This is a genomic window from Catenulispora sp. GAS73 (genome assembly GCF_041262085.1).
Classification (GTDB): Bacteria; Actinomycetota; Actinomycetes; order Streptomycetales; family Catenulisporaceae; genus Catenulispora.
Window position 1 is genome coordinate 1 of the sequence record NZ_JBGCCM010000052.1, and the last position, 57,671, is coordinate 57,671.

Below are 57,671 nucleotides of genomic sequence, written 5' to 3' on the forward strand. Positions count from 1 at the left end.
ATCCGCCGCTACATCATCTGGCGAAACCGACATGCCGACGACACCCGGCTACGTCAGATCGTCACCAGGGCGAACGTTGCCTGATGCGGCACTAGAAGGGCCGCCCTGGCGCGTGCCGAGGCCGCTGAACTCACGCACAGACAACAGCCGCCCTCGTAGCTCCGGCACGGTCGGTTGGCTGTGAGGGATTGGTCCCAGGTCATGCCACCTGATCGCCGTCGGATTCGCGCTGGTGGTGGTGGAGGCCGACATGGAGTGGAAGCCGTTCTGCTCCGCGCTGAAGGACAGTCTTGAGGTGATGCTGGTCAGCGCTCGGCACGTGACGAACGGCCCTGGGCACAAGACCGACGTTTCCGACGCGCAGTGGCTGCTCGGCTCGGGGCGCAGGGGGTGTTGTGCGGGTCGTTCGTGCCACAGGAGCCGATCCGGGAGTTGTCGGACCTGACCTGGACCCGCACCGGGTTGACGGGTGAGCGGTCCCAAGAGGTGCAGCGGCTGGCGAAATCCCTGGAGAACGTCCGGACCAAGCCGTCCTTGGTAGCCGGCGACGTCAGAAGCGTGTCCGGCTGGGCGATGCTGGAGCCCCTGATCGCAGGGGTCGACGGCTCCGACGGGCTATATATAAGACAAGCGGCATAGCCGCTGCGTTTTCTCGATGCGAGGCGGTCATCGCGTGAGCCGCGCCGACCTTCGCGGCTGGCAAGCGTGGGTGGCGTTCATGTGGGGCCAGCACGTCGGCACGTTCGATACGGTCGACACGTTCAATACGGCGGCCAACGGTCCTCAACGCGGAAAGATGGTCAGGATGACCTTACCTGCCCTGCCCGAGAACTCCTTCCGGCGCGTGCTTTGCGTCGTCGCGCACCCCGACGACATGGAGTACGGCGTGTCGGCAGCCGTGGCCCGCTGGACCGCGAGCGGCATCGTGGTCGGCTATCTCCTGCTCACCCGTGGTGAAGCCGGCATGCCCAACCCTCCCGCCGAGACGGCCGGTATGCGTGTCGCCGAGCAGCGGGCCGCCTGCGCCGTGGTCGGCGTCGAGCACCTGACCGTCCTCGAACACCCGGACGGCGTCCTCGTCTACGGCCTCGACCTCCGACGCGACATCTGCCGGGAGATCCGCCGTTTCAAGCCCGACGTCGTACTCGGCACCGGCTACCAGATCGAGACGCCCTATGGCTTCGACCAGGCCGACCACCGCGTGGCCGGGCTCGCGACGTCGACGCGGTGCGCGACGCGGGCAACCGGTGGGTCTTCCCGGAGCAGATCGACGGCGAGGGCCTCGAACCGCACTCTGTGCGCTGGTTCATCGTCTCCGGATATGCAGACTCCGCGACTCATGGCGTCGAGGTCACGGGTGAGCCGCTGCGCCGCGGCATCGCCTCGCTCCAGGCGCATGCCGCCTACCTGGCCGCTCTCCCCGACCATCCCGCCCCCGAAGACTTCATCCCCGAGTTCACCGCGGCGAGCGGCAAGGCCATGAACGTCGAGCACGCCGTCCTTTTCCGCGCCCACGACCTGCAGGCATGAGCAGGGTGACCTCGCGCGCGACAGGGTATGGACGTCACAGGCCGGCCATACCTCGGTCGGCGTGTTCAGCCGAGGATGAAATCCCAGTCCCCCGCAGGTACGAGATAATCAGCTGGTTGACCAACTCCGGGTAGTCAAGCAGGAGGGTGTGCGCGCCCGGTAGCACTGCCAGGCGCGCCTCGGGAAGCGCAGCAGCGACGGCCATGGAATGCTCAATGGTGACCTCGTCTCGATCGCCTTGAAGCACAAGTGCCGGGGAGGTGATGCCTGCCAGCGTATCCAGTACGATCTCGGGCTCGGCGACGATCATGTGCAGCATCTTGGCGTGACGACGGAGAAGTAGTCAGGCCCGTCCGGAGAAACCGTGTCGTAACCCCGGCGCAAGAACTTGATCGCCTCCGGCGTGTTCAGGTACGCCACCAGCTCGTCTCCGGCCACCCTGCCAGAGGAGTTGTCCATCACCGAGTACCTCGCCGACCACCTCATGCCAAGTGTGCAGCCCAGCCACCTCGATGTACCCCGTCACGGCCATCACCCTAGAAGCATCCATGCTGACCACCCCGCCTGCCGCACCCGGTAGCGCACCTGCTGCACGCCTGGACTGCGGAAGGCACGGGTGGGTCCCAACTCGATGTGCTTCGCCAGCATGTTCTCGAACAGCCGGCGGCCCCGCCCGAGCAACACCGGAACCAGAGCGATGTCCAGCTCGTGGGCTGCCCGAGGGTGATGAAAGGCCGGTGGAACACGCCGGACGGAAGACCGATGGGAATCAGACGCTGCCAGGCTGGTCGGCAACCGCGATGCCGACAGGTCTTGGTGTAGGCCTCGTCAGAGGCTGCCACGGACGCCGCGACGATGCGGCGCTACAGGATTAGGAACAGCGCGACTACCGGGACCAGGGCCAGCCGACGGCCGGGAACAACTGCGAGGGAAGACTCCTGAACTCGATGGTCATGAACGACCACTGGAGTACTATGTCCGCGTTTTGAGACGATCGCTTATCAGTGCCTTGACGGGAGGATCTGCTTCGCCCATATGCAGGGCCCTGACACGTGCGATCGCGGCCGCGTCGGCACCTGTGAGCCGCTGACTCTGGCGCAGATGTTCGCTCCACGACGATGCCACGAAGGTCTCGACGTGACGTTCGGGATCCTCGGGATCGGAGTAGAAACCCCAATGCATCGCTCCGTCACGGCGTCGGGCCCGTCCCAGCTCGGCGGCGTGGCCTAAGAATTCATCAAGGTGTTCGGCTGGAATCCGGTATTCGACCGTGAGCATGATCGGCCCATCGTCCGGCGCAAGGGAGACCGGAACGTAAGGCTCCATCTGACCGACCAACTCCACGTCGACGTCCTCGGCCGCGGTGAGCCGATACCGGATACCGAGCACCATCTGAACGACGAGTGCGATGCCTGCGACGGTGAGCGCAGTCGTGAGTCCCCTGCCGTTTGCCAGTACTCCCCAGACGGCCGCCCCGGCGGCGAACCCGACCTGGAAAACCAGTTGGAAGATGGCCAGCCCCCGGCCACGGATCCATGCCGGAAGAACGGATTGAGCGGCGATGCTCAGTGACGACATCACTCCCATACCGGCGAGTCCAGCGAAAAAGAGCACGACGAACGCCGCCTGGAACGTATGCAAGCGCGCCAGAGTTACCAGGCATACAGCGTATAGCGCGCTGAATACCATGGTGATCTGGTCCGGGGTAAGTCGGCCGCGTATTCGGGGCAGTACCAGCGCCCCAACGACGCCCCCGATGCCAAGCCCCCCGAGGAGGATGCCGTACACCGATGCCGTTTCATGCAACCGCGTGCGGGTTATGACCGCTAGCAGGGCTGGCAATGCGCTATAGCAAGCGACGAAAGCCGCGGCTCGGACCAGGACGGCCCGCAGTTCGGGGGCATTCCCGACGTAGCGCATGCCGCTCCGTATCGCGCTGCTCAGGTGTTCCGGCGGAAGCGTGCTCAATACCTTCGCGCGACGCCACGCGTACACGACCGCGAGAACACTCAGGAACGAGGCGGCGTTCAGCAAGAACACCCCTCCAGAGCCGATCCAGGCCACCATCACGCCGCCGATGGCCGGCCCGATCATTTGCGATGACGTCACGGCCACCGAGTTCAGGCTGATGGCTGCTGGCAACTCCTCGCCGCTGACCAGTTCCGGGGTAATCGCGCTGAACGCCGGCATACCAAGCGTCGTGCCGACTCCCAGGACAACCGTCGCCCCAAGAAGAACAGCAGGGTTGGTGATGTGATAGAGCGTCAAGACCCCGAGGATCGCGGCAACCGCGAGCTGCCAGGCCTGGGTAAAGAGGATCAGTCGCCGCCGATCAAGCATGTCAGCAAGGGCGCCGGCCGGAAGCGCCAGAGCGAAACTCGGCAACGCGCTAGCCGTCGACAACAGCGCCACCGGCGCCGCTGAACTCGTCAGCGATGTCATCAACCAAGACGCGGCAACGAGGTGCATCCACGAACCGACGTTCGATACCACCGATGCGATCCACAATGCACGGAACACTCCGATCCGCAGCGGCGCCCACGGCGACGACGCCCGCACCTTCACCGCAAGTCCAGCACTGCTCATCGCCGATCGTCTCCCTGCCGCCGCAACCCTGACTGACCCGCAGGCCAAACAGGAGGAACGAGCGCGAATGGTCGTCAGCCCGTCGCACAAGACTCCGGCCTTCACCTACGAGGTGGCATTTCACTTGGCACCATGTAGTCGGTCGTCGGCAACTTTTCACACCGAACGAAACGCTGCCTGCCGAGGTCACCGAACGAACGCCACGTACGAGCCGAAGCTACACAACGCTCGTGCCAAACTGGTCCCATCGCGCTGTCATTCCAACGTCAACCGGCTCGCTTATGAGCCAGTTGACAGCAACGACGCCGTTGACCCGCTCCGCGGCCCAGTCGATCGCCGAGATTATCGCTGTCTTCGTGTGGACGTCCCGTCGGGCAGTGGTTGCCACCAGCTGGACGAGCTCGCGATCTCGGCCGGTGAAGACGGGCATTCAGCGTCCGCGCTGAAGTTAAGCAACGTGCCGCTCGCGCCACCCCAGCGGCGGATCTCGATCGCGTCGACAGACGCTGGGACGCCACGTGCGGGGAATTGGCCATCGACCTTTCCATTCACAATGAAATGGTGGCACCACCTGACTGGCACTGCGCAATGCCCTCTCGATATCGGCAGCGGTCTGGATACGAACCGAGCGAGCCGTCCTCAGGCCCGCAGACCCGACTTAGGCAGGTCTCAGCGACTCATCGTGCTGGTCGGTAGGTCGCAATCAGTGCGCCGCTGCTGGTCGGCTGGGCTTCGACGAGTTCGAACTTGGTCAGCGCGGCGTCGTCGGCGAACAGTCGCTTGCGGCCCCCGCCAGCGACGACCGGGCTGATCATAAGCGTGAGTTCGTCGAGTAACCCCAGGTCAACCAGCGATCGTACGAGCGACGGACTACCGGCGACGCCGATCGTCCCGCCTTCCTGGCGACGCAGCTCCTCGACGAAGTCGGCCACCGAACCTTTGATCAGAGTGCTGTTCGCCCAACGGTCGACGGAGTCCAGGGTGCTGGAGGCCACATACTTCGGGGTGCTGTTGATCCAGCTCGCGAAGGGATCATCGGTCGCCGCCGGCCAGTACCCGGCCCATTCTGTGAATGTCACCCGGCCGAGCAGCACGGCATCCTGCTGGTCGAGCATCCGCGACAACGCCGCGCCCATCTCCTCGTCGAAGGCGGGCTGCCACTCGTTAGGCGCTTCGACCACGCTGTCGAGAGAGCTGAAAAGTCCCGCAAACACCTTGCGCATTTCGTGGATCCCTTCTCGTAGAACTGAACCGCCTACCCGACGTCCGTGGCGGCGTCCCCGGCTGAGGCGAATTGCCGGAGTGCGGCCGCGAGCACGTCTGCGGCGACACTGTGCTGTGCTCCGTCCACTGCCTGCAGGAAAGCGGTGGGCAGCACGTCGGCGGCCACCTGCGCTGCGGCGATCAGCCACGACTCGGTGTCACGTCCATGCATGACCAGAGTGGGCACATTCACCGTGGCCCAGCGATCAGCCGGCAACGGCGCACCAGACATCGTGGACCCCATGAAGCGGCCGTCGTAGGCGATGGTGTGAGCGACCGATTCCAAGGCCGGCCAGAACGGGCTCTGCCACATACCCGCGACGTGCTCCACCGGCATACCGACTGAGGCGGTCAGGAACAGCTCCGCCGCGTCGCCGGGTCGGCCATCCGCCACGCATGCGTCAAGCCGCTGGACGTAGTCCGCAGGCAGCGGCGGGCGACTGCCATCGACCACGAACGGCGGCTCGAACAGTACGAGTTTCGCGATCGGCAGCCCGGCGGCGGCATCCATGGCCAGTACCGCCCCGGAGGAGGAACCGCACACGATCGCCGGCGCGCCGGCATCCGAAATCACAGCGGCCACATCCTCGATCTCGCGCTGCACCGCACACGGCTCGGTATCACCGCTCTCCCCACGTCCCCGGCGATCGTAGGGATACACCCGGAACCCGTCCCCCAAAAAGCGCACCCACCTCCGCATAGGTCGGATTGACCCCGCGATAACTGGTGGCACCGTCAACTAAAACCAACGGCTGGCCGTCTACCTTCGCATCGAAGGCAATCAAGGTGCCATCCGCGGAGAGAACTTTGCTCATCGCCATCCCCCTCGTTCAAATCCCAGAGGGTACCGTACAGTACCGTACTGACCTTGCTTAGTACTATACAGTACCTGCGGAAGAGACACCCAGGAGGACTCGTGGATCGTCAAACGACCGGCGCCTCGGAACCAGGCCGGTCCGAACGCCAGCGGCAGGCGATCATCGAGGCGGCGACTGCGGTATTCGTGCATCACGGCTACCTCGGCGCGACGACGGACGAGGTAGCCGCCCGCGCATCAGTCTCCAAGCAGACCCTCTACAAACACTTCGCCGACAAACGGCAGTTGTTCGCCGAGGCCATGCTCGACACAACGCTCCAAGTGGTCGACGGTCTGTCCAAATCTGTCGCCAACACTCTGGAGGGTGTGCATGACGTGCGCGCAGCCCTTCGTGACCTCGCAGACGGTTTCCTCCGTACCCTGCTGCAGCCGGACGTTTTAAGGCTGCGCCGACTCGTGATCGCCGAAGCCGACCGTTTCCAGGAAGTCGGAAGAGCCTGGTTCGACCTCGGCTTCGACCGCTCCTTGGTGAAATTGGGCGAAGCGATGCGAGGCCTCGCCGACCGCGGCCTCCTGCACAATCTCAGCGACCCGACACTCGCCGCCTACCAGTTCGCAGGACTGGTCATGTACCAGCCGATGAACCAGGCCATGTTCGCCGGAGCCAGCGCACTGCCGCCGGCTGACAAACTCAACCGCATTGCAGACGCAGCAGTGGAAATGTTCCTCGCCACCTACGGGTAAGTACCAACAGCCGCCGCGGCAACGAGGCGCATGCTTTGGGCGCGTGCTTGGCAATCCTGTTGGCTGCGATGACCGACTGCGATTCGAGGAGTGACCTCCACGACTAAGCGCCGCAGTGTTGCCGTCCGTAGCGGGGAAACGCCGTAGGCATACCGAAGCGGACTGTGCGGGCCACGATCGTCCCGTACAGTCCGCCTCGCAGCTAATGTCAGCCTTTCAGCGTCGGTATGAGTTGAGGTAGCCGGTCGGGCTCGGTGCGCCGACGCCTGTTACGTCGTCGTAACCGGGTGTGGCATGGAGCAGGCCGTCGTGGGCGAAAGTGTCCAGTCGGGTGGTGATGGGACTGTTCGGATCGTGGGAGTTGGTGTAGTTGTTCCGGACCACGCCGAACTGAACGTTGGGACCGAACGGAGTGTCGGTGACGTCTTCGAATGCGGGGGTTCCGTACCGCGCGTAGATCGCGGGGTTGGCGAATCCGATGGGCGCGCCCTGCGCCTGCTGTGCCAGGGCCTGCATACCGGCGAAGATCGGGGAGGACAGGCTGGTACCACCCCAACGGGTCTCGTGGTAACGGACGGATCCGTCTGGATAGAGCTGGGTCTGCCCGACCAGCATGCCGGTGTTGTTGTCAGCGACGGCTGCGACGTCGGGCACGACGCGCATGGGGCCGGGCGTAGTTGTGCCGTCGAGCAACGTCGTGGCCAGTGCGGTGGGCACAACGTTCTTCTGGTAGGACGGCTGGGGGATGTCGGGACTCGTTCCGCCGCCGGAGCCCGCGTCGAAGGCCGCCGGGTAGCCGCTTCCCGGCGCTGGCGTCCATCCGGAGTTGTTACTGTTGGGTGTTGACAGTATGTTGCCCCATCCCGACTGGAACAATTCCTTGCCGTTGGAATTAATCGCCAGGCTGGTGCCGCCGACCGCGGTCACCCACGGATCCGCCGGCGGGAAGTCCGGCTGCGCCTTGGTGTTCCCGCTGTTGCATGAGGACGCAGGGTCTTCGGCCCCGCAGTCCCCGCTGGCGAAATACATACCGATACCTTCGGCAGCGGCTTGCTGGAAGACCTGGTCGAAGGCTGCCTTCTGGGCCGGTGTGTCGTCCGATTCAGCACCGTCCCCCCAGGAGTTGCTGACTATGTCGGCCAAGTGGTTGTCGACGATGCGGCTCAGGGCGTCGGTGAGGTCGCTGTCGTGGCAGGACGCGGCGCCGACGTAGACGACGTTCGCGTCGGGCGCCACGTTGTGGACCGCCTCGACGTCGAGTGACTCCTCGCTGTACCAGAGATTCCCGCCGCATCCGCTGACGTCGTTGTAGGCGGCCGGCAGCGATTGCGTGAACTGCCCGGCTCGAAATCCGGCGCTGCCGTGAGCCGCCGCGTAAGTGCTGACGTCCGAGCCGATGGTCGGCGAGGCGTAGGCGTCCATCACAGCGACCGTCACACCGCTACCAGTGAGACCGCTCGAGTCCGCACCGTATACGGAACGAACCTGTTGGGGTGTCATTCCGCACTCAGTCCACACACCGACATGGCTATAGGTGAACGGCTCGGCGACGGCCTGGTTCTGACCGAAGTATGTCGAACATGGATCGGCTCGCAACGTCACCGGCTCCGGCCCCGGCAGCGTGTCTGCCGGGTGAGCACGGGGCAGGCCGTCGTCCAGACCTGTCACGCCGAGCACAGCGCCAGCCACCGAAGCAGGAGTGCTCACGACACCCGAAGGCGCCCTGTGCAAGCCGCCTTGAACGGCGTAGTCATGAAGAGCGACACCGAACGCCTGCTGTGCAGAGGCGACCGTGCCGTGCACCGACACGTAGTGCTGGTTGACACCGGTCACGACTAGCCCCGCCGAAGCCAGCCAGGTACGGATCGCATTGATCTGCGCTGTCGTCGGCCCGAACCTGGCTTGAACCTGCTGCGGCGTCAAGTAGTGACGGAAACTGGGGCTGTGCGGATCGGAAACAGCCCGGTCAAAGGCGGCCAACCCCTGCGGGTCGCGGCCAGCGAGATAGACTCGGAGATCCAGCTGGCCGGAGACCGCGACACCACCGCGGTCCGCCGACGACATCGCCCAGTTCGGGCGCGCGTCAGCAACCATCGCCCGCCCGGCCGGAACGGAAGCAACCACAGGTCCGCCCGTCATCACGGGCGCGGACGCGAAGGCCGCATTCATACTCGCTGGAACGACCAACCCGATCGCGGCGACCACCGGAAACACTGCCGGCAACCGCCGTATTCGTCGCGCCTTACGCATTCGCACGCGCATCAACCACTCCCTCGCTCATGGCAGGATGGACGGCTCGCCATTCACTGTCGCGTGAGTAACCGAGCCGACGACCATCAGAGCAGCGCGGAATACCAAAAGACTGTCAGAGGCCTGTCAGGCAATCGCCAGGATTCGGCGACGCTAGTCAAACGCCCCACGCGGTCGGTCGACGTGGACGTTTGCCGCGGGGCGACGGACCGAGTGCCGAGGACGGTGACATCGTTCCGGCTGAAACCGAGCAGCCACGCAATGATTGCGCGGAATCACGACCTGGATCAGCGACTTCTACAACACGCACCGTGACACAGCGCCGCGGGCGGACTACAGCCGATCGAGTTCGAACGAGTCATGCACCGGCGGCGTGCCGCCGGTCTGCGGACATTTCTGCGGGGGAAGACTCCCAGTTTCCCGGAAACCTTCCCCGCCATGCTCAACGTGGGTTCCTGTTAGAAGGCTCCCAGCCCGTGAGGCGTCCCGAGGCCTGTGGGACCGTCGTACCCGGCCACGGCGTTGCACTGATAGTCGCCGCCGCAGTCCAGGACCTCGTTGTTGGCGCCGCCGACCACGTCGTAGAGACCGCTGGTGTGCGAGTACAGATACGACGCGTCTGGGAACCTCTGCGGATGTCCGGCCAGCGCAATCACGCCGGCCAGGTAGGGAGACGACGCGCTCGTGCCACCAACGATGCCCCAGCCGGTGATTCCGTCCGTGGTTCCATAGATGGCCGGCCCAGTCTGCGGGTCGGCGTCAGCAGCGACGTCGGCGACCATACGACCGGGACAGTTCGGGTCGGTCTGCCAGGCCGGCTTGGCGAACCATGCCGAGCAGCCGCTGCCCGCACCTCGCCACGCAGTCTCAGTCCAGCCGCGCGCGTTCGCAGCCTTGGTCAAAGAGGTGCCGCCAACTGCGACGACGCTCGGAAAAGCCGCAGGCGCGCTCGCAACGCCATAGCCGGAGTCACCCGAGGAGGCGACGATCGCGACGCCGGGATGGCTGTAGTAGGGCGCGATCACCTGGTCTCCGTTCTGCTCGGTCGCGCCGTAGCTGTTGGACACCTCCTTCGCGCCGAGGCTGACTGCAGTGTTCACCGACAACCCGAGATCATTGAAGTCTGCCGTGTCACCCTCGACGAGCAGAATGTGGCACTGTGGGCAGGCCGCCGACACCATATCCAGGTCCAGGGCGATCTCCACGCCCCAGCCCTGGTCGGCCGGCAGCGGCGTCGTCGCGCCTCGCTGGTTCACCTTGTGAAAGCAACCGTTCGCCGTCGTGCAGGCCGGCAAGCCGTACGTCGTCCGGTAGACCGTAAGATCGGCCTCGGCGGTTGCGTCATCCCCAGCATCGACGATGGCAACAGTCTGACCCCGGCCACCGATTGCGGGCAGCTTGTAGGCCGAGCGCAAGTCGGCGGGACCCAAACCCTGCGGCAGAGTGGCAGCAGCGCCGGCTACCTGGCCGCGCACCCCCTTCCCTCCGTGGACATCGGTGCGGATCTCAGCGAAGCAACGCGCGCGGCCAGGCTTCGCGAGCCCACACGCGTTCTTCACGTTTCCGGCGCCCTGCAGGCTGCCAGATGGAGTTGCCTCGGCGGAGACCGTCACGCCCGCAACCATGGCGGTGGCTGCGACGGCGGTCGCGAGTATGTGTATGCGGTTCCGCGCGAACGCAGATCTCTTTCGGATGTTCATGGAATCCTCTGACTCAGCGGGGAGCGACGGTGTAGGCGTTGGTTGTCGTCTGCGTGATCGTGCCGCCGAGGGCGTCGGTCGCAGTCACCCGGAGCATTGGATGAGCTCCAGTAGGGGGAGCCGGGTTCTGCCACAGCGCGACGTAGTGCCCGTTCGCACCCAGGGACGGAACGTTCTGCCACGTCACGCCACTGTCGAATGACACCGAGACTTGAGCGGAGGTCACCGCAGCCTTCGACCCCTGGTTGCCATAAGACAGATGGCCGACGTCCAGAAGCAGGGCCTGAATCGGTGTGTGGCTGGTGTTCAGGTTGTCGACAGCAACCAGGTGATAGTTCACCGTCAGCACCGGAAGTATCTGACACGGCCCTGTAGTTGGAGGCGTGATCGCCGCCAGGCAGGTGACCCCAGAGGGCAACGTGCTGCCCACGTCGGCCTTTCCCGAATAGGGAAAGGTCACGTCCGTGTGAGTTTTCGTGGACTGCGACACCCCCAGAGCGGTCCGGTCGACATCCAAAACAGCCCGGACTTCAGCCGGACTTGCGGGGACGCCGGTCACCACCACACCCGTACCGGGGCCGGCTACGATCTGCTGCCCGTCCCAGAACACCGCGATGTTCGAGGGATCGGCGCCGACCTGGAAAACTGTCGTGTCCGGGGAACTGTCGCCAATGGGGCTGAACGACAAGCCGAGGTTCCCGCCGCCGACACAACCCTGGCAGCCATAGATGTCGAATACATCTGCGGGGTGCTGGCCGACCCGGGCCGTAAGCGGGCCCTTGGCCCAGTCGCGCGCTGTGACCTGCCCGGCGACGTATGTCACGGCATCGGATTCCAGCAGCTCCGCGGAGGTAGGCCCATTCGCGGGCGACAGGTATCCATAGATCCAGGGATCACCAGGGGTCGCATACTCCGTCATCGAACCGAGCGACTCCCTACTGGGAAGCGTGTCAGTCCCCAACCCGAGCGGTGGAACCGCGCCTTTGTAGAGGTAGAGGGGCCTTGTGCCAAAGGACGGGTCGTCTGCGAGATCGAGGTGGTTGGTCGCCAGCCTGCGGTCGCTCACGGAATGGCTCTGGTCGGCGAGGATCTGATCCGAGTCGAACGACAGGTCGTAGCGGTAAGGGCTCGCTGACGCCGGACCGGCTCCGTACCACTGGACGTTCTCGTCGAATCGGCCGATCCGGGCTCGAGGCGAAGGATTGACGTAATTCGCGAGAGTTCCAGTCGTGTCGATGACTCCCCAGGTCGCTGCAGGGCCGACCGTACCCTGGCGAACCAGCGAGACCTGCGCACCATCTTCGGTCGCGGGCTGCTGCGTCGCTACGGTCAAAAGCGCGATCGCGGTACGCGCGTCAAGCGTGACGGCCGCCGCGGCGCCTGCCGTACCCGACACCGAGAAGTCATTCACAGCCACGTTCTGCGACTTGGTCGCGTTGCCTTGAGCGTCGAAGGAGAAATCCAACAGATAGGCCGCGTAGTTCCCAGCCGGAACAGCCAGCCGGGCGAGACCATCGACCGGGAAAGTCACCGCGTGAAATATTTTGGCGGAATCGGTGTTGACGAGCAGAATCGCCCCGAACGAGTCGGGGGCCCCGGTGTCGTCGATGGCGTTCAGCTGCAGGATGTGAAGCGGGTAGTGCGGCGTAGCCGCGGGCAGCGGTGTGTCCAGTGGAGCCATCGCCGTCATCCCGCCGAACAGCGCTCCACTGCCGGCCTTCCGTCCGGCGGCGACGTCGGCGCCGATCTGCTTGCGCAGCGCCGCCGCGAAGGCGGCTCCGGAAGCCGGGTCCAGGTATCCGGTCGCCGCCGATCCGCTGACCGACGTCAGTGCCACGCCGGGCGGCGCGGACGGGGTGACGCCGGCTGCGAAGGCCATCCGCACGGGTATCCGTGAGTTGGCCTGCGGCGCTGTGGTGGCGAGCTTGGAAACGTTAAATAACGACAGGTCCAGCACGCGGCCCGCGTACGGCACGACTTCCGCAGGGATCGTGTAATGGTCGCCGACGCCGTCGTCGAGCGTGGCGAACGCGGTACTGGCTCCCAGGGTGGGGCGCACCGCGTAGCGCGCCTGGCTCCCGGCACCAGTTACCGTCACCTGGTCGCCCGTGGGCAGGACCACAATGCGAGCCGATGACTGGGCAGTCAGCGTCGCTGTCGGCGCCGGGGTCGCAGCCCCGGCCGCAGCAGTCTGGGCCAGTGCGCCCACAGCCGCCGCTGCAAGTGCAAGTTTTGCTCGGTGTGCTGTCACGATAGATTCCTCCCGTGCATGAGCCAGCGATTGTTCGATCTGCTATGTAGGGCCCGCGATTCCGGACAACACCGCGCCCGGTCGAGTACGACGGGGCAGGACCGGCCGGCCGAAGTCAGTTCGCTCCGCCTTCCCAAGGCGTGTCAGCAATCGTGATGAATCGGCAGGTCCGACACCTGCCAGATCGCAGCCGGCTGATGGCAAGGCGTTCTGTAGTCATGGTGACCAAAGCTCGATTCCCCGTCGAAATATTGGGTCGCATCCCGGTGGCAGCGGCTGATAGCGCTGGTCAAGTAGTGATGTCGAGCATCCGCTAGTCAGCAAGCCCGAGATGGCCGATGTTTGTCAGCGTGCTGAGAGGCCGCGATGCGAGGCCTGCCTGAGTACTGCCATAACGTGGGACCGGCCGCCGCATTCGGTTGCCGGCAGCCGGGTCCGTTTGGCGCCCGCGCTTCGCGGAGTCAGTCAGCGGCATGGCAAGAGCTCAACCCATAGCTCCAAAGCCGGCCCAGTAGACAGCCTCCGCGCCCTCCTCAGCGCCGGTCTTAGTCAGCATGTACACGAGGTTTCGAGGGGTCGTGAAACTGGGCCACGTGGCCCCGGGATGGGCACCCTTGAGCTGGTCGGGGGCATCGCCGATTGCGCTGGCGAAGGCCGCAGCCGTGTCCGCCGTGACTACAACGGTCAGAAAGTTGTCGCCAGCGCCAGACTTGCCGGCGACGTCAAAACCGAACTCTGAGGGAGCTACAGTTCCGGCGGCGTAGGTGTGGAACAGAGTGCCGTCGGTAGTGGGCTGGACGGTCGCAGCCGGAGATGTCCGATCCGAGAGGTCACCCCCGACATACAGGGCTCTGACATTATTCGGATCGACGACAAGCTCGGTGATGGAGCCATCGTCGTTACGCTCAGCCCAGGTGAATCCGAAGTCCGGACCAAAGTGTGCGTTGCCGACCTGTGCCTTTAGGGCGCTGGCCGCAGTACCGGTCGGGCCATGGAACACCACAGCCAGCATGCCCTTGTCGCAGCTCTTGTTGATCGCAGGGTTGACAAAGACGACGGCCACTCGGGTAGTCGCGTCCTCTCCGACATAGGCGACCTTCGCTGTCGTGCCGCCGACCAACGCTCTCGCTCGGCTCAGCAGACCGGCCCGTAGTTCGACATCTCCAGCGAGGGACCCTCGGATGCCCCACCCGAACTTGGCCGCGTCAGCGGTGATCACTTTCTCGCTCGTCCCGCATGACGCTCCCGGGACGCTCCCTGCCGGTGCGGGTGGCGCGGTCGGAAGTGGGGGAACGGCCTTCTGCGACGCGGACTGCGACGAAGCTGCTGAGGTCACGCCGCTCCCAGCGAGAGGTGCGGCGCCGGCCGAGGTAACGCTGCTACTGCCGTTCCCGCCGGACGCCCACAGCTGGCCGCCGAGAACGACACCGCCGGCAACTACAAGCGCGGCTGTGGCCGTGTAGCCCTTGCGCCGACGGCTGCGTGCGGCCAACAGGTGCTGCTTGGTGCTGCCGACCGAATCGCCCGAGCCGATCAGCCCGGCGGCGCGGTCGTGCAGCATACGGGCGATCTCGCCTCCGAGGTCATCATCGTGTGCTTGCATTGGTGGCGCCTCCTGTATGTGCTTTCTGGTATGCCAGTTCGTTTTGCGGAGTGGGCATGTCAGGGCTATGATCCACCGGATTCAACAGGTTTCGCATCCTCGCCAACCCTCGTGCGGATTGACTCTTCACTGTCCCCAGCGACTTGGAAAGGATGGCTGCGGTCTCTGCTTCCGTAAGCCCTTCGTAATAGCGGAGGACCAGCATCGTGCGCATTCCCGGCGGCAGTTTCAACATCGCGCGCCAGAGCTCATCGGACCGTTCCACCGCAGCGTAGTCGTCGGTTGGATATGGCCGATCTGACAGCTCCGAAATGGCGTACGTCTTGCGCTTGAGAACCAGGCGCCACCACGAGTTCACGAGATTGACGACGACCTTCCGGGCATAGGCCTCCGGCTGGTCCAGGCGTTCTATGCGCCGCCAGTTGTGGTACACCCGAAGCAGAGCTTCCTGCACGTAGTCTTCGGCCGCGTGCGGGTCTCCACTGAGGAGGTACGCAGTTCGGATCAAGCTGCGTCGCCGGGCCGTCACGAAATCCCAGAACTCCTGCTCTTCGCGGTCGGTCAGAGCCATGGCATCAACCTGCCCCTCTACCTTTGATCAGTGTGCACACCGAACGAGTCACTCATATTAGAGTCGCGTTCGTCCTCAAAAGTTGAGAGGCCCCGCAAAGTTTTTGAGATGACCTTGAAAGCCGCCGTAAGACGCGAAGGATCAACTCGCTGGCTTACGCTGAGGCGAAGTGGCGGTGACTTCTGTATCACGGCAGCACAAATCGCCGTCACGGCTACTCCGAAACGGCGATGCCTTGCTCCGATATTTATGTGTCTTCGTTCCGGGCTGCGGCGAGTCCAACTACAAGCCTGGTCCCGGAGAAGAGCCCATCGCGCTGCCAGTAGTGCGAGCCTCGATTCGCCGAGCATCCCCGTCGGCCGACTAATCGCGGTTTGTGGCTACCCGGGCACCGCGTAACGGGGAGCCGCGGTGCCCGGGCAGAGCGGTCCAGCCGAGGCGGTCCCGCGCCTGAGGCGGGCCGACCAACAGCGGATCGCTGTTCAGGAAGTCTCGCCCACGTCAAAACATCGAGGCTGAGCCTTCGCCGACGACGTCGGCGTCAGTCACCGGCTTTCGGCTCATTGCCAAACGTCTGTGATCGGCGTGGTATTGGCGGCGGCACCGTCGTGCGGCAGGCCGTACATGTCTTCGATCGTTCGCAGTACCCGATAATGGTCGATGTACTCGTTGTATGTTCCGGGAGACACGCCGGCGCCGAAGAAGATCGTGGGCACCTTGTTGCCGTCGCCACCCAAGCCGAAGGCGATGGTGCCGTCCTCGTCCCAGGTGAGGATCAGCAGGCTGTTGTGTGAGGTCGCCCATTGCGCGTAGGGGCCGAGATTGTTGTGGACCCACGAGTCGCCGATGTCCCGGCCGCAATAGTGCATGTCGTTGCACAGATTGGGGATGACGAACGAGACGCTCGGCAGCTGGGTGTAGTCGGATGGGAAATCCGCGAAGGTACGATTGCTCGCCGATGGGACGTTGGTGAAATCGACCCAGGGGTTGTGCTTGCGGACGTAGCCGAGAGAGAAGTCTGAGCCGCACTCGGTATCGCCGTCGAAGGCCAGATCTTCCGAGTATCCAGCGAAGCTGAGACCCGAGTTCACCAGGTCGGAGCCCAGGTTCGGGACACCGGCAAAGGTCTGGGGACAGTTGTCGCTGGTCACTCCCTGCGTGGATCCCGAGAAGAGAGCGAGATAGTTAGGCTGGCTGGGGTGCGCTACAGCAAGCGAGTTCGTGAAGACTGCCCCCTGCGACGCAAGGCTATTGATATACGGGGCTTCGTCCGGCCGCCCGATGATGTCACCGGCGTTCTTGTTCTCCATCACCACAACCACGACGTGATCGGGTCGAGGGGGCAGTTGCGAGGTGGCGGACGAGGCCGTCGACGCACTCGCCCCCGTGACAGCCGTCGCCGCCAGCAATGTCGCCCCCAGCGTTGCAGGCGTCGACCTTCTCATGGCTTTACCTCGGATTCCCATGGGTCACTCTCCTTTGAATGGCATCTCTAGATGCCGTGGCGGATGCGATCTGTGGCTGGGACCTGGAGTGTGGTGGGCGATCGCAGGAGTTCGGAGAATTGCCAGCGATAGGCCTGCATCAGTCAAAACTGCTGGCTTCGGTGCCGCCTCCGCATATCGAGATACGGAAACGGCCAGGGTGCTGTCGGAGCGAGCATTGGAGGAGCTGATCGCGTTGGAGTCGACGGCCGATGTCAGCTCTGACCCCGTCTAGCGAGGGACGACCATGACCCACCCACAGTAAGCAAAACCCGAGACGGAGCGTGACTACGACAACCGGGTATCGGGACCACCAAGGCGCCGGGCATGCTCCCGCACCCGTACGCATAGGACCTGCACTCCGACAGGCGTCTGCGACGCGCGGACTGACATCGCCGCGCGGATTGGCACCCGTTCCAAGGCGCCGTGCCGTCGCACAGGCAGCGTTTGCGCCTCGCTTTCACCAGTGCCGCCAACGACGCAGGTGACTCCCTGCTAGCTGTCGTCGACGGAGGCAATAGGGTCCGCTCTCCCGTCGCTGCGGCGATCATCCCAAGACTCCGTGCCGTGGTAGCTCCACTACAAACCCACACAGATGTCTCCCCCATACAAGACCAACAGCCCTGACGCCGACGTTGAGACAATCATGAGCGACCCCGCTGCCAAACTGATGCCAACGCCATGCCATACCGCGCTGATGCGATGGGCAAATCGCGTAGTAGGCCGGTAGTGGTGCGTTGGCAGGGTTTTGATCTGGTGTCATGCTGCGGGGCGTGGCTTCGGATCAGATTGCTGGGGCGCTACCCGGGCTGGAGGCATACGCTGCCGAGGTCTTCATGGATCTGGCCCGAGTAGATCAGAAGGACGAGGAACGCCTACGCGGTCGACATTGTCGGCTTCGGGTCAGGACGGGACCCCTCGCCCGGGTCGCTCATCAGTACTGCGGAGCCCTGATCCTCAATGAATCGCGGGTAGCACGGATGGTAGCGCGACCCGCGCACATCGATCAGGGAGCGGCTGCGCCGGCTGGGCAAGACCGACAACGGGATCGTGACCATCACCGCGGTCTGAGCCGACGAGCGCGTCACCCTTGGCCGTCGGCTGTCGGCTGTCGGCTGTCGGCTGTCGGCTGTCGGCTGTCGGCTGTCGGCTGTCGAGGAACGTAGAACACAGCCTTTGGACCGTTGCGTCAGCTTGCCGGGCTTCCATTGGTGCAGGACCACGATGCCGCCGTCGAGGCTAGTCGAGTCTACGAATTCGAAGCTAAAGCGACCCATACCATCGAGCAAAGCGGCTGCCCGGTCGTTATCGAGCGCCAGGACATCGTGTACCGCGCGAGGTAGTCGAATGCCCCAGACCCGGTGCCGGGGGTCGTACCGGACGTCGCCCGACTACTGTCTCCGAGCGCGTCTGGAATTTGGAGGTCGGCCTTCCCTGCTCTTCCGCTTCTCGGCGCTGACCTACAACGCCCGCCTTATCCGCTACGACCGCGACTACGCGATGGGTGTGGAGGGCTACCCCGGCCTGGTGACCCACGGTCCACTCCAAGCTCTGGCGATGGCCGAGGCCGCATGCCGCCAGGGAGTCGGCGGCGACGTCGACTACAAATACCGGCTTGTGGCGACGCTCGCCGAGTTCCAGAGAATGGCGACGCTCGCCGAGCCCAGTCCCGACGGTGTCGAGACGTCGGTTCGTGACGTATCCGACCGGACGACGGGCCAGGAGACGGCTAACCCGAGCAGGCGCGACCGAACCGCCGTCAACGCGGGCCCGACCGGGTGCCTGCGGCACGCCTTAGAACGTGGCGAAAGCCCGCACGGGAAACGAGGGCAGTCCGAGGAATGCCACGGGCGCTCCGGTAAATCTTGACCCGCGCGACGGTACCGCCCCGAGATTGGTCAAGTTCTCCACGATCAGCACGCCGGCTCGCAGCAAGCCGGTGTGAATGGGGCGTTCGCCCGTGCTGGTCCCGTCGATGTTGACCGAGTCGATGCCGACGAGCACCGCGCCGCTGCGGACGAGCCGATCGCCGGCCGCCTCAGTCAGGTGGGGGTGCGCCTGTGAACCGTACGCATCCGTACCCCAATGGCGGTCCCAGCCGGTGAAGAACAGCACCGCACAATCGGAGACGTCGGCGGGCACACACTCGTCATCGATTTCGGTCAACCCACGCGCATCCACAACGACGGCCGGAAGCATCGCGCACCGTTCGAGAGCGACCTGGCCCACGTCCGCTCCGTCGGGAAACCGGTGCAGCGGAGCGTCGAGATAGGTGCCCGTGCAGGTGAGCATGGAGAACCGACTGATCTGGAACTCGGTCCCCTCCGCGTAGTGACTCCGTGACTCCTCAAACGTCATGTAGTCGCCGATCTCCGGCCCGGGCAGCCCCGGATAGGTGCTCATCCCCGGCCTCACCAGGTGGCTAAGATCGATGACTGGCATGGCGACATGATTCCACAGGCGACACACCTCGGCGACCGGTGCGGGGGCGTCGGCGCAGTCGGAGAACTGATCGATATTTGTCACCGCAGAGAAATCGTTCAGCCTGCGAGACATCCGAACTGCGGTCAAGTTGGATTCTGGCTGCTGCGGACGTCCGTTCGGCCCAGCACAACGTCGCGAGTCCAGGTCTGCTCGCCGGGCGCGACGGCGCCGCTCATGCGTCGTCCTGGCTGTACCGCAGCCATCGTCAAACATTGAACCTGCCGTGTGTGCCCGGCTGGCCAACGATCTGCACAGCTCAGACACCCAGCCCAACGTCCGGAGTTGGTCCAAGCTGTCTATAACAACCGAGCCACCGCTCTAGCGATGGCCGGGTTACTACCAGCGCGAGGCAGGGGCGCCATTGGCTTGGCGTCGCGGGCTACCACCTGAAACGCCCACGGCCGTACCGGCCGGTGTTCAGCTTCGCATGGCGCGCGGTGTGAGACAGCGGTGTCACGTGACGGCGGGACGCTTGATCGCAGATGGCGGCCTTCTCCAGAGAGCGTTCGTTGATCACGACCGCGCAGGTCGGGACGAGGTCTTCGAGCTTGGCACAATGATCCTTCAGGCCGTGCGGGCCTTCCTTGGAAGTGCTCGCCCACACGGCCCCTGAAACCTTCAGCGAACTGGTCGCCGTCGGCGTGGAAGGTACTGGCGCTTATGGCACGGAACTGGTCCGTCACCTGCGCGCTGAGGACGTGACCGTTGTCGACGTGGACCGGCCGGACCGGCGGGCCCGGCGTGCCAGCGGCAAGTCCGAGTCCGACCCGGTCGACGCCTACGGCGCGGCCACCGCGGGACTGTCCGGCCGGGCGTCGGACATCCCGAAGACCCGTGACGGCATCGTGGCGGCGATCAGGGCTCTGCGCGTGGCCCGGGCCAGAGCGGTCAAGGCCCGCGCCCACGCCCGCATGCTCGGCGCAGCCGATATGAGGTCTATGAAACGGTCAAGGTCCCGTAGGCATGCTTGTCGTTCACGTTCGTGATTCGCCCATAGGCCGTGAAGCTGTCCGTTCCGGTGGCCGTGGCCGTCAGCGTGACCTTGAGAGTCATGGTCGCGCCGGCCTGAAGCTGCGAATTGCCGCAGTAGATCGTCTTGACGACGTTGCGGCAACCGACACTGACCGACGTGATGTGCTGATTGGCCCAGTCGGGGTTCTCGATTCCAAGCGCCCCCGACGTCACCGACGAGGTGTTGTTGGTGAGCGTCGCGGTGAGCGTCACTTGGCCGCCGACCGTCGTCGCGGACGGGTTGACCGTGAGGTCGACGGTGATCGGCCCGGAGACAGAGGAATAGGCGCGAGCTGATCCAATGTCGCCCGAGCGAGGGGCTGCCGTACTCGCAGAAGCCGGACTTGCGGTGACGGCCAGCACAGCCACGGCGCACCCACCGACCGCCGTAACGATCTGAGCTCTCCATCTGCTGCCAGTCAGCTTGCTCATCGATTCTCCCAATCTCGTTGAAACAATGTGAGGCTTATGGTAGAGAAAAGCCCTTTCAGATCACTGCCAAAAGGCTTCCATGCGGCCGTTGGCAACATGAGACTTGGACTGCACACGGTTCCCCACTGGCATGCTCGGCAAGCGTCTACCAGTTCGCCCGCGACAGCTCAGCGATCAACGCCCTGAGTATCGCCGTCGCCTGAAGCCGCGGCTCCACACAACCGTTGACAGCCGCCTGCTCAGCCGCTGGAAGCCGGAAGCGGCGGCTCGATCACCAGGAGCCGGCGCCAACCCGGGACCAGCCAGCGGTTTTCAGTCCCGAGGGGCATATCTTAGCCACGTCCCACTTAGCCTCCGATACTCGGTGGCCCGGGCATTGAGTTCGGGGTTTGATATGCGAAAGGTACTGCCTGCCTGCAAGGATGCGATTGTCTAGGTCGTATCCGGCGCGAGAACAGGAGCACCTTTCGGGTGCAGGGTATCGGGTGGGCGCGCCGGCTGAAAATGGTGGCCGACGCCAAAGGGCTGATCGGCCATGCCGGGGCGGTGTTGTTGCGGCGGTGCGCGGACCAGGTGGGCCTGACCTCGGGATTGTCGGATACGCTGCGGGTGCGTGGCCGGTCGCCGGGCTGGGACCGGGGCGTGGTGCTGGTGCAGTTGGCGGTGGCGATCTGTCTGGGCGCGACCGCGATGGCGGACATCGCGGTGCTCGATCACCAGACCGCAGTGCTCGGGGCGGCGCCGTCGGACTCCACGGTGCGGCGCGTGCTGGCCGAACAGGACGCCGAAGCGGTCGTGGCGATCACGAGGCCAGGGCGAAGTCCGCGTGCACGTGTGGGGTCTGCTGGCCAGTCGTGAGGCGGGGTTCCCGTGGATCGGCACCGCGGGCCGGATCGTGTCCGGCTGGGTCGTGGTAGGCATGGATGCCACGCTGATCGCCGCGGTCTCGGCCAAGCAGGGTGCTGCGGCGGCCTATAAACGTGGGTTCGGGTTCCATCCGCTGGGCGCGTGGCGTGCGAACACCGGCGAGGCGTTGGCCATGCTGTTGCGGCCCGGCAACGCCGGGTTCCTGGTACGAGTCGTGCCGGAGCTCGCCGGCCGGTGCGCCGCCGCAGGTCACTGGTGCAGGGCTGGGCCGAGGCGGTGTGGGACGTCGGCATCGCCTTTGGGACGGTCGGCGCGCCCCGGGGCAGGCCCTCGTCGGCCAGCACGCCCGCGAGGAAGAGTCCTGACGTGTTCGGCGCGTCCTCCTCGGGCGCAGTAGCACGACCGTGTCGGCCCCAGCCACGGCCCCTAGGGGATCAGCGGGGCGTTCCACGGCACGATTCAGACCACGAGAGCCGGTTTCCGCACGGCCAGCGACAGCTGTCGGCGGACGCTGGGTCGCACGGCCGGATCGGGCGGGACCGGCCCTGCCGCCGACGAGCGGGTGACGGCTGAGCGGCATGCACTGGTTCCTCTTTAGAACCACTTCGATGGTATAGGTGAAGCGAAGTCCTGATCGATCAGGCAGCTCGGGCGAGCGCTGGTGCGCCGCCCGGGCACGGCGCAAGCTCGTGGTGCGCCGCCAACGGTGCTGCGGCGCGGGCGGCGGCAGCCGGCCGCCGGTGCCGCAGCGACGCCAGCGCAGCAGTGGCGACCAGGACGATGACGCCGTCGCCGTAGCCGTAAGCGCTGGAGAACAATCCGACATGCGAGACCGCGATTCCGGCCGCGATCGCGGGTAGGCTCGCACCGAGATACGAGGCCACGTAGATCGCGGTGACCACCTCTGCCCGGTGTTCCACTGGCGCCAGACTCGTAAGAGTGCGCAGGGCACCGGAAAAAGACGGACCGAATCCGGCCCCCGCGATTACCGTCCCGGCGAAGAAAAGGGCAGTCTGCCGGGTCGCCAAGGCGGACATCGCGAGGCACACGCCGATCATGAGCAGGACGGTTCCGGAATACAGGGCTCGCTCGACGGTCCAGGCTCGACCGACGACAGCCATCACGACGCCGGTGCCGTTGAAGGCAACGATGACCGAAGCACCAACCAGATGGTTCGTCGAATGGGTCAGGGTGCCGACGATGGACGGCCCCAGCGAGAGGTACAACCCGGTTAGCGCCCAGGTGGCGATCAAGGCCGGCACCAGCCCTAAGAAAGCGCTGCGGACTTCGGTGGGCAGAGCCACCCGAGGTCGCAGCGACGGCCGGCCCGCGCCCCGCTTCACGGTCTCGGGCAACAGCGCCACCAAAACCAGCACCACGCCGAAGCTGATGACCAGCATGATGAAGACGAGGTGCGTCGGCGCCGGTGCGAACTGCACCAATAGGCCCGCACCCAGCGCGCCAAGCGCGATGCCGCCCGACGACGCGACGTTCGTCATCAGGGCGCCGAGCCGTGAACCGGGCTTCTGCAGGTCAATGAGCATCGCGCTGACGGCCCCCGACGCCGCGCCGTTGGCGATGCCCTGCAGCATCCGGCCGGCGAACAGCCATGCCACGCCACGTGCCTCAGCGAACACCACCATCGAGGCGAGTTCCAGCACCGTGCCGGCCGCGAGCACCGGACGCCGGCCTACCTGATCCGAGATTGAGCCGACGAACAGCAGCGTGGTCAGCAAGGCCAGAGAGTTCATGGCGTAGACGGCGGTAAGGACGATCGGCGAGAAATGCCAGTTGTGCTGGTAGATGCTGTACAGCGGGGACGGCGCCGACGAAGCGAACTGCAGCAGGCACAACAGCGCCGCCAGCGACCAGAATGCAGCGCCCCGCTGGAGGACGGCGCTGCCCCCAGACGCCTTGTCGGTGACCATTTTGTTCCTTTCGGATGTCGCCGCTGAGATGGCCGGGCAGTCCCCAAAGGACGCTGCGCCGGAGAATCGCAGACGTGCGCAGGCGCCCCCTGCCCAACGCAACCGAAGATGGCATCGGTTGCAAGACAACCTTGCACAGGCGTCATGCCAAACCGGTGCCATCGCTAGGCCGCTCCGCAGCGATACGTCGCAGTGACTCGGGCTCCCGCCCCAGCTGGCGAAGGTCCCCGCTGGGAGAGTCGGCGGCGGGAACCTCACGCGCCGCCGCTCGCCGAACCATGCGGAAGCCTCCCGACTACACGCTCCTATCGTCCAGCCGTCAGTTTGAGGCCGACGCGCCAATGTGCGAACGGCCGGGGATGACGACGCCTCCGGGCGCCAGCTAGGAGTTCTCGTGCCGGCCTTTGATCCGGCGTAGCCGTCTGTCGTTGCGGGCGGCTTACCACCCCGCTGGCACGGCGGGGCGAGGCGCCAGTTGCACAAGATCCGGGAAACCCACAGGGATCTTCGATCTCGCCCGTGTTGGCAACCTCTTCAAGCACTGTTCGTGGTCGACAACCGTCAGATCGGGGTGTTCGCCGCCTACGCGTCCTCACACGGTCGGGCGCTGATCGACCGGGAGCTGTATCTGCCCAAGTCCTGGACCGAGGACCCCGAGCGCTGCGCGGCGTCGCGGATACTGGTGGATCGGGAGTCCGCGACCAAGCCAGCAGCCGGCCAGGGCGATGGTCGCCCGGCTGCTGGCCGCTGGCGTGCCGGCCGCGTGGGTCGCTGCCGACGAGGGCTACGGCCAGGACTTCAAGTTCGGCGGATGTGCGAGTCCGCCGGCGTCGGCAATGCGCTGGCCGTGCCCAAAACACAGCAGGTCCGCACCGACTGTGGGATTTGGCGAATCGACCAGGTCATCGATATCGCTCCGGACGACGCCTGGGAGCAGATCTTCGCCGGAGACGGCGCCAAGGGGCCGCGGATCTACGACTGGGTCGCGGCCATGCTTCCTTACGTCCCGGACTTCGACGAACTCGACGATGGTGGGCGGACGTTCGGCTGCGGGTTCCTGGCCCGGCGCAGCCTTGCCACCGGCGAGACCGCGTACTACATGGGCTATGGCCCGGCCGACACCACCATCGACGACCTGGTACGCGTGGCCGGGATGCACTGGGCTATCTAGGAGTGCTTCGGCGCGGCGAAGAACGAGTGCGGCTCGGACCAGTACGAGGTCCGTCGCTGGACCGGCTGGTATCGGCACATCACCTTGGCTATGGCGCCGCCCATGCGTTCCTCGCGGCCCAGGTCGCTGACACCACCGGAAGGGGAGCGGACCCGATCGTCAGCCCACTGTCATACCGCTGTCAGTGGCACAGATCCGACGACTCCTGGCGGCTTTGACGCCGCCGCCGGTACCACGCACCGTCTTCGCGGTCCTAGCCTGGTCGACGTGGCGCAGACAGCGGCAGGCCGTCTCCCGCCGCTGCCACTACCAGCGCCGCAGCCGAACCCGCCCCAACGATCACGACCCCGCCCTACGATCTGGACGAGGCCGAATACCAGGACAAACATCAAACCGCTGCTGGGATACTAGGAGACGCTGCTCGGATCCCAGCCGGTGGTGAGGCCCTCGTCGAGCGCGTCCAGCGTCTGGACGTCCGCCTCTGTCAACGCAAATCCGCCAAGGTCGATGTTGGTCCGGATACGGTCCGGCTTGGACGATCTCGGCAGGGCGACGAAGCCGTGCTGGAGGCACCAGCGCAGCAGGACCTGAGCTGTGGACACCCCGAGCCGATCGGCGATCCGCACGAGAGCCGGATGGTTGAGCCGCGCTCCCTTGGTGAGCGGGCTGTACGCCTCTATGATCACGCCGCGCTCCTGGCAGAGCCGGACCGTGTCCGCCCGGGTCCCGAGCAGGAACGGGCTGAGCTCGATCTGGTTGACGGCCGGGACGACCGCGCTGTGACGAAACAGCTCGGTCAGATGCGGGGCCAGGAAGTTGCTCACGCCGATCGACGCTGCCAGGCCGCTGTCCCGAGCCTCGACCATCAGGTCCCAGGACTTCAGCCGCTGCGAGGTCGGCCAGTGCATCAGCCACAGGTCTACCCGGTCGAGGCCGAGTTTGGCCAGACTCGTCTCCAATGCCGCCAACGGTTCGTTATGGTCACTGTTCCATAGCTTGGTGGTAACCCAGACCTCGTCGCGGGGGATCCCAGACTCCCGAATCGCCACACCGACATCGCGCTCGTTGCCGTACACCGTGGCAGTGTCGATGTGCCGGTACCCCGCCGCGAGCGCGGTGAGCACCGCCACGCGGGTCTGCCGCCCCGCCGGCAGCCGGAAGGTACCGAACCCGAGTGGCGGTATCCGTCGTCCGTCGTTCAGCTCGAAGACTGACATCGATTCTCCTTCTAAGGCTCTGTCCGGCGTATCGGGAAGCGTTCGTCGGCAGGCTGTTGGTCCACAACCGATACGTCCAAACCCCCGACGCGCCGTCGATTGTGCGGTCGTCTGCGACGGTGTGCACGACTTCTGGAGTCGAGTCGCTCGCCAAACCGCCGCACCGTCTGCGCCGACGGCAGGCTCCGCAACAGCCTTGTTCCCGGCTGCCGGCATCGGGTTCGCGACGTCCACACCGACCGAGCCAAACCCAGTGATCAGCCAGGCCACAGCGGATACCGCCCCGAAGTTCAACCGCTTTGAACAAACGAGAACCTCTGGCCACCGAAACCGACGACTGCGGCCAACCGACTATGCACAACCCCAGTGCCAAGCCGGTTCCGTTGTGCTGTCGTCCCGCGCTGTCACGGCCACGGGTCGGATGCTGGTCGCGGGAAGGCTCGAGACGCTGCCGGACGCGGATGGGTCGAGGTCGGCAACAAGCCTGGACTGGCACAGGTGGAGCGGGGGCCCACCTGCTGGTGAACCAGGCGGCCGATGCGATCGCGGCGGATCCGGCGGCGGTCGTGATCCGTCGCAGCAACCTACGGTACGGAGTGGCTGGCATGGCGATGACATCGGTTTGGCAGAGCGCACGTGCAGGGTGTCTCGCGTCAGATGGCACGTTCGGCGGCGTTCGGCAGGAGAGCATCTGTGTGCGTTCATGTTGATCTTGCCTGGCGAGTGCGAGAGGTCGACCCAGCCATACCTTGGGCGTCTGGTCACGGTGATGTGGTGTGACAGTGGACACGGCGCCGCCTGCCGTCACGCTGACAGCAACCTCGTCGCTGTACATCGTGAAATCCCCCGGCCGTCCACCTCGGGCGTTCAACGACAGCGTCTGGCAGGCCAGGCCATTGGCGTTGTTCCGAACGCGACGGGATTCCTTTACTCGACACGGCTCGCCCACGGTCAACGTTTGGCATGTGCATTCACGAGCGAATCCTGATTCTCGGTAGCCCTGGCTGGCGCTTTCGGCACTGGCGATCCGGGCCGCCCTGATATCGATTTCACGACGCCGGAAGCCTCCTCCCAGAGGTGCCCCGTGAAGCAAAAGTCTGGCTTATTTCTGGAGCACTGCGCTCTAGCAACACGTTCTTGGACGTCCGTACCACGGGCGATGAATCGATTTAAGAGATCGTCGACACGGCATCGCCCGCTTACCGCTGCCCTGAGGAGGGGTTTCCGCATGCTTTCATCCGCTCCACCCCCTGCGCCTTCCAGACGGCGGCGATGGCGGGTCCTCAGCGGCCTCGCGGCGATCGCGCTGGCTGCCGTGACGGCAGGCCTGCCAACCACAGCGGTGGCGGCGCCGAAGGCGGCGGTCGCCACCGCTAAAGGCCCCGTGGGCTGGGATACGTTGCGTCGCCTCGACGAGTTCGCGAATGTTCCGCAGGGCGTTCAGGTCAAGCAGTTCTCGAGTTTCGACCGCGGTCAGCACAACCTCGACCTAAACAACTGCCTGCGCGGCATCGGCACCGGGGGCTGCGTGATGGCAGAAGCGAGCGGCCCCGGGGAGGTCGATTCGATCTGGCTCACCGGAATTGCGACGGTCAACGGGGCGAACGACTTCGGGAACGTCGCCAACATGGGGAACATCGTCATCGTCCTGGACGGCAAGACGATCGTGAACGCGAGCCTGCAGAGTGTAGTGAACGGATCGCTGGGCGCGCCATTCGTCTATCCGCTGGTCGCGAACGCTTCGCAGAGCTCTGGCGGCGTCTATATCGACGTGCCGATGCCCTACACGTCCTCGATGCTCATCTACACCACGGCGGCTCCAAGCCCGGACTACTATCACGTGGACTACCGCACGTACGCCGACGCCACCGGCGTGACGACCTTCGATCCCAGCGATACCGCCCCCGACGTGCTGGCCATGCTGAACGCGGCTGGCACCGCCGATCCCAAATCCGTGCAGGCCGGCGCGACCACGGCCACGGCGGGGCCGTTCACTTTGGCGCCTGGCGCGTCACAGCAGGTGGCGACGGTCTCGGGGCCCGCATCACTGTCGGCGCTGCGCCTAACCCTGCCGCAGCTCGCTCCGCCTCCGAGCCAGGTCGACCCCGCCGATGACGGGCGGGCATTCGGGTCCGGGGGGTCGAGCTCGTTCACGCTGGCCGTCGATCCGGCGAACCAGGGGGTACGGCTTACCAAGCGCCTCGACGCGTCCATCGCCAACCAGGTCATGAATGTCGCGGTAGACGGAACTGTCGTCGGCCAATGGGCTGCGCTGCCGCAGTCCTTGGGCAACTACGTCGACGAAGCCGTCGACCTTCCTGTGTCGGCGACTGGCGGTAAGTCGTCTATCACCGTCACCAACACGTTCGTGTCCTCGACGCTGGACGTCAACGAGTTCCACTACTGGGCGGACTCGCTGGTGAACGGCCTGATGAGACGCACTGATTCGCTCGACGTCGGCCCGAACCACACCGCCGACGAGTCCGCGCACCACTACTCGATCGCCAAGGAGACCTGGGAGGGAACGCGAGGCCTGGGGGCGCTGCGCTACGCGCCGAACTCGGTCCCGCAGCTCACCGATGACGGCCGCGCGTTCGGAGCCGGCGGGTCCAGCCGATTCACGGTCGCCATCAACCCGGCCAACAACGGCGTGATCCTCACTCGGCGCTACGACAGCAGCATCCCCAACCAAGTCGCGAACGTGACGGTCAACGGCGTCGCGCTGGGACAGTGGAAACCGACGAGCGTCGGGCCGAACGGCCAGTTCTGGGCCGACGAGAGCCTAACCGTGCCGGCGTCGATCAGCGCAGGGCAGACATCTTTGACGGTCACAAACACATTCGCGTCCTCATACCTAGACTTCAACGAGTTCCACTACTGGGCCGACTCGATCGTGAACGGCAACCAGCAGCGCACCGACACGGTCGACGTCGGGAACACCGCCAGCGAGGGCGCCCACGCTTACACGATCGCCAACCAGACCTGGAGCGGAACCCGCACTGTTGGCTACGTCCCCTCGGCGGTCGTTGACAGCAACGCCATCCTGACCGGGGCGCGGATACGGATCTCCTTCGACGGGGCCCAGACTGTGGATGCCCCGCTGGGAGAGTTCTTCGGGTCCAGCCGGTACGACGCACAGGTACGTTCCCTGATGACCGGGATGGACCCGACCAACGGATTGCTTTCAGCCTGGTGGCCTATGCCGTTCGGTAGTACCGCGGTCGTCACCATGTACAACGGCGGCCAGGTCCCGCTTTCGGGCGTCGGCGCGCAGGTGACTTCGGCACCTTGCTCGACCTGCGGCTCGCAACTGTCATCCGGCCAGATCGGGTACTTCCACGCCACCTCGCATTCGATGTCGGCGGCCCAGCAGATCACAGGTCAGGATTACACCATCCTGACGGCCTCCGGCCGCGGCAAGTTCGCGGGCGTCGCCTTGGGAATGGCCGGACCCAGTTCGCCCGCGTACTCGCGGAACTACCTGGAGGGCAACGAGCGGGTCTATGTCGACGGGTCTCGTGGGCCGAACCCGAACGGCACCGGCACCGAGGACTACTTCGACTCGGGATGGTTCTTCGCCAACGGTCCGGCCACATTGCCATTCAACGGTAATCCCTCACATCAGGCCGGAACGTACGGCTGCCCGGCCAACGTGGACTGCACGTCGGCGTACCGGCTGACAGTCAACGACGCGGTGCCCTTCGACTCCTCGATCAATTACGGCATCGAGCACGGCGCGAGCGGCCCCATGGGAGACAACGTCGTGGCCGATTACTCCTCGACCGCCTTCTGGTACGGAGTGAGCAGCGTCGGACAGAAGACCACTGACACGCTGACCGTCGGCGACCCCGCCAGTGAAGCCAGCCACGGCTACACTTCCGGCTCTGCGGCCGGGAACATCGGGCGCCTGACGGACACCTTCGAAGGCAATGACGGGGCCCCGACACCCGTACCGATGCTAGAACGCACCACGCAATCGGCCGTATCGTTCAACCTCGCGGTGGATCCCGCCAACGCCGGAGTCACACTGATCCGTTCCAGCGACCAGGAAGTCGGATACCAGCAGGCTGTGGTAACAGTGAATGGACAGGCCGCAGGAACATGGCTGGAGCCGTTCGCCAACCCGTTCCATCGACTACTGGATGACAGCTTCCAGATCCCCGTGCCGCTGACTGCGGGCCAGTCGAGCTTGGCCGTCACGATCACGCCCTCGTCCGGCAGCCCGGCCTGGTCCGCCGCACAGTACCGCGCGCTGTCGCAGGTTGCCCCGTTTGCGGACACTACGGCGCCCAGCGCAGTGTCAGCCGCTGCTGTCCACGCGACCGACTCGGGATCGACGCTGGTGACCTGGGCGCCTGCGACGGACGATGTCGGCGTCGACCACTACGCCGTGTACGCGGCGCAGGGCGCCGCGCCGGCCATCGACGCGGCGCATCTGGTGGGCACTGCACACGGTCCGTCGTTCGCCCACACCGGCCTGGCGTCGGGCCAGAACTGGCACTACCGAGTCGCCGCGGTCGACGCGACGGGCAATGCCGGGGCGGCCTCCCCGGACGTCGCGGTCACCGTCACAGCCCCCGTGAAGATCGAGGCCGAATCGTTGGTGGGCAGCGCGACTGGCACGGCCCCCGCCGTGGCGCAGTCGAACTGCTGCAACGTCACCTGGTCCGGTAATGCCGAGCTTTGGATGCAGGCCACGGCTCCTGGCCAGTTCACGAAGGTGACGTTCAACGTCCCGGTTGCAGGACGCTACGACCTCTCGGCAGTCCAGACCACCGCTCTCGACTACGGCATCGTAAGCGTCGCGCTGGACGGCGCGGCGGTGGGCGGACCCTTCGACGGATACGCGCCGACGGTACGGATCACGAACAACGCCCAGGAATATGGGGCGGTCGACCTGAGCGCGGGGAGCCACACCCTGACCCTGACGGCAAGTGCGAAGGATCCCTGGGCCATCAACTACTACGCGGGATTCGACTATTTGGTGCTGAGTCCGTCCAGCTGATGAATCGGCGGCTTGCCGACCGGCACGCCGCCACCGATGCGGTCACCGCCGGGCTGACCTGCTTTAGAGCTCTGGAGTCACAGAGGGCGCGACTATCACATCAAGGCGTTGGAACGAAGAACATTCGGTCGAGACGGATTCCCGCTCCCCCACAAGCGGATCCTGCTCGTAAGATCCACGCCGCCAGTCCCGGAACGTGGACCAGACTCCACGCGCAGTCGGGTAGCCCGGGGGAATCGCGCCCTCGGGCTCCCACAGGTCCGTACCTAAACTCTCGGTTTCTATGGCTCTTGTCATCCTGGTCACCAGACAACAGTGACGGTGTCGGCTCAGGACCAATCGGCGATGAACCGCGTGCGAAACTTGACCGTCCGGTCCCACCGGCCCTGCGCCCGCTTACGACGCCCCCTGAGCTTGCGACACCTATAACAAGAGCCATTACATCAAGTCCTCGATCTGGACCTCCAACCCCCGACAGCGATCCGTGAATTCGCCCAAAGCCACCGTGGTATGACCCGGCTACGCCTGATCGTCCAGATCCCCGGACGCCCGAACCTCGACGAGGCTGCCGATACCCTCTACGCCGGTCGGACCGAAGCATTGCCGGAATGGATCACCGCCATCGAGAAGTACGACGGCTTCCCCATCATCGACCGCACCACCACCCCGCTAGCCATCACAGGCGCAGCCGAGGCGTTCATCGTTGAGGCCGGAATTATCTTCTCCAACGCGGCTACCGAGAGCACGGCCGGTTGAGCAGCCCGCCGTTCTGGACCGCGAAGGCGCTGGAGCAGCACAGCGCATAGGCTCTAGGACATGACCGTCGTGGACATCCCCGGCTCCAAATCGATCACCGCGAGGGCGTTGTTCCTCGCTGCGGCTGCCCACGGCACGACCACGTTGCACCGGCCGCTGTTCTCCGACGACACCGACGGCTTCGTCGAAGGACTCCGCACCCTGGGCTACCAACTGGCGCAGGAGGAACAGCTCTGGCGGATCGAAGGCCGCCCGCACGGGCCGGCGGTCCGCGATGCCGACGTCTTCTGCCGCGACGGCGCCACCACGTCCCGCTTCCTGCCGACGCTGGCTGCGGCCGGCGACGGAGTGTTCCGCTTCGACGCCTCCGCCCAGATGCGCCGCAGGCCCCTCGGCCCGCTCACGCAAGCGCTCCGAGACCTGGGCGTCGATCTGACACACGAGGGCGTTGACGGCCACCATCCGATCACGATCCGCGCGGCCGGCGTCAAGGGCGGCCACGTCGACCTCGACGCCGGCCTGTCGTCCCAGTTCCTGACCGCGCTTCTGCTGCTCGGCCCGCTGACCACCGATGGCCTCACCATCACCGTCAAGGACCTGGTCTCCAAACCCTATGTGGACATCACTCTGGCGATGATGCGGCGCTTCGGAGCCACCGTCGACCATGACGGCTACATCTTCACCGTCGCCTCCGGGAGCTACCAGGCCGCCGACTACCTGATCGAACCAGACGCTTCGACGGCCAGCTACGTCCTGGCCGCCGCCGCCATCACCGGCCGCACTGTCACCGTCCCCGGCCTCGGCTCCCAGGCCCTACAGGGCGACCTCCGCTTCGCCGGTGTCTTGGAGCAGATGGGCGCCACCGTGGACCTTAGCCTCGACTCGGTCACCGTCACAGGTCCCAACGATGGCAAACTGCGCGGCGTGACCGTCAATATGAGGGACATCTCCGACACCATGCCGACCCTGGCCGCGATCGCCCCGTTCGCGAACGGCCCGGTTCGGATCGAAGATGTCTACAACACCCGCGTCAAGGAGTGTGACCGCCTCGACGCCTGCGCCGAGAACCTGCAGGCCCTGGCGGTGCCGGTCGCCACCGGCCGCGACTGGATCGAGATCCAGCCCGCCCAACCCGCGTCGACCCACATCGCCTGCCACGGCGACCACCGCATCGCCATGGCCTTCAGCATCACCGGACTGCGCGTCCCCGGCGTCACACTGGACGACCCAGGATGCGTGACGAAGACATTCCCGAGCTTCCACGAAACGATGGACACGCTCCGACGGACATGGAACCTCTCGGCCTAGTGCAGCACCGCGTTGATCCTTCGGGGGTTCACGCGGCTTTGAGCGGGGTGCCGTCGTAGGTCCAACGGTAGGGCTTGGCGTCGGTCTCGTCGTAGGCCATCACGAACTCGTCGATGTGGTCGGCGAGTTCGTCGCGGCTGGTGAACTGGCCCCGGCGCAGGACGCAGCGGGTCAGTGTGGACAAGAAGATCTCCACTTGGTTCAGCCGTGAGGCGTGTTTGGGCGTGTGGTGGACGTGGAAGCGCAGGCACGCGGCCAGCCAGGCGCGGGTCTTCTTCGAGGTGTGCGAGGGCCCGTTGTCGATGATCAGGTGGATGTCCTGGCCTGCGGTATTGCTGGCATCCAGCAGCCGCAGGAACCTGATGAAGGTGTCGGGTCGTTGCGGGCGATCGTCTCGGTGAGGACCTGGCCGGTGTGGACGTCCAGAGCGGCGATGATGGACACCGTGCCATGCCGGACGTACTCGAACTCCCGGCGGGTGCCGTCCGGGCCGTCCCGGCCGGTCGGGGTCGGGGTGTTTGCGGGAGCGGGCGGTGATCCCGGTCTTCTCATCGATCGACAGCACGACCGCGCCGGGCGGGGCAGGTGCGGTAGAGGGTGCACACGTCGGCGGCGTTGTCGAAGAACTCCGGGTCGGCCGGGCGGGTCAGCCAGCCGCGCACCAGGTGCGGCTTCGATCGGCGCCAGCCAGGATCCGGCCGATCTGCGAGGCAGAGATCCCCAGCTCGGCCAGATGTTCGGCCAAGCAGCCGGTGGCTCCAGGCGGTGTCGGTTCCCGGCGGCACGGCTCTCGCCGCCGCGATCACCTTCAGCCGCTGCCCGGGGTCGAAGCGGGGACGGCCCAATGGGCGGGGCCGCTCGGACAGCGCGGCCCCGCCCTCGGCGCAGAACCGTTTACGCCAGGCGCGGATGGTGTCGGTGTGGCGATGCAGCCTACGGGCCACGGCCGCGTTCGCCTCACTCTCAGTGCAGGCCAGCAGCGCTTTCTCCCGTGCTGCTCGTCCGGCCGGCTCGGTGCGGACGCGGCCAGGCGCTCCAACTTGCCACGCTGGCCCGGCTCCAGCTCGACCACGAACGGACTCCTGATCGCCACGTCCCATCCCAGAGTCTTGATCTCAGTAGGCTGATTCGACGATCATGGTACCCGGGACCCCGCGCCGGGCTCGCCGGACCGGCCCCGGGGCAAGATGTACCACATGGCCAGCGCGAACGACGTCAAAGCCGCCGCGTGCGGCGACGCCTGACCAGCCACGCCCGGCGATGGCTGCAGATCACCGAGGTCAAAGTCCGCTACCGGGCCGGGCACGCCTACATCGACGCGGTCCTGGACGACGGCGAGGAACTGCAGCTGTGCCGGCTGCGCGACACCGGCCATCCCGAGATGTGGGGCTTCGCCCTGTTCACTTACAGCGGGGAGCGCTACGAGGACGACGTCCTACCCACAGGTCGCCCCTTCGGCCCCCGAGCAGGCCCTGGACTGCGCCGCTGAACTCTACCTCGGCGACACGCCCGAGAGTCGACCGAACGGCGGCCGAACCCCGAAGGATCGACACCGGCCTGCACTAGCATGGCCCGCATGATCTGTCGTCTCTGGCGAGGTTGGACCACCAAGGAGAACGCCGACGCCTACGAGCGCATCGTCCGTGGCCAAGTGATCCCCGGTATCGAAGAGCGTCACATTCCGGGGTTCCTCTCGATCGACCTGGTCCGCCGCGAGCGAAAGGACGACGTCGAATTCATGACTCTCATGTGGTTCGACGCGCTCTCCTCGGTGAAGGACTTCATGGGCGAGGACTACGACGTGGCGCATGTGCCCGCCGACGCCCGAGCCGTCCTTGCAGACTTCGACGAACGCTCCGCTCACTATGAAGTGCTCGATCGGCGGGATCAATCTCCCTGACCGCCGCCAGGCCGCCTCAGTTCCGTAGGAGGAACGCCTCCTCCAGGTCGAGCTGGTGCAGCACCTTGCGGAACACATCGCCGTTGATCTCCCGGCGTCGCGCAGAGATCGTCGGCGTTCTGCAACGCCGCAGGGAGATCGGATTGCGACGGGCCTTGGGCGCGACCGCAAGCGCATCGGGACCCAGTTCCTCGCCGAATCCATACTGCTCGCGGTCCCTCGCGGCACTGTCGGCATCACCTCAGATGCACTCGCTACCGCGCGGACCAGCATCGCGCAACACGAACCGTTCACGCTCCTGGAGGCTGCGCTGCGGGCCGGCTTTGGCGCAGCTCTGGCAATCGGCGGACTATACCCATCGCTCGCCGCGGCCCCCACCGCCCCGGCCGACGCGCTACGCAGCATCTGACAGCCAGGGAGCGCAAGAAGACATCGGCTTTGATGCGATCCCGAATCGTTGACCGCGAACTACTCCCATGAGTCGACGATCAGGCCATACCGTACGGCATCGGACCTGGAGGGATCTTGCCGACACTGTCGTGACAGCCTGGTGGCGTTGTACTGAAACCAGGCAGATCTATGGTGGCGAGTGGAAGCACAGACGCATCCAAAATATGAGGAATCGAGCCATGAACGCCGCCACCCACATTCCGGAATCGAGAACGCCGACCGCTGCACAGCGCGTGTGCCCCCACATACCGCGTTGCCCGTCGCATGACGCCCCTGATCGTGAAGCGGCGCGCATCGTGGCAGGCCATCCGGAGCAAGGATGGAGTCTGCTCTGTAATGGCGTCATCACCTTTGAGGACACGGGCGAGCTGCTTCCGGCTGGGCGTGTCATCGCTCCACACCGCTCTTGACGAGGAGCACAGCCCCGTCAGCTTGCGGTTTGCTGTGCCCGGGCGTCATCGAGATCCTATGGGCAATTCACCTGAAGGCGCTCTTGCCTTGCCCACCTGGTCTCGTCAATCGACAGGCCCACCAGGCCCCGTAGTGCGCCGCAAGCTCTGCATACACCCGGATGGGCTTCGGGTCATAGGGGTCGGGCTCTCAACCCGGTCTTCAGGTTGTCTGGAACCAGTCGCTTCTGCACCCCTCCGAAGTACGCGAACCCTGCGACGTGCGCACTGGTCCACCTGCGCTGGTCCATGCCCACCACCAGGCGGACAACATGTGCCGCGAGCGTGAAACACCATCGAACGTCCACCTTTGGGACCGAGCGTCTGACTGACGTGAGCCTCGACCATCGCCTGCAGCACGGCCATCCCAGCCTCCACCGTCAGCGCCGGCCGGTGTTCCTTCGCCGCCCCGGGCGATGTCGTAGGCAGGGCAACCAACGCCTACAACAGCTCGATAGCCAGGTCCCGTGTCGTCAGCGATGTCGGACGCTGCCAGGTCGCCGTCGGCAGCAGTTTGAGATCGGGTTAACGCCGTTCTGGCAGATCGAATGCGTAGCGTAATTAGGCACGCCCAGCGCTGTAGTAGGCAGAGAAGGCCAAGCACGTCTAGGTCGACGCGTTGGGTCGATCTCTCCTCCCCATTGCGGCTGCTGGAACCACAACAAGGAGTGAACAATCTTGTCATATCCTCCAGCCAGATACTTCGCCGAAACCGGCACCACCAACGCGAGTTTCAGGCTGTCCACTGCCGCGCCGGACCTGACTATCGGGATCAAGAGCCGTGTCGGCTACCTTGCTACCGGGGCCTCCACCGACGGTCAATTCGGCTTGTATCGCTGGGACATGGCGGCGGTACCGAACCTTCCCGGCGCGCACTACCACCGGACGATCTCCGAGTCGTTTTTCATTCTGGAAGGCAGCGTCTCGCTGTACAACGGCGGGAAGTGGTGGGAGGCCGCACCAGGCGACTACCTGTATGTGCCGCCGGGCGGGATCCATGCGTTCAGCAACAACTCCGCCGAGCCAGCCTCGATGTTGGTGCTCTTCACGCCGGGCGCGCCACGGGAGGCATACTTCGAAGCGCTCGCGGAGATCACCGCCTCAGGGCGCGAACTGTCGCCGGAAGAGTGGACCGAGCTGTATGCCCTCCACGACCAGTACGACGCCAGTTGAGGTTTCCTTCGCTACCACCTCGGTGATGGGCTCGGGACGGGTGGCAACCTGCGGAGCGGTGGGCTCATAGACGGTCCGCGTTCGAGACTCCACAGGAGTCGGATCGCGACGCTTGTGAAGACAGACTTCCATTCCACTCGGCGCCTTCGACCCACGAATGTGACTTGTGGTGCGCCATCCGTTCTGACCCCGAATCGCACTTGCCGACTTATCCGCTCCAGTGTGGGATGTGCTTGTGGATAACGAAGAGATTCTCCGAGCGTTCGACCGACAGATGCGCCTAGACGCCCCACCGGACGGACCCGACGCCCGCGTGGACAGGGACGGCCGCATCGTGCGGCAAACCGCCCCGGATGGCGCCTGGAACGGCGTGCTGTGGTCCGGGCTGGACGAGAAGACTGTGGACGCCGCAATTGCGGAGCAAGTCGCGTATTTCACATCGCTCGGCGTCGGGCTCGAGTGGAAGCACTATTCACATGACCGTCCCGCAGATCTGGCTGACCGCCTCCTCGCCGCCGGCTTCGCACCCGAGGACCCCGAGACACTGATGGTCGCCGAAATCGTGGACCTGGCGACGCTTCGTCCAGCGCTCCCCGAGGGCGTCCACCTCCGCGCAGTCACCAGCGCAGCCGATGCAGACCTGGTTGGCGAAGTCCACGACGCTGCGTTTGGCCACGGCGGCGAGCGAATCCGCCGTCGCGTTCTGGACCGTCTCGCCGACAACCCGGCGACGGTGTGGACCTGGCTCGCTATGGCAGGCGACGTTCCCGTGTGCGCCGCGCGGATGGAGGTCCACAAAGGCACAGAGTTCGCCAGCCTGTGGGGCGGTGGCACGGTCGAGGCCTGGCGCGGCAAGGGCATTTACCGGGCGCTCGTCGCATACCGAGCCACACTCGCGGCCGAGCTGGGCTGCCGGTTCCTCCAGGTCGACGCCTCGGACCAAAGCCGGCCGATCCTGGAGCGACTCGGCTTCGTAGCGTTGAGCGTGACGACGCCCTACAGCTACGCGCGTTGATCTGAGGCTTCGGCGGACCTGTGGGCCGAGCGCGGCAGGTTGGTGCGGTGATGGCGATCAACAGCGGATTGGGCAGCAGGGTGCCATGCGCTAAACACGCCTCCGGCGATTGCACCGACCCGGCGCCGCGCGACGACTTGGCTACGATAACGACGCCCGATTGTAGTCCAGCGATACCCAGATCACAGGTACAGGACTTGGCTCTGCTCCCGCAGGCGGACAGCCCCTATGGACGGAGGCAATGGCGTCCCGAATGCGGGTCCCTTCCTTCATGGAGGCCGATCATGTCCCAGCCCACCCATCCATACTCACCGACCGAGCTGGCCGAGCAGCGCCGGGTCGTCGCCCACAGCTTCGGCCGGGACCGCGCCCTGCTGGCCATTCGGCTGCTGGACTTCTTTTCCGGCGGCGGGCCCGTCCCCCGCAACGTGGCATCCGCGCACGGCTACTGTGACCCCGGTACCGATCCAGAACCATGATGCGCTCCGAGGCCGTCTGCCGACCCGCGGTCTCCTACCTTCCAGCGTGAGGCCACGGGTCGGCACCGCGAGTCACCGCAGCATGGGGGCATCCGACGACTCGCCGCCCGGTGCACGACCTGCTATTCACGTCTGTAATCTCCGTCAGCGGTCGGCAAGGGCGACGCCAGTCACCGGGTCTCGATGTAGGAGCCAGCGACGCGGGAGCCTTGACGGGTGCAACGCCGCCGGCAGACCTACTCCACGCCTCGGCACGGTTGTTGAACCCGCCAGGCAGGCGACAGGCACTTTGAAGAGATCGAGAGGAACAGGATGCTCACGGACTTTCAGAGGCAGCTTCGGGAGAAATACCTCCAAACCCCGACCACGCACGCACCCGAACCGTGGGAGAGGGTCACCGATCCCTTGATCTCGATCGGCGGGCTGATCGGAGTTGGATTCGCGCCTCACCCAGAGACCCGACGCGACCTGCTGTTGGTCATCTCCTCCGACGGCAGGGGGCTCTTCGACCCTGCCACCGGGGAGAAGCTTGACCGCGACCGCGACCCAGACTGGAGCACGCCGGACAATCCCGAACTGACCTGCCCGGGCATCGGGCCACTAGCCGGCACTTCAATTCGCATCTCAGGGCTCTTCGGCGGCGGACTCAACACCACAAGCGGCGACGGCTGGACGGTCAGCGTCGTCAGCCCCGACTGGCCGCATCACCGGATCCTGCTGTCCACTGACGGCGGCCTGAACCGGGGCCCTGCCGAAGTCAACTGGTGGCACATCTTCCACGCCGACTATTCCGAACTGCGGGCCGCGGGCTTCTCCCCTTCCGGACGCACTCTCGCCGTCGCGACCAGCAGCGACATCACACTGTGGAACAGACCCGACGTCTATCAACCAGCTCGGCATTTTAGAACCCATGTATAGGAGACAGGTAACACACCTGCGACGCAAGTTGGCGGGTGTAGGAGTCTGACGTTCGTACGCTCAACCCGCACCAGACAGTCATGCGCTGGGGCGCCAGGGGAAGACCTGGCGCCCCGCACATGGTTCACCCGATCTGGTAGGTGTACGGGATGGCTGCGAGCTCGTTGGCCGACGGCTCGGTATCTGCCGTGTCGGAGAAGAACGCGACCTGCGCCGCCGAGCTACCAACCATCAACGTGTCCACATAGACGGTTCCGTTGACCGTGGTGCCCGGCGTGCCCGTGGGCATGATGCCCGCGGAGAGGATGACCGTCTGCCCGGGCTGGACGGTGACAAGGTTCATGGCGCCACCCGGCGAAAACGCACTCTGCCATAGATTCGTCGCCGTCGGGACGACGCCCGGGTCGATCGGATGGAGAGTGGCGGTCATCGCCATCGAGGCCGTTCCAGTCGGTGCGCCGCCGACCGGGTACGGGCCGAGCTCGGACGGGTATGCAGCCCACTCGCCCGCCGGCAACGTGTTGGCCGAGGTCGAACCGGATGCTGTCGTTCCCGTTGACGACGCCAACAGGGTCGGGTCACCCAGTTGTGGCCCGTACTCAAACGTCGCCGGCACAGTCGACTGGGCCGTCAGGGCGACCTGCGATGTGCCGTTGGGTACCAGCCAGCTTGGTGCTGAGTGGTCGAAGGTCAGCGGCAGCGGCAGGTTCGCGGCTGGGGAAAGCGGTGTGAGCGTCACCGTGGACGTCGTGTCGAGCCGGGGATCAAGGAAGACGTCGACGGGGGCTTTGCCGGTGTTGGTGAAGGGAACAGCGATGCCCACGGGCGGCGCGGCCTTCGACACCTTCCCGAGATTCATGGAGCCCGTTGTGCCGACGCTTACCTTATCGAACGCGATCTGGCCGGTGAACGCCTCCGCGAACACATCACCGGCCACCGATCCGGCGAAGTTGATGACCAGAGTCCACCGTCCCGCCTGCGGAGCTCGGGCGTAGAGGTCTGTCTGGGTAAGATTCTGCAGGTTGCCCGACCGGCTGGCGGTGCTGTAGGTCGTGGCCAACCGATTGCTGCCGACGGCAGCTGTCAGTCCCTGGGGATTGACCAGAAGCGCGATCACTGAGTCATTCGGATCGCCAGCAAGTGCGACATTCGCGTAGAGGTCGTTCTTGCCGGCAGGCACGTCGAATTGATACGTATCGGTTTGACCGACGTTGGAGGAGAACCCGTTGCCGCCGGTCAGTACGCCGTGAAAGATACCGGTGGCGGGGTTGACCAGGCTGCGCAGCAGGATCGGTACCGCGGTCTGACCCACCCCGCTGGTCAGGACAAGTGAGCCGCTGGTGTCGCCCGCCTCGGCAGGGGTCGGCGCGGTCACAGTGACTGTGCCACTCTGCCCCGGGTTCAGGGTCAGGACGGCGGGGCTGACGGAGCCGAAGCTGGCGGTGTTCGACATGCTGGCCTGGAACGGCACCGTGCCGACGGTGCCCCCAGAGGTCGAGACGTGGCTGTAGATCACCGCCGTCCACGTGCCAGGCGTCGGAAACCGGACTTCATCTGTACCGTTGCCGTTGGGAGCTTGCGGCAGCGAGTGGGCGGCAAGCCTTCCCAGGGGATCGATAAGATCCACCCGGACTCGAGCGGCGGAACCTGCGTTGGGCGCCGGCTGGTAGATGATGGAGCCCACCAATCGCTGCGTGCCGGCGGGCACCGTGAAGGTGGTTGTACCGAAGTTGTTCTGGATACCGTTCCAGTCGGCAAAATGCGCACTCGCGGCGTCACTCAGCGATACCGATCCAGTTTGCACGTTCTGCGCCGACCCGAACGTACGACCAGCGAGACGCAGGGTCTGGGTGCTGGTCCCGTTGTTCGTGACGTTCACCTTCCACTGCTGTTGGCTGCCCGCGATAGCGGTCGCGCTGAGTTGGTTCTGGTCAAGGAGAATGGTCGATCCCGTCGCCGACGGGTTCCCGTTGGCGTCATGCACGGATAGCGCGGCCTGCACTGCCTTGTACGAGTCCACCAGACCGTTGCCCTGTTCCTGTGCCGGCGCGGTCAGGTCGTCCGCAGTACTCGTCAGGAGCTGCTTGACGAGAGCAGGAGTGGGCGACGCCCCGCCGTGTGCCTGCCGATACGCCTGAATCACCAGAGCTGCGGCCCCCGCGACCAATGGTGCGGATTCACTTGTCCCGGAACTGCGCTCTACATCAGACGGATTGCCGAGGAAGTCGGAGCATGCGAAGTACATGTTGGGATTGGCGGTACACGTGGCGAAGCTCTCATCTCCCGGTGCCAGCAAGTCAATGGTCCGGCCGGCCTTGTTGAATCCACCGGCCGATAGCGGGCTGACGTTGTCGTTGACCCATCCGCCGGGCGCGAACTGGCGCCCACCGGCGTAGTTGGTCTGAATGTTCCACCTGAATGTGGTCGACGCGCCCACCGAGATGACAGCCGGGTTTGTGGCAGGTACGGCTTCGGTGTTCGTCGGCCCGGTATCCCCGGCCGACGCGACGACGGTGACACCGGCCTGTACCGCGGCGCCATTCGCCAGGTTGTACAGATCCATCGCGCCGCTGTCCGGCACCGGATTCACCACCAGCGACTCGTTGAGAACGTCGACGTGATCGACGTTGACCGCGTAGTCGATGGCCTCCACTGAGTCGGCCGCGGTTAGGTGCGTGTTGAGTCCAGCCGTCTTGTAGGCATACAACTGGGCTCCGGGTGACATGCCCTCGATCCGGATGTTGCACGGGGCCGGAAGGGCCGGCGACCCGAAGTTCTGCACGTTGTGTACAACGCTGCCCTGCGCGGCGATGGCACTCGCGTCGAGGAAGGATTCAGCACCGAAGGTCGGAGCGTTGAGCCCCTCGCCGCTGAAATCACGGTACGCCGCGATCACGTGGCTTCCGTCAGAGCGGATGAAATCCGGGTTGTTGACGTCGATGCCGTCGGCAATGTAACCGACCTTGACGCCCGCGCCGGTGAGTCCCAACGAGCGAGCCGTGGCAGCAGCGGGGTCGTCGGAGTTCGTGTGGGTGTCGGCCAACGCCTCCGGCTCCAACATGGGTTTCCCGTCAGCCGAACAGACTCCCGGCGGCAATGCTCCCGCAGTCGCCAGTGCCGGCTTGTTGGCCTTCGCCACGCTGTCAGCCTGCTGCAGACTGGCCGCAGGGGGCGCAGCGATCGGAATATCCGGGATCACGGCTTGCACGGCCGGGTTGGCAGTCAGCCGCGCCGCCTCGGCCTTGGTAACCGTTGCGGCGACAGCGTTCAGAACATGGAACGGACGCAGATGCTGCGCGTGGACTTGGGACAGCTCGCGAAGGACCGGGGCCTGGATGGCGTCAATGGCCCGGGTGCGCATGGCAGCCCGGACATCGTGCTGCGACACGGAAGCCGGCTGGTCCTTGAACAGCACGATTACCGGTGTATCGGTCGCCGGTGTCGTGGCACTCGCCAGTGCGGGCGGTGCGATTTCGACGGTGGACACCGAAACCGATACCGCCGATGCGATGGTCACTGCGATGAGCGACGAGAGGGCTTTGTGTCTGCGCCGTTGACGCGTACTCGGCATAGCCGAAGGCATGAAGAAACCCCTTACAGTGGACGATTGGGGATTGCCCGACAAGCCAACCAAAAGCACCTGCCAATACAGTGTCAGTTCCCTGCCATATCCGCGGCAGGGAACTGTGAAACAGCCGAGGCGAATCGGTAGGACGTCAGCCGCGCCGGCGAGGTGTCTACGACGTCGGCGACCGGATACGTGTCGCTGGACACCAGACGGCTGGCGATGCAGGAGACGCCGTCCGCATGGCGCTCGCGGCAACAGCGCTTCCGGCGCTGGCATCCGACCGATACCAGCGCCGGGCGGCAACGAACGCGAACGGCCTCGCGACGTCGATGCACGCGTCGAATGCGTACACCGCGTCAGCCGCGAGCAAGACTGCGTCGCAGTCCGCCATGCTCGACATGAGCGCGCGGTACGCCGCAGCCTCGTACTCAGAAGAGAGGCCCAGCCTTCATTACAGCTGCCCGTCGCTCAATCCCCCTTGCGGCAGAGCCAGCATAAGAACGCACCTGGCGCCAGCACAGACTTCTGGCGCACGCCGCGCCCACGCGAGCCAAGACATCGCACTGCGCCTCGTCATCGAATCAGCTTGTCCGAAGGCAGAGCGCGGGCAATCGGCCGTTGCGGCTGGCCGTCTACTGATCGATGCCCGCAGGAGGCACCTGGCGTGCAGTGATGCTACCGACGGCGGTCATGTAGAGATTGTTTTCCCATTTGCCGCCGCCTGCAGGATTGTAGGCGCGGGCATCGCCGTAGTAACCGGCGCTTGGAAAGTACTTCTGCCAGAAGACGTTGTCGACGACGCTGACGTTGGACGCGCGGGCCGGATGTCCGGCGTTGTCAGTCTTGCCGTCGCCGCAATAGCAGGCATATCCCCCGCCGGCCAGCAGGTTGTCCACGACCAGGATGTTGCTGTTCGGTCCGTACTCGGTGTACAGGGCCACAGCCGAGGTCTGCGCGTTGGGATTGAGGATCGTGTTGTGCCGGATGGTGATCCCACTCGCGCCATCGCTTTGGAAACCGTCATCGTGATCGCCGCGCTGGGTCGCGCCGAGCAGTATGTAGTTGTCCTGCACAAGGCCCGATCCCATACCCAGGATGCCGAGCTGCGGACCGACGATCTTGGATGAGGTCACGGTCATCTGTCCGCCATACCCGACCCGAATGCCGGTGGTCATGTAGTCGTCGGGTCGCGGGGTCGCCATGATCGTCACGTGATCGACCGTCGCGGCGCAGGTCGCCGGCTGCTTGAGCCATAGCGCGAAGACATCGTCGGTGGGCGGACCTCCGGCATCGATTTCGACGTTTCGGACCGTGACCCCGCAGGCAGTGACGGCTACAGTCCCGTGAACTCGCTTGTTGGAGTACGTCGTGTTGGGCGAATCGAGCACCACGTCGCCCTGGACCGGAGTCAATGCCCCTGAGGCCCCTGTGTCAGCTTCAGTCGGCCACGAGCGCGCGCCCGTCGACCGGCTCGGCGACGGGGACGGGGACGGGGACGGGGTCGCCCCGACGCTAGTCGTTGGAACGGTTGGCGAGACCTTGCTGCGCTGCGGCGAAGGACTTGGGCTGACTTGGCTGAAGGCCTTAGGCAACGTTGTGACTGCTGCAGGCTTGGGCAGCAGGCTCTGCTGACCGTGTAAAGAACTCGGGCTTGTCACGACAATATAGCCGCCCGCCACTACGCCTACAACGATAATTGCGCCGAGCCAGCGTACTACCCAGAAACGACGCTCCATGACCCTCTCCGACGAACAACTAGAGATCAATAAATAACTAGAGACCAAGCAATTCGACCGACATGACGCACCAATTGCCACGCCCTGCAATGGAGCGCGGCAATTGGCATCAGAGTCCTGACTGACGAAATCTCTGTCGGTGTCTGCGACGTGGATCGCCGTCGTGATGTGGCTTGCCGGCAGCTACATCGCCTCGTAGTGCGTTATTAGGACTCTCTGACGGCAAACCCCCGAACATCGGCGCATGATAGCGCCGCAAGAGTTAGCTGCGGCGATCCACTTCACTCAGCAGTCAGCCTGGTGAGCGCGTCCGCAAAAACAGAGCGGTTACTAGGTCCCGCCAAGCGCGACCGTCATGGATTCGACTCCGTAACCGCTACAAAGGCAATTGTCGCAGCCGCCACAACGTCATCCCATTCGGGCTTTGCCAGATATTCGGAATCCGAGAGCTTGTAGCCGTATCGCCCAAAGAGCCGCACGAACGCCAAGGCAAGACCGGCAAGGGCATACACTTCCGCGTCAGACTTGAGAGTGACGCCAACACAAGCCTCAGGCTTTTCAAGCACCCCCAGATCTTCCAGGATCTCATATGTCTCCGAGAAATCATCATAGTAGTTGTCTGACGGAAACTCTCTAGCCACCCAAACGCGCTCTTGATAGCTCCTATCCGCCAAGTGACTCAGGTTTCTGGCCAGCTCAGCCCGCATCTCCGGATATTGGATGCCGCTCATGGCGAATTCCAACTAGACCATCCCAGCCATTCCTGCAAGGGGATATGGGCACTTATCGGATCATTTTGAATAGAACCGGAAATCGGCTGTCCATCTCTTCCCAAAACCCTGCCGCTAGATCGAACAATGACATGATCAACCTGCTGCGACGGGAATGGGCTGTTCGGATCGCCTTGATCGATTCTCACACCGTTACCCTGATTCGCGGGGTCCGTCCAGCGCCATCCCGCGTTCTTCTTGTTCGGTCCGCCGTCGCCCCATCCGCTGGGCACCTTGTTCTTCGCGGCCTCCGGAACTGACCATGCTCCGCAGGTGTTGTGGACGAGGACGGGTGAAGTGCCTGCTTCCACATAGTAGGTGTGGATACTGTCGATGGTGAGGTTGTACATCCGCTTAGTACTCGTGTACCGGTGTGTCGCCAAGACTTCAGCACGGCCTTCACCAGGCGTGTCGAGCTTGTCGCCGACCTTGAGGCTGGCCGCGTCGGTCCACGCACCGGTGGTGGTGTCGTAGAACGGGTGATTGCCGGTGGTTTGGATGACCTTCGGGCCGGCAGGAGTGTTGATGGTGAGGTCGACGAGGTCGGTATCGGTGGTGACGTGGATAGCAGTCACTGTGTGCGTGCCAGTCGAAGGATCTCCAGGCACGGCGTTTTCGATCTTGTCGCCGACCTTGATTGCGCCGATTGGCTTGGAGCTGCCGTCAGCCATCAACACTGGCGTGCCGCCTGTGAAGCTGCACGAGGTTCCTACATCGCCGGTGTGAGCGTGCGCGAAGACGACCGGGAGCAAGAGGATGGCGCCGATCGCACAGCCGAACCCGATGACGGGTACATCAACACATGCCGCCGCACCTTCGTCGATCTTTTCGCTGTTGTTGTAAATGCCCGTGACGACCGGGGAGATCGGGTCAGCTGCTTGGTTGGCCTGCTCGCACGCGTCCAATGCCATGTAGCCGAGACCGTGGCAGGATTGTCCGCCGCCTGCGGCTGGATTGGCGTGGTGGACCGCCGGGTGGTGTGTGAGGTTGGGTGCGAGGTTGTAGAGGGGCTCGCAGCTGCCGTCGGGGCATTGGTGGCGGTTGCCGTTCCCGAGTCTGGGCTGGGGGTGGTAGACGGTGTTGGGTGCGAGGTTGCCGGTACCCTGGCAGTCGCGGTCCGGGCAGCCCATGCCGACGGTCATCAGCCCGTTGGGGTCGGAGAACGTGGTGGGGTTTTCGTCAGCGTAGGCGTAGGCGTTCAGGTGGGTGGGGTCGGTGGGGTTGAGCAGTGGGTCGGGACTGATGAATCGTCCAGTGGCCGGGTCGTAGGCGCGGGCGCCCAGGAGGGTCAGCCCGTCAGTGGCATCAACGGTGCCGTTGACGAAGCCACGGGTGTCCGGCCACGCGGACTGCGGCGCCTGGCGCACGTTGCCGAACGGGTCGAACAGTCGCTGGGTCACGGTCAGGCTGGCCGCGTCCATGCTCAGGGTGCTGGTTCCGTGCGGGTCGGCGAACTGGTAGCTGATACCTGCCGAGGTGCCGACCGCGACGGTCGTGCCGCCCTGGGTGTAGAAGCGGGTACCGGTCGCGAGGCCGGTGGTGTCGGCGTGGATCTCACCGCCGGGCAGATACAGCGTCGACCCGGTGGGGTCGTGGGAGATCAGCAGTGCCCCGCTGGGGTCGTACAGGTAGCTGGTGGTCTTGCCGTCGGTAGCGATGGACGCCAGGTGGTCTTCGCTGTCCCAAGTGAGGGTCTGGGCGGTGCCGTCGGGGGCCGGCCGGGCGGTGGTGTCGCCGCCGGGGTTGTAGGTGTAGGCCGCTGTTGAGGTGCCGGCGGGGCCGGTGGTGGTGGCGGTCTGCGGGGTGTGCGGTTGGGCCTGCCCGCTTTTGTTGAAGGTGTAGGTGCTGGTGGTGTCGGCGGCGCCGTTCAGGCCGTGGCTGGTGGAGTTGAGCCGGTTGCCGATCATGTCGTAGCCGTAGCTCTGCCAGTACGGCGCCGGGCCGCCGATGTTCGCTGCGGCCGGTGTCGTGTTCTTGCACTGCCCGGTGGACGGGGCCGGGGTGCCGACTGCTCCGCCGGTGTCGGTCCAGGCCTGGCTCAGCTGGTCCAGGCCGTCGTAGCTGAAGCACTGGGTGCTGGTGACCGGGGCCACGGTCCCGGGGGTGATCTCGGTGACGGAGGTCAGGTTGCCGGCCGGGTCGTAGGTGTAGTTGTTGTAGTCGACCTGCGAGGTCCCGATGTTGCGTTCCACGACGTTGGCTGAGGGCCTGCGGGTCGGCTCGTCGTAGTACAGGGTCTGCCAGGCGTTGCTGCCGCCGATCGGGCCGAAGTTGTACTGGGTCGGTTCACCGAACGCGGTGTAGGTCGTGGCGTGCACGATGGCCGCGGCGCCGCCGACGGTGATCGCGTTGCCCAGGTTGTCATAGCCGTAGTTGACTGTCTCGGCTGGCACGTCGCCCAGGGCTGGCTCGGCGACCGAGGAGATGCTGCCGTCGACCTTGTAGGTCGCGGTGCTCGAATAGCTGCCGGCCAGCGCCCCCTGCGAGGACGGGATGGTCACGGTGCTGCCGGTCGGCCGGCCGGCGGTGTCGTACCCGTCGATGGTGGAGGTGTACGTCTGTGTGCTGTCGGAGGCACCGTTCGCATACCGTGTCGATGAGGTGAGGTCGCCGTTGGAGGTGTAGAGGACGTTGCCGCCCGCGCCGGTCAGCGTGTCATAGGTCCAGCCAGCCAACTGGTTCGCGCCGGAGGGGGCCGCATTTCCGGTGGTGTTGTACTCGGCTGTCTTGCGGCCCAGCACGTCGTAGGCGTTGGTCAGCGTGATGCCCCGGGCGTCGGTGGAGGTGACCTGCTCGTTATCGGCATCGAAGGTAGCCGTGGAGGTCCCGGTGTCCGGGTCTTTCACGCTCGTGCGGTTGCCGGACAAGTCGTAGCCGTACGTCCACACGTTGCCGCTGTTGTCCTTGACCGTCGCCAGCTGCCCGGCCGGGGTGTAGGTATAGGTCGTGTCCTGATACGCCCCGGCAGGTGTGCCGCCGGTGTAGCGGCGCACGTCGGTAGTGTTGCCGCGGGCGTCTGTGTAAGTGGTGGACGCGGTGCCGCCGGCTGGCGGGGTCACGTCGGTGTGGTCACCGCCGTAGACGGTCATCGTGCTCCACTGCTTGACGGCCTGGCCGGCGACACTGCTGTAGAACGTCTGCGTGGTGGGGCGCTCAGCACCGTCATAGACGGTCCGGGTCTGGTTGGGGATCAGATTGTCGTCGACGATCGACAAGGCAGTACCCGGCGCCGCCGGATCCACATGCGGCGCGTTGGTCTTGGCGACCAGACCCTGGGAGTTGTAGAAGGTGTCGGTCAACACCCGATGCCCGGTCCCGTCCAACGCCGGCGACTGGGTCTGTCGGGGACGCAGGAACCCGTCGAACAGAGCGTAGGACTTCGAGTAGTTGCCGTTCGGTTCGAGGGTGGCGGTGCTCACCCAGTTCGGTGCGCCGTTGGACACGCCGTAGGCGTAGGCAACCGTGGCCCCGTCCCCGCCGGTTTTGGACTGGCCTGGTTTCCACACCGCGGTCACCCGGCCCAGCGGGTCGTAGGTCAGGTCGGTCTCCCGTGCGTTCGCGGCCACCGTGGCCGTGGGCAGATTCCAGTCCGAATCCATCGTTGTGGTGGTGGTGAACCCGGCCGGGTCGGTCACCGCAACCGTGCCGGGCATCCCGGTCGGCGGCGTGTAGGCGGTGGTCGTCTCACGAGCCGGGGTCATCGCGTCGAAGGAGGTCAGGGTCCTGCCGTACTGGTCGAACGTGGCAGTGCCCTGCGTGGTGTAGACCGGCGTGGAACCGGTGTAGCCGGTGACTTTCTCCACCCTGGTCGCGTCCCCGGCTGCCGGAGCGGCACCCGGGGTGCCGCCGTCGTAGGAGGTGCGCACATCCGAGATCGCCTGCGCGGGCAGCGTCGGCGTCGTCCCGCACGCCACGCCGACTGTCGTGGTCTCGGCAGACAGGTCCAGCACCCAGGTCGCGTTGTTACGCGCATAGCTGGTAGTGGTGCACTTGTGCTGGGCCGCGACCGACGTATCGCCGAGATCGTTGACCTGGATCGGGTTGCCCTGCGCGTCATAGGTGGTGTCGGTCTCGGTGACGCGCGGCCCGCCCGAGGACAGCGTCGTGGTGGTCACGTCCTTGCCGACTGCGACCAGCCACGCCTGATGCGTGCCGTTGGTCGCGCTCGGACCGTACTGAGCCGGCGTCTTGACCTCGTCGGTCAGTACCGCACCGCCGGCGCCGTCATAGGTGATCTGCTCACGCAGGAACCCGGCATCCTGAACATTGTCCGCCAACGACGTGCCCTGCGAATCGGTGATCGACACCGAACGGGTACCGCCTGACGGGAGATGATCGCCGTTCATCCCCCGGAAGTAGTGCGACAAGGTCGCCGACTGCACGACGGTGGGGTCGGCCGGATCACCGTGCACCGTCTGCACCTGCTCATACCCGCGCCACTGGTCCCACGTCCGACGCGCTACCGGCACGACCGGATCATCGTTGAAGGCCCACGCCCCGCCACCCAGATAGTTGTACGTGTAAAGCTCCGCCGGGCCTTTGGCGACCAGATCGGTGTTGGTCACCGTGTGCACCCGGTACTTCGCGAAATAGTCCGTACGCGCCGCACCTATCGCCGGCTGCCAAAACACCGGAAAACACATCTGCGTATTGGCCTGCGGCACCGGGGGCGACCCCGGGACACAATCGACCGGGTCATAAGCCACCGAGGTCATGCCCCCGGATTCGTTGTAGATCGTGCTGATCCGGTACTTGTTCAACGGCAGATACCCGTCGCCGGCGGTACCCAGCCGGTTGGGCAGCGCGCTGCCGACGAACGTCACCTCCGGCAGCACGGCACTACCGCCCACCAGACCGGTATGCGTGATCCCATGCAGCCACAACGACGCCGGCGTGGTGTCACCAGGGTCCAGATACCCTTGGTCAAGCGACCAGGAGTCCACACACCCGTACCCAGGCGGCGGCTTGCAAGCCGTGCTGGAGGAACCCTTGACCACAGTGGTCACCGAATTGAGCCGCTGGGTCGACCAGAATGTCGGCGACACCTTCGTAGTACAGGCCGCCGAACAGTTCTGATCGGTCGGCGTGTCAGGGAACGCCGCGGCGTTCCCGGAGGACAGCGCAGCAGTGTCACAGCCCGTCGCCGTCTTGACACTGTCGCGGTCACAGGTGTTGAACACCGCCATCGCCGAGGCCTGCGACGCCCCATTGGCGTACTCCTGGCCCGCGCGGGTGCCGTACTCGATACGGGCCAACGTCCCGCCGCGGGTATAGCCGACTGTCTGCGCGCCCATGTTCATTCCGTAGGCATTGGTCTCCGGCGCGTAGTAATACGTCATCGAATCGCCGTGCCGGTCCACCACGTAGTCCAAATTCCACTGCCAGGCACGCATGCACCACGACGCACCACCCGGGCAGTTCTCACTCGGGCCCCAACCGAACACCGGCACGGTCCACGCCGACTGTGTAGCCGGCGCACCCGGACCGCCCTGACCGCGACCGAAGTAGTACTGCGTCCCGTCGGTGGTAGTGACCTTCCAGTACTCCCCGTTGGCGACACCGTTCGCCGCGCCGGTCAGATGCTCCACCCGAGAACCGTCATCGCTACGCGGATGCCAGGACTGAGATGCCGCATCCCAGATCAGCTCAGTGGTCTTACCGCCAAGGCTCAACGCCACGTTGTCCGTCAGCCAACACAGATCGCCCGTGGCCGGACGGCCGGCACCGGCATCCGAACACGACGAATACTCCCGAGATATCGACCCCGCGCCCAGCGACCACCCCTCCCCCAGCCACGACGGCTGGTTGTTCGTCGAAACCGTCCTCCCGTCGACCGCACCGGAATCGTACGAAGCGGTCACCGACGGCTCCAGACCTCCCGGCACCGGCGGCACCCGCATTGGATACGAATACGTGAAATCACCACTCGACGAACCCGCCTGCCACGAACCGTCAGGCGACAACGTCGAAGCCGCATAATTCCCCGCCGCGCTACCACCGGAGGTACCGGAGCCCCCAGCCCCCGCAGTCACCGCTAACACCGCGTCGACCGGCCCCGCCGACACCAAAGCACTCAACCGCCCAGCCGCTGTGTCATTCGTCGTCGGGATCGCCACACCCGGCCCGCACCCCGTCGCCGCCGGCGTGCTCAAGGCACACGCCGACAACTCCACCAGATGCAAACGATCGGCCCATCCGCCGCCGAAAGCATTGCGGAACCCCGAATAATCCACCGTCAACGCCACCGGTCCCGCCCCGGACCCCCCGTCGCTGCGATGGACCCGTACCACCACACCATCCACGCCAGCACGGACAGCGCTCGCGTGATCGAGCACCTCGACATGCACCCGCGATGGAACCGCCGCCGACGACACGGCCGTCTGCCCCACCGCCGGCGCCGCCACCGACACCGGCAGCCCACCAGCCGGCACCGCCACGGCCGCGGAACTGGCGCCCGGCGAGATATCCACCGCCCCGGCAGCCGGCCACGCCGCGGCCGGCACACCCGCCCCCACACCATGACCCGCATTGATCCAAGCCTGATCAGGCTGCCGCGGCAACACCGCCACAGCGCTGCCCGCCACCGCCGGCTCCACCTGCGGCGGATGCGGCTTGAACGCCACCGCCGACGCAGACGACACACCAGCTATGGGCAACACCGAAGACAGCGCCGCGGCGATGGCCAAAACGCCCGCGGCAGCGATGGTTCTCCTAGTGGTCTTTGCAGGGGTTCTGCGTTGAGCGGGCACGAGATTCCTCCGTGGGAACGGCAAAGGTGGTTACGAAGGGGCCTCCCGCGCGGCCTGGGGGGGCTGAGTGACCGCGCGGGAGGAGCTATGGGTTACAGCTTCGTGATCAGATAGCCCAGTGGGCCGACAACGGTCTGGCCTTCACAGTTCGCCAGGTCGGAATCGAAACGCTCACCGGTCGAGGTCACCTTGCAGTCGAACAGCCGCGCGGTGGCGGTAGCCGCAGGCGGCGTGGACCACAGGTTCCCGATCCACGCGACCGCCTGGACGCCACCGCCCCCGCAGTCGCTCTTCGTCGCCAGGAACTCATCGCTGCCGTTGACGCAGGTATAAACCGGGATGTCACCGCCAGCCTGGCCAAGCAGACCCAGCGACGACTCAAAGTGATAGCCGGCCAGGGAGTACACGAACGCCGCACCGGGGGAAACCAGCAGCGTGCTGCTGGCCGCCGCATGGTCCTGCGGCACGTCCGTCCGCGCATAACGGTTCAGGAAGGAGTACGCCCGCACATAACCCAGCAGAGACTCGGGCGTGATATTCGGGGAGCTGTAACACTTAGGATCCGACGAGACGAAATGGTCGCCGCCGGTAACCGCGCACCGGTAGATCGCTTGGGAGGGAACCCCGACAGGCGGAGAGTTGTAGATGGAGCCGATCACGGACAACTGCTTGTTAGCCGTTGACGTCGACGGGTTGTTCTCGCAGTTGGCGTCCAGCGAGACGAACTGGCCGAAGGTGTTTTCGCACGAGTAGAGCGTGCTCGTATTCGTCGCACCGGCCGGTGCCAACAAACCCAGCGGGCCCTCCACGTAGTATCCGCTCGGCACCGGGCCCGTGGTCACGAAATGTCCACGCCCAGCCTGGTACCAGGACGTCAGCTGCCCGGGATAGTTATCGACCGGCGTCGACACCTGATGGGCGAGTTCCTGCTGATACTCCGCGGAGATCTGGTCCCCGGTGAGCACGCCGGTGTAGGCGTGGACGTCATCGACGGAGCCGCCTAGGTAGGCCACGCTCGCGTCGTTCTGCTTGGCCCGGCCGATCACCAGATTCCCGACCGTGTTCACCGGCGGGCTGACCCCCTGGGTGCCATCCAGCGCACCATCGACGTAGATGCTCACGCTCTGAGCCGCAGCATCGTAGACACCGGCGACCTGCGTCCAGGTACCCGTCTGAGGCACCTGCGCCGAATCCACGACCTGCCACACCGGGTTGGCGACATCGGACGGCGCCAGCGAGAAGCACCACCTCGCCATGCTCGGGTCCGTCGGGTTCGCCCGGTTCGGGCAGACCTGCAACGCGAAGACACTGGTGTGCTGGCCGTCCTCGCTGGCGATGGTCTGGACGTTGCCATCGACGGTGTCGAGCTTGACCTCGGCGCTGACCGTGAAGCTGCTGTCAGTGCGGACGGCCGGCGAGGTCGTGGCGATCTGCCCGCTTGCCTCATCGAAGTGCACGGCGTGCGGCTCGGCATGGCCTGTCACCCAGGTTGCACCGCCGGCAAGAGTCCCATTGTCATAGTTGCCGGATCGGTCCGCCGCGGCCGTGCCGGAACCGTCGCTCAACGGAAGAAACGCCTGCTGCACCGTGTTTCCCGTGGCCAGGTCATGCACATTGTCTTCGCCGTCGGTCGCGGCGGCGTTATCCGGCAGCACCCGCTGATAAGCCCGGACCTCATCGATCGCACCCGGCCAGAAATCGGTCGCCGCGCCATTGAACTCGGCCCGCCCGATCTGCAACGCCCCACCGGCGTCCCAGGCGCCAGTATGCGGCGCAGTACCGGCCAGATGACCGTTGACATAGATCTTCAACAGGCCCGCGCCAGCATCATATTCACCCACCAGATGGGTCCACACTCCGGCCTGCACCGGCCCGGTCGCCACAGCACGATCAGCGACCGCGGACGGGATATCGGACTGCGTCATCGCGAACGCCCAATTATTGATCCCCCCGGCGGCGTATTGCAGATAGAACCCGCTGGCCTGACTGCCATCCTGGCTGACCACGGTATGCCAGGCACCGTCCGCGCGATCCAACCTCACCCACGCCGCCACCGAAAACGACTGACTGGTATCCAACACCGGGCCGCTAGTAGCTGCCGAGCCGGCGGTGCCATCGAGCTGCAGCGCCTCCCCGATCCGCCCCCCGGTCCAATAGGCCGACGACGGAACGGTCGCGACGGTGCCGTCGTGGTGGTTCCCCGAGGTATCCGTGACCGCCGACACCGTGCCGAAGTTGTCCATGTGCCAGACCCCGACCGCGGGCGAGCCGTGAGCGGCCAGGAAGTGATAGCCCTCAACCGGCTGCGCAGAACCGCTGTCCGTGTGATACATCGGCCCGAGATTGCCGGCCCGGTCCACGCTCTGTACATAGAGGTTGTTCGGTCCATATGCGACCGGCGAGACGTTCAACGTCGCGCCACCACCCAGCTGGTCGGCCGCGACGAACGTCGTCGGCGTGCACTGGCCGGCTGCCTCGCAATACCGGAAACCCGCCACGTCCGGCACACCATTGGCGGTGACCATGAACGCCCCGGTCTGCCCGACACCACCCCCGAACGCCCCGGGCAAGCCCGGTTTCGCCTCCGGATACACCGACGAGGTCACCGTCGGCGCGACACCCGGCGGCGTCAGATCCACCGTCACGTAACACCACGGAGACCAGACACTTGTGGAAATACCGTTAGTACCCTCCACCCGCCAAGCCATCGCACTACCATCCGCGAACGCCCCCGGCGGCACATTCACACTGAACGGCGCCCCGGAACCAGCCATCGGCGTCGTCGCCTCACCCACCAGGTTGTAGGGGCCTGACACAAACCACTGGAAATGCGCGGCCACCAACCCGCCGTCCGCGTCGGTCACCGTCGCATGCAGCGACGGTGCAGCAGTACCGATATACGGCGGATTAGCCGCAGTACCGCATCCAAGCTGCCCAGGCGAGTTTGTGAACCCCTGCAACAAACCCACCGGCACATCGGGGTAAGAATCGTACGTCACGACCAGCGTCGGATTGATCGCGAACATCCGCCACGCAACGTGGTCAGTCTCAACCGCGTTGAGCATAAAGGTTGCATCGTTCGAACCGTTGGCCAGCCCGTCGGTCACAGCCAATCCAGCATCGACACCGATGACCCCCGGCGCGTTCGCCGGCGCCGCGCATTTGGTGTCTCCGAACACCACATTCGCCGACCCGAGCGACCGCACCCAGTTCGGCTCGTGATTCCACGTCGTGGCATTACCTGGGGCATTGCTGATCGGGCCGGTCTCCGAAACGAAGACCTGCCGCGCATCGCAGCTCGGCGCATAAACCTCAGTGAAGCTCGCCGCGGCGGACTGAATATGCTTACCCGCCAGAGCACCCAACCCGAACTGGAAGAACGAACGCACCGTCACCGCGAAGTCATACGAAAAGCCAACCTTCGCACACAGTCCGGTGGGCGAAGCGCCTGGGCATGGGGTGTTGTCACCGCCCCAGTACGTGCCGTTCGCGAAGTTACCTGCATACACCTCGGCCCACGCTGTCTGCCCCGGAGGTGTCTGGACCTGAGGAGTCACGACCTGGGGCGCCGCGGTTGCCTTCGCCGCTTGCGCCGACGCCGCCGCACTCATCGGCGCCCACCCCGAAGCAGTACGCTGCCTCACCGGCAGCACATGCTCCTCAAACGTCCTGGTACCGTCAGGATTCGCATACGTCTCGCTGTTCGGCGTCGTCAACGACGACACCAGCACCCGCTTCCCCGTTGCTTTCGCAACGGCCTCGGGCGTCAACGTCGCATTCGTGCCGACAACAGGCCCGGGGCGGGGCGCCGACGGCGCGGCCGAAGCACCGACCGGTGTGAGCACGGCGATGAGCCCAGCGACGGCGATCGCCACACCGGTACGCAATCGTGTAACGCGCATCGATTTCCCTCCCTGCCCTGACCACCGAGGCTGTCATCAGCGGCGGAGCGCAACTATGCACGACCCCTCTGCCAAACCAATGTCATCGCTATGTCGTACGGCTCGTCGAACTTGGTCGCGGCAGCGAGGTGTTGAGCTGGGCTGGCAGCGGCCTCCGCTGACGTGCGTGGTGAGGCATCCGCGTTGGCATCTGGTGGCGACTCAGGGGGCGCGAAACCGCTGGTCGGCGGGGACGAGGTGGCTGCAGGCCGAACGAGTCTCAATGAGAGGTTTTCGTTCTGGATCCGTTGGTGGGTGGGGCTGGTTTGGCGGTGGTTTGCCATGGGTGGGCTGTTGAACGGTCGTGATCGTTGGGGTTGATCGTCCGTCACCTGGTGCGCAACCCGAAGCGCCCTGGGCGGGTTGGGCCGTGTGTGAACAAGAACCCTGAGTCCGCTGGGGACGCTGGCTCCGTTGTCTACCAGGTCCGACTCCCGATGTCGGCGCGTGTCGTCACATTCGTCGCCGGTGTGATCCGGGCCCGCAGCAAGGCGATGGGAACGCGCTGGCTCCAGGTGGACGCGGGCCGGCAGGCGGTCATTGCGCTGGCGATGCTGCGCCAGGACCGGCGACTGGCGGACTTGTTCGGCGGTAGCAAGGTCTCGGCGTCCACGATCCGGCGTTGGCTATTGGAGGTGATCGAGCTCCTTGCGGCCCGCGCCCCGTCGCCTGGAGCGGGCTCTGCGGAGAATCGCCCGACCCGGTGGCGAGGCCGTGCTGATCGACGGCACGTTGGTACGGACGCGAAGACGGACGGGTGTACAGCATCGGAAGAACTACTCCGGCAGGCACAAGGTCCACGGCCTGCTGTTCTTGGCGATCACCGACGGCAAGGGCAATCTGGGGTGGATTTCTGCGGCCAAGGCCGGGGGCTCCCCGAACATCACCGTCGCCAGGCACAACGACATCACCGCGAAGCTGCGCGAGGCGAGCCTCGGCGCGATCGGCGACCTGGGCTTCGTCGGTCTGGGCGTCAGGCGCGAACGTGCCGCCAACGAGCACGGCTTCGCCAACCTGAAGGCCTGGCGCATCCTGGCCAAGGTCCGGATGAACGCCAAGCACGCCACCGCCTTGCTGCGCGCGCTGCCGGTCCTGATCCGACTGCAAGTCACCAGGTGACGGCCGATCGTCCCCGACGACCACAACCGTTCGACAGCCTACTCATGGCAAACCACCACCGAACCAGCCGCCACCAGCGAATTCGAGATGAAGGTTCACACTGCAAAACGCTCGATAGAGCGTTACCTGTCACGACTGTCAAGATCGCGAAGGTCTCGAATGGCTGGCTCTTTCCGAACTTCCTTCCGCCTCGTGCAACCCTTTTGACCTCCAGTCCGTCTTAGGCCGAACCCAGAAGAGGAGGCAGGTGATGCGACATGAAGATGAGTCGGAGTTCCGGCAATACGCTACGGACCGTTCCCATGCGCTGCGGCGGACTGCATACCTGATGTGCGGAGACTGGCACCAAGCTGAGGATCTCGTACAGACCACACTTCTCAAGCTCTACCGCTCGTGGCGGAAGGTGCAGCGGCTCGACAACCGGGA

General features: G+C 65.3%; 41 protein-coding genes and 3 pseudogenes (1 of these 44 running past the window's edge). 21 read left to right on the forward strand and 23 right to left on the reverse strand.

The features are described 5' to 3' along the window. The 3 genes and pseudogenes from ABH935_RS46015 to ABH935_RS46025 form a co-directional block, all read left to right on the forward strand. Positions 1–84 (forward strand): annotated as a pseudogene (locus ABH935_RS46015) (transposase); the annotation flags it as partial. A 279-nt stretch (positions 85–363) separates the two neighbouring features. Next, positions 364–639 (forward strand): hypothetical protein, encoded by a 276-nt coding sequence (locus ABH935_RS46020; RefSeq protein WP_370384333.1) that lies wholly within the window; start codon positions 364–366, stop codon positions 637–639. 166 nt (positions 640–805) lie between these two features. Continuing rightward, a pseudogene (locus ABH935_RS46025) lies at positions 806–1,530 on the forward strand (PIG-L deacetylase family protein). 34 nt (positions 1,531–1,564) lie between these two features. Here ABH935_RS46025 and ABH935_RS46030 read toward each other — a convergent pair. From ABH935_RS46030 to ABH935_RS46045, 4 genes are all read right to left on the reverse strand, one after another. Then, positions 1,565–1,840 carry an alpha/beta fold hydrolase gene (locus tag ABH935_RS46030; RefSeq protein WP_370384334.1) on the reverse strand — a complete coding sequence of 92 codons (276 nt, stop codon included), beginning with the start codon at positions 1,838–1,840 and terminating at the stop codon, positions 1,565–1,567. Positions 1,841–2,502: 662 nt separating this feature from the next. After that, entirely contained in the window at positions 2,503–4,116 is a 1,614-nt protein-coding gene (locus ABH935_RS46035) for an MFS transporter (protein ID WP_370384335.1), read from the reverse strand. A gap of 677 nt (positions 4,117–4,793) precedes the next feature. Further along, the gene (locus tag ABH935_RS46040; protein WP_370384336.1) at positions 4,794–5,339 is read right to left on the reverse strand and encodes a dihydrofolate reductase family protein; all 546 of its coding nucleotides are present in this window, start codon (positions 5,337–5,339) and stop codon (positions 4,794–4,796) included. Between the two features lie 32 nt (positions 5,340–5,371). Further along, positions 5,372–6,079 (reverse strand): alpha/beta fold hydrolase, encoded by a 708-nt coding sequence (locus tag ABH935_RS46045; RefSeq protein WP_370384337.1) that lies wholly within the window; start codon positions 6,077–6,079, stop codon positions 5,372–5,374. 216 nt (positions 6,080–6,295) lie between these two features. Here ABH935_RS46045 and ABH935_RS46050 point away from each other — a divergent pair, with 216 nt between their 5' ends. After that, a complete protein-coding gene (locus ABH935_RS46050; RefSeq protein ID WP_370384338.1) occupies positions 6,296–6,940 on the forward strand; it encodes a TetR/AcrR family transcriptional regulator in 645 nt (214 codons plus the stop codon). A 216-nt stretch (positions 6,941–7,156) separates the two neighbouring features. On the opposite strand, the gene ABH935_RS46055 is transcribed toward ABH935_RS46050, so the two are convergent. The 7 genes from ABH935_RS46055 to ABH935_RS46085 form a co-directional block, all read right to left on the reverse strand. After that, on the reverse strand, positions 7,157–9,202 hold the full coding sequence (locus ABH935_RS46055) for a protease pro-enzyme activation domain-containing protein (RefSeq protein ID WP_370384339.1): 2,046 nt from the start codon (positions 9,200–9,202) through the stop codon (positions 7,157–7,159). 446 nt (positions 9,203–9,648) lie between these two features. Next, entirely contained in the window at positions 9,649–10,890 is a 1,242-nt protein-coding gene (locus ABH935_RS46060; RefSeq protein WP_370384340.1) for a peptidase S8, read from the reverse strand. 13 nt (positions 10,891–10,903) lie between these two features. Then, positions 10,904–13,012, reverse strand: a complete 2,109-nt coding sequence (locus ABH935_RS46065; RefSeq protein WP_370384341.1) for a hypothetical protein — start codon at positions 13,010–13,012, stop codon at positions 10,904–10,906. Between the two features lie 613 nt (positions 13,013–13,625). Beyond that, positions 13,626–14,360, reverse strand: a complete 735-nt coding sequence (locus ABH935_RS46070) for a hypothetical protein (protein WP_370384342.1) — start codon at positions 14,358–14,360, stop codon at positions 13,626–13,628. A gap of 367 nt (positions 14,361–14,727) precedes the next feature. Beyond that, positions 14,728–15,315 (reverse strand): SigE family RNA polymerase sigma factor, encoded by a 588-nt coding sequence (locus ABH935_RS46075; protein WP_370384343.1) that lies wholly within the window; start codon positions 15,313–15,315, stop codon positions 14,728–14,730. Positions 15,316–15,875: 560 nt separating this feature from the next. After that, a complete protein-coding gene (locus tag ABH935_RS46080) occupies positions 15,876–16,781 on the reverse strand; it encodes an alkaline phosphatase family protein (protein ID WP_370384344.1) in 906 nt (301 codons plus the stop codon). A gap of 1,812 nt (positions 16,782–18,593) precedes the next feature. After that, on the reverse strand, positions 18,594–19,241 hold the full coding sequence (locus ABH935_RS46085; protein ID WP_370384372.1) for a cyclase family protein: 648 nt from the start codon (positions 19,239–19,241) through the stop codon (positions 18,594–18,596). 683 nt (positions 19,242–19,924) lie between these two features. Here ABH935_RS46085 and ABH935_RS46090 point away from each other — a divergent pair. After that, positions 19,925–20,269, forward strand: coding sequence for a hypothetical protein (locus ABH935_RS46090; RefSeq protein ID WP_370384373.1), 345 nt, complete (start codon positions 19,925–19,927; stop codon positions 20,267–20,269). Here the strand turns inward: ABH935_RS46090 and ABH935_RS46095 are convergent. Next, positions 20,220–20,726, reverse strand: a complete 507-nt coding sequence (locus tag ABH935_RS46095; protein ID WP_370384345.1) for a hypothetical protein — start codon at positions 20,724–20,726, stop codon at positions 20,220–20,222. The two genes, ABH935_RS46090 and ABH935_RS46095, sit on opposite strands and share 50 nt — an antisense overlap. A gap of 504 nt (positions 20,727–21,230) precedes the next feature. Between ABH935_RS46095 and ABH935_RS46100 the strand changes: the two genes are divergently transcribed. Continuing rightward, entirely contained in the window at positions 21,231–21,584 is a 354-nt protein-coding gene (locus tag ABH935_RS46100; RefSeq protein ID WP_370384346.1) for a hypothetical protein, read from the forward strand. Between the two features lie 647 nt (positions 21,585–22,231). Here the strand turns inward: ABH935_RS46100 and ABH935_RS46105 are convergent. Continuing rightward, on the reverse strand, positions 22,232–23,683 hold the full coding sequence (locus ABH935_RS46105; RefSeq protein WP_370384347.1) for an MFS transporter: 1,452 nt from the start codon (positions 23,681–23,683) through the stop codon (positions 22,232–22,234). Between the two features lie 385 nt (positions 23,684–24,068). Between ABH935_RS46105 and ABH935_RS46110 the strand changes: the two genes are divergently transcribed. After that, positions 24,069–24,692, forward strand: a complete 624-nt coding sequence (locus tag ABH935_RS46110) for a hypothetical protein (RefSeq protein ID WP_370384348.1) — start codon at positions 24,069–24,071, stop codon at positions 24,690–24,692. A gap of 407 nt (positions 24,693–25,099) precedes the next feature. Here the strand turns inward: ABH935_RS46110 and ABH935_RS46115 are convergent, their stop codons facing one another. Further along, the gene (locus ABH935_RS46115) at positions 25,100–25,909 is read right to left on the reverse strand and encodes an aldo/keto reductase (RefSeq protein ID WP_370384349.1); all 810 of its coding nucleotides are present in this window, start codon (positions 25,907–25,909) and stop codon (positions 25,100–25,102) included. A 1,228-nt stretch (positions 25,910–27,137) separates the two neighbouring features. On the opposite strand from ABH935_RS46115, the gene ABH935_RS46120 reads away from it, so the two are divergent. The 3 genes from ABH935_RS46120 to aroA all read left to right on the forward strand — a co-directional run bounded on the left by ABH935_RS46120 (position 27,138) and on the right by aroA (position 32,978). Further along, on the forward strand, positions 27,138–30,914 hold the full coding sequence (locus tag ABH935_RS46120; protein ID WP_370384350.1) for a DUF2961 domain-containing protein: 3,777 nt from the start codon (positions 27,138–27,140) through the stop codon (positions 30,912–30,914). Positions 30,915–31,424: 510 nt separating this feature from the next. Then, on the forward strand, positions 31,425–31,670 hold the full coding sequence (locus ABH935_RS46125) for a hypothetical protein (RefSeq protein WP_370384351.1): 246 nt from the start codon (positions 31,425–31,427) through the stop codon (positions 31,668–31,670). A gap of 60 nt (positions 31,671–31,730) precedes the next feature. Further along, entirely contained in the window at positions 31,731–32,978 is a 1,248-nt protein-coding gene (gene aroA, locus ABH935_RS46130) for a 3-phosphoshikimate 1-carboxyvinyltransferase (RefSeq protein ID WP_370384352.1), read from the forward strand. A gap of 28 nt (positions 32,979–33,006) precedes the next feature. On the opposite strand, the gene ABH935_RS46135 is transcribed toward aroA, so the two are convergent. The 4 genes and pseudogenes from ABH935_RS46135 to ABH935_RS46150 all read right to left on the reverse strand — a co-directional run bounded on the left by ABH935_RS46135 (position 33,007) and on the right by ABH935_RS46150 (position 34,078). Then, entirely contained in the window at positions 33,007–33,162 is a 156-nt protein-coding gene (locus ABH935_RS46135) for a hypothetical protein (protein ID WP_370384375.1), read from the reverse strand. Next, positions 33,163–33,342 (reverse strand): annotated as a pseudogene (locus ABH935_RS46140) (transposase); the annotation flags it as partial. Then, entirely contained in the window at positions 33,285–33,530 is a 246-nt protein-coding gene (locus ABH935_RS46145) for a hypothetical protein (RefSeq protein ID WP_370384376.1), read from the reverse strand. The gene ABH935_RS46145 and the pseudogene ABH935_RS46140, both read right to left, overlap by 58 nt. After that, positions 33,527–34,078, reverse strand: a complete 552-nt coding sequence (locus ABH935_RS46150; RefSeq protein WP_370384353.1) for a helix-turn-helix domain-containing protein — start codon at positions 34,076–34,078, stop codon at positions 33,527–33,529. The genes ABH935_RS46145 and ABH935_RS46150 overlap by 4 nt, the downstream gene beginning before the upstream one ends. Positions 34,079–34,206: 128 nt before the next feature. Here ABH935_RS46150 and ABH935_RS46155 point away from each other — a divergent pair, with 128 nt between their 5' ends. The 8 genes from ABH935_RS46155 to ABH935_RS46190 all read left to right on the forward strand — a co-directional run bounded on the left by ABH935_RS46155 (position 34,207) and on the right by ABH935_RS46190 (position 39,362). Continuing rightward, entirely contained in the window at positions 34,207–34,467 is a 261-nt protein-coding gene (locus tag ABH935_RS46155; RefSeq protein WP_370384354.1) for a hypothetical protein, read from the forward strand. Positions 34,468–34,554: 87 nt separating this feature from the next. Beyond that, positions 34,555–34,878 carry an antibiotic biosynthesis monooxygenase gene (locus tag ABH935_RS46160; protein WP_370384355.1) on the forward strand — a complete coding sequence of 108 codons (324 nt, stop codon included), beginning with the start codon at positions 34,555–34,557 and terminating at the stop codon, positions 34,876–34,878. 55 nt (positions 34,879–34,933) lie between these two features. Then, positions 34,934–35,287 (forward strand): hypothetical protein, encoded by a 354-nt coding sequence (locus ABH935_RS46165; RefSeq protein ID WP_370384356.1) that lies wholly within the window; start codon positions 34,934–34,936, stop codon positions 35,285–35,287. 274 nt (positions 35,288–35,561) lie between these two features. Further along, on the forward strand, positions 35,562–35,738 hold the full coding sequence (locus tag ABH935_RS46170) for a DUF5999 family protein (RefSeq protein WP_370384374.1): 177 nt from the start codon (positions 35,562–35,564) through the stop codon (positions 35,736–35,738). 882 nt (positions 35,739–36,620) lie between these two features. Then, on the forward strand, positions 36,621–36,950 hold the full coding sequence (locus ABH935_RS46175) for a cupin domain-containing protein (RefSeq protein ID WP_370384357.1): 330 nt from the start codon (positions 36,621–36,623) through the stop codon (positions 36,948–36,950). A 235-nt stretch (positions 36,951–37,185) separates the two neighbouring features. After that, the gene (locus ABH935_RS46180) at positions 37,186–37,965 is read left to right on the forward strand and encodes a GNAT family N-acetyltransferase (protein ID WP_370384358.1); all 780 of its coding nucleotides are present in this window, start codon (positions 37,186–37,188) and stop codon (positions 37,963–37,965) included. A gap of 284 nt (positions 37,966–38,249) precedes the next feature. Next, positions 38,250–38,444, forward strand: coding sequence for a hypothetical protein (locus ABH935_RS46185; RefSeq protein ID WP_370384359.1), 195 nt, complete (start codon positions 38,250–38,252; stop codon positions 38,442–38,444). A gap of 312 nt (positions 38,445–38,756) precedes the next feature. Further along, positions 38,757–39,362 carry a hypothetical protein gene (locus ABH935_RS46190; RefSeq protein WP_370384360.1) on the forward strand — a complete coding sequence of 202 codons (606 nt, stop codon included), beginning with the start codon at positions 38,757–38,759 and terminating at the stop codon, positions 39,360–39,362. A gap of 124 nt (positions 39,363–39,486) precedes the next feature. Here the strand turns inward: ABH935_RS46190 and ABH935_RS46195 are convergent, their stop codons facing one another. The 4 genes from ABH935_RS46195 to ABH935_RS46210 all read right to left on the reverse strand — a co-directional run bounded on the left by ABH935_RS46195 (position 39,487) and on the right by ABH935_RS46210 (position 51,024). Further along, a complete protein-coding gene (locus ABH935_RS46195; protein ID WP_370384361.1) occupies positions 39,487–42,879 on the reverse strand; it encodes a S8 family serine peptidase in 3,393 nt (1,130 codons plus the stop codon). Positions 42,880–43,562: 683 nt separating this feature from the next. Continuing rightward, a complete protein-coding gene (locus ABH935_RS46200; RefSeq protein WP_370384362.1) occupies positions 43,563–44,342 on the reverse strand; it encodes a hypothetical protein in 780 nt (259 codons plus the stop codon). Between the two features lie 677 nt (positions 44,343–45,019). After that, positions 45,020–45,397, reverse strand: a complete 378-nt coding sequence (locus ABH935_RS46205) for a hypothetical protein (RefSeq protein ID WP_370384363.1) — start codon at positions 45,395–45,397, stop codon at positions 45,020–45,022. Next, entirely contained in the window at positions 45,394–51,024 is a 5,631-nt protein-coding gene (locus tag ABH935_RS46210; RefSeq protein WP_370384364.1) for an RHS repeat-associated core domain-containing protein, read from the reverse strand. Before ABH935_RS46210 ends, ABH935_RS46205 begins: the two co-directional genes overlap by 4 nt. 118 nt (positions 51,025–51,142) lie before the next feature. Here ABH935_RS46210 and ABH935_RS46215 point away from each other — a divergent pair, with 118 nt between their 5' ends. After that, positions 51,143–51,415, forward strand: a complete 273-nt coding sequence (locus ABH935_RS46215) for a hypothetical protein (RefSeq protein WP_370384365.1) — start codon at positions 51,143–51,145, stop codon at positions 51,413–51,415. Between the two features lie 862 nt (positions 51,416–52,277). Here the strand turns inward: ABH935_RS46215 and ABH935_RS46220 are convergent. Continuing rightward, positions 52,278–56,060 carry a LamG domain-containing protein gene (locus tag ABH935_RS46220; RefSeq protein WP_370384366.1) on the reverse strand — a complete coding sequence of 1,261 codons (3,783 nt, stop codon included), beginning with the start codon at positions 56,058–56,060 and terminating at the stop codon, positions 52,278–52,280. Positions 56,061–56,840: 780 nt separating this feature from the next. Between ABH935_RS46220 and ABH935_RS46225 the strand changes: the two genes are divergently transcribed. Both ABH935_RS46225 and ABH935_RS46230 read left to right on the forward strand, forming a co-directional pair. After that, positions 56,841–57,245 (forward strand): transposase family protein, encoded by a 405-nt coding sequence (locus ABH935_RS46225; protein WP_370384367.1) that lies wholly within the window; start codon positions 56,841–56,843, stop codon positions 57,243–57,245. A gap of 250 nt (positions 57,246–57,495) precedes the next feature. Continuing rightward, a protein-coding gene (locus tag ABH935_RS46230; protein WP_370384368.1) for a SigE family RNA polymerase sigma factor crosses the window boundary here: on the forward strand, positions 57,496–57,671 show its 5' portion. The gene runs 340 nt beyond the window's last position; 176 of the gene's 516 nt are visible here — the first part of the coding sequence; its start codon is at positions 57,496–57,498; the stop codon falls past the right edge of the window.

Bases quoted from the DNA above. Each gene is read 5' to 3' on its own strand.
- ABH935_RS46030 (WP_370384334.1), bottom strand. From the start codon at position 1,840: ATGATCGTCGCCGAGCCCGAGATCGTACTGGATACGCTGGCAGGCATC.
- ABH935_RS46035 (WP_370384335.1), bottom strand. From the start codon at position 4,116: ATGAGCAGTGCTGGACTTGCGGTGAAGGTGCGGGCGTCGTCGCCGTGG.
- ABH935_RS46040 (WP_370384336.1), bottom strand. From the start codon at position 5,339: ATGCGCAAGGTGTTTGCGGGACTTTTCAGCTCTCTCGACAGCGTGGTC.
- ABH935_RS46045 (WP_370384337.1), bottom strand. From the start codon at position 6,079: ATGCGGAGGTGGGTGCGCTTTTTGGGGGACGGGTTCCGGGTGTATCCC.
- ABH935_RS46055 (WP_370384339.1), bottom strand. From the start codon at position 9,202: ATGCGCGTGCGAATGCGTAAGGCGCGACGAATACGGCGGTTGCCGGCA.
- ABH935_RS46060 (WP_370384340.1), bottom strand. From the start codon at position 10,890: ATGAACATCCGAAAGAGATCTGCGTTCGCGCGGAACCGCATACACATA.
- ABH935_RS46075 (WP_370384343.1), bottom strand. From the start codon at position 15,315: ATGGCTCTGACCGACCGCGAAGAGCAGGAGTTCTGGGATTTCGTGACG.
- ABH935_RS46080 (WP_370384344.1), bottom strand. From the start codon at position 16,781: ATGGGAATCCGAGGTAAAGCCATGAGAAGGTCGACGCCTGCAACGCTG.
- ABH935_RS46085 (WP_370384372.1), bottom strand. From the start codon at position 19,241: ATGCCAGTCATCGATCTTAGCCACCTGGTGAGGCCGGGGATGAGCACC.
- ABH935_RS46095 (WP_370384345.1), bottom strand. From the start codon at position 20,726: ATGAGCAAGCTGACTGGCAGCAGATGGAGAGCTCAGATCGTTACGGCG.
- ABH935_RS46100 (WP_370384346.1), top strand. From the start codon at position 21,231: ATGGTGGCCGACGCCAAAGGGCTGATCGGCCATGCCGGGGCGGTGTTG.
- ABH935_RS46105 (WP_370384347.1), bottom strand. From the start codon at position 23,683: ATGGCACCGGTTTGGCATGACGCCTGTGCAAGGTTGTCTTGCAACCGA.
- ABH935_RS46115 (WP_370384349.1), bottom strand. From the start codon at position 25,909: ATGTCAGTCTTCGAGCTGAACGACGGACGACGGATACCGCCACTCGGG.
- ABH935_RS46120 (WP_370384350.1), top strand. From the start codon at position 27,138: ATGCTTTCATCCGCTCCACCCCCTGCGCCTTCCAGACGGCGGCGATGG.
- ABH935_RS46125 (WP_370384351.1), top strand. From the start codon at position 31,425: ATGACCCGGCTACGCCTGATCGTCCAGATCCCCGGACGCCCGAACCTC.
- aroA (WP_370384352.1), top strand. From the start codon at position 31,731: ATGACCGTCGTGGACATCCCCGGCTCCAAATCGATCACCGCGAGGGCG.
- ABH935_RS46145 (WP_370384376.1), bottom strand. From the start codon at position 33,530: ATGAGAAGACCGGGATCACCGCCCGCTCCCGCAAACACCCCGACCCCG.
- ABH935_RS46150 (WP_370384353.1), bottom strand. From the start codon at position 34,078: ATGGGACGTGGCGATCAGGAGTCCGTTCGTGGTCGAGCTGGAGCCGGG.
- ABH935_RS46160 (WP_370384355.1), top strand. From the start codon at position 34,555: ATGATCTGTCGTCTCTGGCGAGGTTGGACCACCAAGGAGAACGCCGAC.
- ABH935_RS46175 (WP_370384357.1), top strand. From the start codon at position 36,621: ATGGCGGCGGTACCGAACCTTCCCGGCGCGCACTACCACCGGACGATC.
- ABH935_RS46185 (WP_370384359.1), top strand. From the start codon at position 38,250: ATGTCCCAGCCCACCCATCCATACTCACCGACCGAGCTGGCCGAGCAG.
- ABH935_RS46190 (WP_370384360.1), top strand. From the start codon at position 38,757: ATGCTCACGGACTTTCAGAGGCAGCTTCGGGAGAAATACCTCCAAACC.
- ABH935_RS46205 (WP_370384363.1), bottom strand. From the start codon at position 45,397: ATGAGCGGCATCCAATATCCGGAGATGCGGGCTGAGCTGGCCAGAAAC.